Here is a 44,624-nt window from a genome sequence, read left to right as displayed (position 1 = left end):
GGACACGACCGGACGGGTGTGAGAAAGTTGCATCGACGAGATGCCCTTCTTGAACTGGCGATACGGACCTTCGACAAGTCGTATCTTCCCAAGTCAGGAGGGCATTCTCGCGTTCCCACGCCCACCCCGCGGCAATCAGCCCATCGGTGAATCGAGGTTCAGGCCGCCACCCTGGCTTTGGCGGCTGACGCGGTGACGGTCCGGTACCGGGGGCGTCGATGCTGCGGGCGAACCGCCTGACGGCGCACCGGAACGGGTTTCGCGACGCAGGTGCGCCGGCCCCGGGGTCGTCGGGCGAGTTCACGCTGCCGTGCGGTGACCATCGATGTCCGACCCAGGTCAGGCGTGCAGCGCCTCGAGCAGCGCCGGACCGTACTTCTCGCGCTTCGTGACGCCGACGCCGGTCACCGTGCCGAGCTCGTCGAGCGAGGCGGGAGCCCGCGTCGCGATCTCCCGGAGCGTCGCGTCGTGGAAGACGACGTAGGCAGGCACGCCCTGCTCCTTGGCGGTCGATGCGCGCCACGCCCGCAGGCGCTCGAAGACCGCGCTCGCCGCGGCGTCGAGCTCGGGCGCCGCTCCACCCGTGCGGGCGGAGCCCTGCGCCGACCCACGCGGCCCGCGCGTCCGTGAGCGGACGACCTCGCGCCGGAGCTCGACCTGCCGGGCGCCGGTGAGCACGTCGGCGCTCGTGACGCTGAGCCGCAGCGTGCCGTACCCGTCGGCGTCGACGGCGAGCAGCCCCTGCGCGAGCAGCTGGCGCACCACGCCGCGCCACTCGGGCTCCGTGAGCTCCGTCCCGACCCGGAACACCGTGAGCGAGTCGTGGCCGAGCTGGGTGACCCGGGCCGTGCGCTTGCCCAGCAGGATGTCCACGAGGTGTCCGGCGCCGTACCGCTGGCCCCGCTCGCGCTCGAGGCGGACGATCGTCGACAGCAGCTTCTGCGCGGCCACCGTCCCGTCCCACGACTCGGGCGGCGCGAGGCACGTGTCGCAGTTGCCGCACGGCGTGCTCGGCTGCCCGAAGTACGCGAGCAGCCGGACCCGGCGGCACTCGACCGTCTCGCACAGCGCGAGCATCGCGTCGAGGTGCGCCCCGAGCCGACGGCGGTGCGCGGCGTCGCCGTCGGACGTGTCGATCATGCGCCGCTGCTGCACGACGTCCTGGAGCCCGTACGCGAGCCACGCCGTCGCGGGCAGGCCGTCCCGACCTGCCCGGCCGGTCTCCTGGTAGTAGCCCTCCACCGACTTCGGCAGGTCGAGGTGCGCCACGAACCGGACGTCGGGCTTGTCGATGCCCATGCCGAACGCGATGGTCGCGACCATCACGAGGCCGTCCTCGCGCAGGAACCGGGACTGGTTCGTCGCCCGGACCTCGCGGTCGAGGCCCGCGTGGTACGGGAGCGCGGGGATGCCCTGGTCGACGAGGTGCTGCGCGGTCTGCTCGACCGACGCGCGCGACAGGCAGTAGACGATCCCGCTGTCCCCCGGGTGCTCCGTGCGCAGCAGCTCGAGGAGCTGGGCGCGCGGGTTGTCCTTGGGCACGATCCGGTACTGGATGTTCGGCCGGTCGAAGCTCGCGACGAAGTGCCGTGCGTCCTCGAGCTGGAGGCGTCGGGCGATCTCGGCGTGCGTCGTCTCGGTGGCCGTCGCGGTCAGCGCGATGCGCGGGACGGTCGGCCAGCGCTTGTGCAGCAGCGACAGCTGGAGGTAGTCGGGGCGGAAGTCGTGACCCCACTGCGCGACGCAGTGCGCCTCGTCGATCGCGAACAGCGAGACGGTCCCCCGGTCGAGCAGCTCGAGGGTGCTCGGCACCCGCAGCCGCTCGGGCGCCAGGTACAGCAGGTCGAGCTCGCCCGCCGCGAACGCCTCCTCGACCTGGCGACGCGCGTGGCCGTCCTGCGTGGAGTTGAGGAACCCGGCCCGGACGCCGAGCGCGGACAGTGCGTCCACCTGGTCCTGCATGAGAGCGATGAGCGGCGATACGACGACGCCGGTGCCCGGCCGGACGAGCGCCGGCACCTGGTAGCAGAGGGACTTTCCCGCACCGGTCGGCATGAGCACGATCGCGTCGCCGCCCTGGACGACGGTGTCGATGATCTCGGCCTGCTGGCCCCGGAACGCGTCGTAGCCGAACACGCGCGCGAGCACGTCGAGGGCGGTGGCGGTCACGGCACCCACCCTACGAGCCGCCGGTGCCCGGCCAGCGCCGCGTCCCCACGCGACCGGACCCCGGCCCTGGGTCACGTACCGTGGACGACCGATGTCTCCCCCCACCGCCGACCAGCCGTCGCGCCCCCGGTCCCCGGCGGCCCGACCCGTTGGAGCGGGCCGCCCGACCCCCTGGAGCCGGCTGACGACCCTCGCGGTGGTACTCGGCGCGTGCGTCCTGGTCGCGGTCGCGCTCGGTGTCGGCTCCTGGCTGGGCAGCCGCTCCGACGACCGGTCGGGCGGGCGCGCGACCGGGGGCGACACGACCGCACCGACGGGCGCGCCGGGCGAGCCACCGGTCGAGGCGCCGGCGTCGAGCTACCTGCGCGAGGCCCCGCCGTACGTGAACCCGGACTCCCCGGCGGCGCGCGCCGCGCGGATCGCACGCGCCGAGGGTCGCGACGACGACGCCGCGCTGCTCGAGAAGGCGGCGGCGCAGGGCTCGGCGCGCTGGCTGACGACGGCGGACCACCCCGACGACGTCGAGCAGGCCGTGCGCGACTACGCCGGGGCGGCGCGAGCGGCCGGCCGGACGCCCGTCCTCGTGACCTACGCGATCCCCGACCGCGACTGCGGCAGCGAGTCCGCGGGCGGGTTCGGCGCGAGCGACTACCGCACGTGGGCCGAGGGGGTGGCGCGCGGCCTGGCGGGCGCGCGCGCCGTCGTCGTCGTCGAGCCCGACTCCCTGCTGCAGGTCTACCGCTGCGGCGACGCCGACGAGCGGTTCGCGCTGCTGCGCGAGACGTCGGCCCGGTACGCCGCCGCGGGGGCCGAGGTGTACCTCGACGCCGGCAGCAGCAACAGCTTCGGCCACGCCCCGGACGCCACGGCGGACATGGCGCAGCGGCTCGAGCGCGCGGGCGTCCGGGACGTCGCCGGCTTCGTGACCAACGTCTCGAACTTCCAGACGTCCGACGACGAGCGCGCCTACGGCCACGCCCTGGCCGCGCTGCTCGACGGCGCGCGCTTCGTGGTCGACACGTCACGCAACGGCAACGGCCCGCTGCGGGACGACGACGGCGTCGTCTGGTGCAACCCGCCGGGCCGCGCGCTGGGTGACCCGCCCCGGGTCCTCGACGACGGCGCGCACGTCGCCGACCTGTGGATCAAGACCGTCGGCCTCAGCGACGGCCGGTGCAACGGCGGCCCGCCGGCCGGCCGGTACTGGGAGGACCACCTGCTCGAGCTGGCAAGGAACGCCGCATGGTGACCGGACGTCGCCGGAACCCTCAGGAGACCGACCCGGCCGCCGATCGCGTGGAGGTGACCAACCCCGTGCCGGTGGACGCGAGCGCCCCTGCCTCGGCGCGAGCGGCGACGGTGGTGCACGACCCGCTCACCCGGCTGCCCAGCCGGCGGCACCTCACCGAGCAGGTGCAGCACGCGCTGGGCACGCACCGTCAGCCGGTCCTCCTGCACGTCGACCTCGACCGGTTCAAGGACGTCAACGACCAGCACGGCCACACCGCCGGGGACCAGGTGCTCGCCGAGTTCGCCGAGCGTCTGCGGGCGCTGTCCGCCCCCGGCGACGTCGTCGTCCGGCTCGGTGGCGACGAGTTCGCGGTGCTGCTGACCGACGACGCGAGCGAGGAGCGGAGCCGCATGCTCGGCGACCAGGTGGTCCGCGCCGCCGCGGCCCCGTTCGTCGTCGAGGTGCCGGACGGCCGCCACGAGACCGCGGAGCACGCGGTGACGATCGGCGCGAGCGTGGGCATCGCACGGGTCGGCACGGACGCCGCGCAGGACGGCGGCTGGGACCTCGAAGGCCTCCTCAAGCAGGCCGACGCCGCGATGCACCGTGCGAAGGAGCACGGGCGCGGCCGGGTCGCGCACTACGACCCCGCGCTGCACGCCGCGCTCCGGTCCGCCGAGGCGACGCTCGGGCGGCGCGACATGGAGCGCAGGCTCCGGGCGGCGATCGGTGCGTGCGGCCTCGGGCTGCACTACCAGCCGGTCGTCGAGCTGCCGTCGGGCCGGGTCGTGGGCGTCGAGGCGCTCGCGCGCTGGCACGACCCCGAGCTCGGCGCGGTGCCGCCGGACGTGTTCATCCCGCTCGCGGAGACCACCGGGCTGATCCACGACCTGGGGGCGTGGGTGCTGCGGACCGCGTGCCGTGAGGCGGCGTCCTGGCCGCCGGAGGTCGACCCGACGACGAGCGTCTCGGTCAACGTCTCCCCGGTCCAGCTCGTGCTGCCCGAGTTCGTCGAGGTCGTCAGCCAGGCGCTCGCCGACTCCGGTCTCGCGCCGCACCGGTTGTGCCTCGAGATCACGGAGACCGCCGCGATCGCGGATCTCCACGAGACCGCGACCCGGCTGGCGGAGCTCCGTCGCCGGGGCGTCCGGATCGCGCTCGACGACTTCGGCACAGGGCACTCGTCACTCACCCTGCTCCGGGCCCTGCCGGTGGACGTCGTCAAGATCGACCGCTCCTTCGTCGAGAAGGTCGCGCGGTCGGCCCAGGACGCCGTGCTGGTCAGGCTCGTGATCGAGGCGGTGCACACGCTCGGGCTCCGGGTGTGCGCCGAGGGCATCGAGACGGCCGAGCAGGCGCGCCAGCTGGTCGCCATGGGCTGCGACTCGGCGCAGGGCTGGTTCTTCGGACGTCCTGAGGCTCCGTCCGCGCGCCTCACCCGGTCGCTGCGCGCGGTTCCGGTCGAGCGGCCGGAGCTGTCGCTCGACGTCGGCGTCCCGGTGGGGTTCGGCGCCCCCGACGAGCTCGTGCTGGTCACGACCCCCGACTGGACCATCACGTACGCCTCGTCGACGAGCTCCTCGATCCTCGGCATGCGCCCGCAGGAGCTCGTCGGGACGCGGCTCCCCGATCACGTCGTCCTCGGACCGGGCGTGGCAGCAGGCGTCACGCCGGTGCTGCCGGACGACCGCCGGCGCCATGGCCTGCGGCACGCGGACGGGAGCCGTCGGTGGCTCGACCTCGCGACGACGGGCCTGCGCGGCGACGACGGGACGACGCTCGAGATCCTGTGCCTGGGCCACGACGTGACCCAGGCGGTCGAGGCGCAGGACGCGCTCGAGGACAGCGAGGCGAAGTTCCGGCACGCGTTCGACGGGGCGCCCATCGGCATGGCGCTCACCGGCCTCGACGGACGCGTCCTGCGTGTCAACGCCGCGTTCGCCGACCTGCTCGGGCGCGAGCCGGGCGACCTGGTCCACAGCACGGTCGCCCAGCTCACCCATCCCGACGACCGCCGGCAGGACGACGACAACCTCGCCGAGATCCTGTCCGGCGGCGTCCACGCCCACGAGGTCGCGAAGCGGTACCTGCACCAGGACGGGAGCGCGGTCCCGGCCCGGGTCCGCGCCGCGGTCGTCACGGACCGCCACGGCGAGCCCGCGTACGTGATCGCGCACGTGACGGGCGACCAGGCGCCCTGAGGGGCACGTACCGAGGGGAACCGAGAGAGCGGCACGTGCGCTCCCTCGGTTCCCCCCGGTCGTCGAACCCGGCCCGGCGTCCGGCGACCGACCGCCGGGCTGGGTGTTCAGAAGGCCGAGTGCTCAGAGGCGGCTCTGGTCGTCCGGCAGGACGTCCTCCGTCTGCGTGATCGGCACGTCGACGGCCTCGACCTCGTCCACGACGACCACAGGCTCGGTCGGCTCCGAGACGTACGCCACGTCGACCTCGGTCACCTCGTCGCTCGAGGACGCCTTGGTCGCACCCGCGACCGCGGCGGCCGCCGCAGCCGCGACGCCGAGACCCGCTGCGGCCGCCGTGCCCGAGATCCCCGCCTTGCCCTTGTCACCGCGCGACGCCGCGGCGTCGTCGACGCCGGGGGTGCCGACACCGCCGCCCGCACCGACCGTGCCCCGCCACGCACCGGTGGCGTAGCCCTCGGCCTCGATGAACGCCTTGAACCGCTCGAGGTCGCCCTCCGCCTGCTTCTCGACCACGTGGAGCTTGTCGCCGACCTTCTCGACGAGACCCTCGGGCTCGTACTCGAGCGAGAGGTGGACCTGCGTCTGCCCACCACCGACGTCCTCGAACGTGACCGCGCCGGCGTTCGTCGCACCCTCCGTGGCTGCCCAGGCGACCTTGCGATCGGCGGCCTGCTCGAGGATGCGCGCCTCCCACTCACGCTTGACGCCGGCGATCTCGGCCACCCACTTCAGCCGGTCGTCGCTCAGCTGGGTCACCCTCTTGACCCCACCCATGAAGTGGGGGAACTCCTCGAACTGCGTCCACTGGTTGTAGGCGACGCTCACAGGGACGTTCACCATGACGGACTTCTCGACCTTGGTCGTCATGACATCTCCTCACACGGATCTCGGTGGCACGGAGGGTGCAGCGCCGTTCCGGACTGCTGCCCACGACCCAGCATGCGGGAGGGTCCGCGCCCTCGCAGGTCGAGATCCCGCGTCGCCGGCGGCTCGGGCGCGTTCGCCGCGCCCGCGGTCCTCCCGTCGACCGTCGAGCTCCTCGCCACGCTGCTCAGGAGCAGCCTGCCGAATCCATTCACAACCTGGTTGACGATGGCTCCCACCGGGCCTTACCGTCGAGTTCAACCGAATGGTTGTCCAAGGAGGTGGAGGGTTGACCGCGGATGCGCTCTCGCGGGTGTTCTCGGCCCTCGCCGACCCCACCCGGCGGGACATCGTGGCCCGGCTCGCCCTCGCGGGCGACGCCACGGTCAACGACCTCGCCGAGCCCTACGACGTGACTGTGCAGGCGGTGTCCAAGCATCTCAAGGTGCTCGAGGACGCCGGCCTCGTCAGCCGCACCCGGGACGCGCAGCGTCGCCCCGTCCACCTGGAGGCGGAGGTGCTCGACCTCATGACGAAGTGGATCGAGCGCTACCGCCGCGAGGCCGAGGCTCGCTACCGCCGTCTCGACGACGTCCTGGCAACCCTGCCCGACGACGTCGCCCCCCTCCCCCCGACCGCGACGCCGGCACCGGCGTCCGGACCCGAAGCAGGAGACCGGCCATGACCAGCCCCAGCACGCACCACACCACCATCACCTCCGATCCGACCGTCCCGCTCGTCCGGATCGTGCGCGAGTTCGACGCGCCTGCCGAGAAGGTCTTCCGCGCCCACACCGATCCCGAGCTCGTCACGAGGTGGCTCGGCCCGCGGGGCCTGGAGATGCGCGTCGAGCACTACGACTGCCGCACCGGCGGGTCCTACCGCTACGTGCAGGCCGAGAACGGCGAGGAGTACTGGTTCCACGGCTCGTTCCACGAGGTCCGGCCGTCCGAGCGCATCGTCCAGACGTTCACGTTCGAGGGCTACCCCGACGCCGTCGCGCTCGAGACGCTCCTGCTCGAGGACCTCGGCGACGGGCGCACGCGGCTCACCACGACCTCGCTCGTCGACTCGTTCGAGGGCCGTGACGCGTTCGTCGTGAGCGGCATGGAGGTCGGGGTCAACGAGGGCTACGAGCGCCTCGACGAGCTCCTCGCCGGCTGACCCTCCGGCGCCAGCGGCGGCCGGCGTCAGCGGTAGCGGCGGCGGACCGTCTCGACGGCGGACGGGCCGCGCGCCGTGTCCGCGATCCACGGGCCGGTGCCCTCGGACGCGTCGATCACCCCCCGCTCGAGCCACGCCGCGTCACCCTTCAGGACCACCGTCGCCAGGGCGCGGTCCCGCCGGTCGGTGTTGTCCGACAGCCGACGGAACAGCTCCTCGACCCGGGCGCTCGCCTGCTCGCAGAAGGCGTCGGCGAGGCGCTGGGCGGACGCGCCCTGGACCGGGTCCTGTCTCCGCATCAGCTCCGCCCGCGTGCATGCGGCGGACATTGCGAACAGCTCGGCGCCGATGTCGACGACCCGGCCGAGCAGCGCCTGGCGCTGTTCGAGGCCCGCCTGGTGCCGCGCCATGGCCCAGAAGGTCCGCCGCGCGAGCCGCCGCGACGCCCGCTCGACGTACCGCACGTGCCGGGCGAGCGGCCCGAGCTCGGCGTAGGCGTCGGGACGCAGCCCGGCACCGGTCACGAGCGTCGGCAACCAGCGCGCGTAGAACCCGCTGGCGCCGACGGCGGCCCGCGCCTTGGCGGACATCGTCGCGTCGCGCGAGGCGAGGTCCCCTGCCGCGGCGAGGTGCGCGTCCACGGCCTCGCGCGCGATCGCGAGCCTCATGATCTCGGACGACCCCTCGAAGATCCGGTTGATCCGCATGTCGCGCAGCACCTGCTCGGCGGGAACCGCGCGCTCGCCGCGCGCCGCGAGCGAGTCCGCCGTCTCGAAGCCCCGACCGCCGCGCAGCTGGACCAGCTCGTCCGCCACCCGGTAGGCCAGCTCGCTCGACCACAGCTTGGCGAGCGCGGCCTCGATCCGGACGTCCTTCTGCCCGGAGTCCGCGATCGCCGCCGAGAGCTCGAAGACCGACTCCAGCCCGTACGCGGTCGCCGCGATGAAGGCGAGCTTCGTGGCGACGGCCTCGTGCTCGCCGATCGGCTTGCCCCACTGCACGCGCGTGGCCGACCACTCGCGGGCGATCTTGAGCGCCCACTTGCCGCCGCCCGCGCAGATCGCCGGGATCGAGAGCCGGCCGGTGTTGAGCGTTGTCAGGGCGATCTTGAGCCCTTCCCCCTCGCGTCCGAGGCGGCTGCCGACCGGGACGCGCACCTGGTGGAACCGGGTCACGCCGTTCTCGATCCCGCGCAGCCCCATGAAGGCGTTGCGGCGCTCGACCGTGATCCCCGGCGCGTCGGCCTCGACGACGAACGCGCTGATGCCACCGCGCCCGCCCGCGTGGGCCGGCACCTTCGCCATCACCACGAGCAGCTCCGCGATCGGCCCGTTCGTCGTCCACAGCTTGACCCCGTCGAGGAGGTACGCCGAGCCGTCCTCGGTGGGCGTCGCCGTCGACCCCATGCGCGCCGGGTCGGAGCCGACGTCCGGCTCGGTGAGGAGGAACGCCGAGATCGCGCCCTGCGCGCAGCGCGGCAGCAGCTCCTCCTTCTGCGCCTCGGTGCCGAACATCCGCACCGGTTCGGGGACGCCGATCGACTGGTGCGCCGACAGGAGGGCGCCGAGGCTCGGGTGCACCGAGCTGACCAGCATGAGCGCGCGGCCGTAGTGGACCAGCGAGAGCCCGAGCCCGCCGTACCGCGTCGGGATCTTCATGCCGAACGCGCCCAGGCGGGTCAGTCCCGCGAGGTACTCGTCGGGCACGCGGTCCTCACGCTCGATCCGGCCGCCGTCGAGCGTCCGGCAGTACGCCTCGAGCTCGACCAGGAAGGCGTCGCCGAGCGCCGCCTTCTCGGGGTCGGGCAGCGGGTACGGGTGGACGAGGGAGAAGTCGAACGCCCCCAGGTACAGCCCCTTGGCGAAGCTGGGCCGGGTCCACTCGGTCTCACGGGCCGCCTCGGCGACCGCCCGTGCGGTGCGTTCGTCGACCTCGTCGACCTGTGCGGGGCGGGGTGGGTGCACTGACCGGATGCTCATCGCGCCTCCCAGGCGAGGGCCAGGCGACGGAGACGACCGGGACCCGCCGCTCACGACGGATGCTACGCGCAACCACCTTCTCCACGCGATCCGCGTGAACGGGGGCAACAGCCCCCTATCCCCCATCACACCCCCCGGTTACGTTCGCAGAGCCCGGCAACGGCGCCGGGCCAGCACGACACGACCTACCGCCAGGAGGCGACCGTGGGACGACAGGTTCACAGACGAGTGGCGTACGGAGCACTCGCGACAGCCATGGTGGCGACGATCTCGCTCACCGCACCGGCGACGGCGACCCCCGGGAAGCCCGACCTCGCGAGCAGGATGGAGAGCCAGGTCAGGCTCCCCCGCGTTCTCGACCACATCGAGGAGCTCCAGGAGATCGCCGACGAGAACGGCGGCACGCGCGCCTCGGGCACCCCTGGCTACCAGGCGTCGGTCGATTACGTCGTGCTCGAGCTGCGCCGCGCGGGCTATCGGGCCGAGGTGCAGGAGTTCATGTTCCAGTACGAGGAGGACAACTCGTCGTTCGAGCAGGTCTCGCCCACGCCCACCACGTACGTCAACGGCGAGGACTTCGTGCGGAACGCGTTCACCGACGGGCCGCAGGCCGAGGCGACCGGCACGGTGGTCCCCGTCAACCTGACCATCCCGCCGCCCGCCGAGGCCGGGACCAGCCCCAGCGGGTGCGAGGCCGCAGACTTCGCCGGCTTCCCCGCCGGCGCCATCGCGCTCATCCAGCGAGGCACCTGCAACTTCGATCTCAAGGCGCTGAACGCGCAGACGGCCGGGGCGGCAGGCGTCATCATCATGAACGAGGGGCAGCCGAACCGGACCGACGTGCCCGGCATGGGCGGTGAGGGCTCGCAGCTCACCATCCCCGTGATCGGCGTGACGTTCGACCTCGGCGTGCAGCTCGCGCAGACGCCGGGCGTCATGGTCCGCATCGACGTGTCGTTCCTCGCCGAGCAGCGGCCCACGTACAACGTCATCGCGCAGACGCGCTTCGGCGACCCGGACAACGTCGTCATGGCCGGCGCGCACCTCGACAGCGACATGACGGGTCCCGGCATCAGCGACAACGGCAGCGGCAGCGCCGCGCTGCTCGAGGTCGCGAAGCAGATCGGGCGCAGCCAGGTGCCCAATGCGGTTCGGTTCGCGTGGTGGGGCGCGGAGGAGTCCGGGCTGCTCGGCTCGGAGTATTACGTCCAGAACCTGACCGGTGCCGAGAAGGACCAGCTCGCGCTGTACCTGAACTTCGACATGGTCGCCTCGCCGAACTACTTCTTCGGCATCTTCGACGGTGACGACTCGGGCGGCACCGCCGTCGAGGACGGCGTCGTGATCCCCGAGGGGTCGGCCGCTATCGAGGAGGTCTTCCAGGAGTTCTACGCCGACCGCGGCCACCCGTTCGACGACTCGGAGTTCAGCGGGCAGTCGGACTACCAGGAGTTCATCCTCAACGACATCCCGGCCGGCGGCCTCTTCACCGGTGCGGGGCTTCCCAAGACCGAGGAGCAGGTGGCCAAGTACGGCGGTCTCGCAGGGGTCCCGTACGACCCGTGCTACCACGCGTGCGACTCGCTGGACGACGACGCCCTCCCGGACGACCCGTACACCGAGCTGCGAGCCCTCTACGAGCTCCAGGGCAACGTCAACCTGCGTGCCCTCGACGTCAACTCGGACGCCATCGCCTACGCCGTGGCGACGCTCGCGACGGACACGTCCGCGGTGAACGGCGTCGTCACGCCGGACGACCGCCCGATCCGGACGCCTCGCAACGCGACGCTGAGGGGTGGTGACGAGGCGGCGATGCTGAGCTGACCGACCGACCTGGGGGGGCCGCCGTCGTCGTGAGGCGGCGGCCACCCCCGGGGCTCAGCGACGGACGGCCCGGACGACCGCGCGAACCCCGGCGAGCACCAGACCCCCCGCGAGCAGCCACGGCCCCACCACCAGCACGGGGTCGAGCGGCAGGTGCGCGAGGTCGGCCCGCTTCTGGCCTACCCGCGAGGCGACCGGGTGGTGCGACGGCTCGGCGACCACACCCGTCTCGGTGATCGGGTTGTCCGGCCGCAGCGTCACGAACGACGCGAGGTGGCTCTCCACGGCGTCGACCCGGTCGGCGCCGAGCAGCAGGAGCCAGTGCGCGGCCCGCCCCTCGCTGAACCTCCGGTACGCGTACCTCCGGATCACCCCCGACAGGCCCTTGGGTGGCGCCGACGTCCCGAACACCGGGGTGAGGAACGCGTGCTCGATCGACCGCTCGCGCGGCCGGGTCTCGGGCTGGCGGTCGGGGAACTCCCAGTGGGCCCCGTTGAGGCCGGGGTCGAACCGCTCCTTCGGCACCGAGGGCCGCATCCGCGGGTCGAGGTCGGCACCCCAGCCCGGGATGCGGGCGCGCAGCTGCTCGCTGGACTCGGCCCGGGACGGCTTGTCCGCCGTGTACGGCATGGTCACTCCCTCGGTCTGGTACGTCGCCGGCAGCCGCGGGCGTCAGGCCGCGGCGGTGAGGATGAGCGGCTTGATGCAGCCGTCGAGCTTCGCGGAGAAGATGTGGTACCCCTCGGCGATGTGCTCGAGCGGGATGCGATGGGTCACGACGTCGTTCGGCTTGAGGTAGCCGTTCTGGATGTGCTCGAACAGCCGGGGCCACTGCCGCTTCACCGGCGCCTGGTTCATCCGCAGCGTGAGTCCCTTGTTCATCGCGTCGCCGAACTTGACCGCGCTGAACATCGGGCCGTAGGCGCCCAGCACCGAGATCGTGCCGCCCTTGCGCACCGAGTCGATCGCCCAGTTCAGCGCGACCGGCGATCCGCCCTGCAGCTTGAGCTTCGCCGAGGTGACGTGCTGGAGGAGGTTGCCGTCGGCCTCGGCGCCCACCGCGTCGATCGCGACGTCCGCACCCAGGTGGTCGGTGATCTTCTTCAGCTGCACGACGATGTCGTCGTACTCGGCGAAGTTGTACGTCTCGGCGTGCGCGAAGCTGCGCGCCTTCTCGAGCCGGTACTCGAGGTGGTCGATCACGATGACGCGGCCCGCGCCCATGAGCCAGGACGACTTCGCCGCGAACAGCCCGACCGGTCCCGCACCGAGCACGACGACGGTGTCGCCCTCCACGATGTCGCCGAGCTGCGCGCCGAAGTACCCGGTCGCGACCGCGTCCGTGAGGAGCACCGCGTCCTCGTCGTCCATCCAGTCGGGGATGATCGTCGGCCCGATGTCGGCGAACGGCACTCGCACGTACTCCGACTGCCCGCCGTCGTACCCGCCGGAGGTGTGCGAGTAGCCGTAGATCGCGCCGACCGCCGTCGCGTTGGCGTTGACGTTGTGGCAGTTCGAGAAGAGTCCGCGCGCGCAGAAGTAGCAGGACCCGCAGTAGATGTTGAACGGCACCATGACCCGGTCGCCGGGCACGAGGTTGCGCACCGACGGACCCACCTGGTCGACCACGCCGATGAACTCGTGCCCGAAGGTCGTGCCGACCCGGGTGTCCGGCATCATCCCGTGGTAAAGGTGCAGGTCGGAGCCGCAGATCGCCCCGAGCGTCACACGCACGATGGCGTCGTTCGGGTGCTCGATCCTCGGGATGTCCTTCTCCTCGACCCGGATCTTGTACGGGCCGCGATAGACCATGGCGCGCATCGGTACCGCCTTCGGCTCAGGTGATTCGTCCGTTTCAGCGTGACACGGGCCGGGCGCGCCTGCCGCTCGTGGCCCGGTGCACCGGTGCGCACCGGCGTGGGACCGCGCGCCTCGGTGTGCTGGACGCGGGGTCGGACACCGTGCACCTGGTCCTCGTCACCGCCGAGACGGGGGTGCGGCTCCAGGTGCCCACCGGCGAGGAGGAGGCCGAGGTCGTGCGCTCGCTCGCGCGGCTGGCCGGGTCGCCCACGGACGGCCGGGTCGCTCGCGGACGGCGTCGGGCCGCAGCATCCGACGGTCGCGACGCGGCGACGCATGAGGGAAAGGGCCATGGTGCCCGCGAGCCGGTCGTCGGGAAGGATGCGGGTGTGACCACCACCGCGACCCCTGAGACTCGCCGCCTGCGCTGCGCCCTGTTCGTCGACTTCGACAACGTCTACATCGGGCTCCAGCGCCTCGACCCGGACGCCGCCGAGGCGTTCGCGAGCTCGCCCGGGCACTGGCTCGCGGCGCTCGAGGACGGCGTCGACGCCGACGGCCCGTTCACCCGGCGCTTCCTCGTGCGGTCGTGCTACCTGAACCCGTCGGCGTTCTCGCACTTCCGGCCCAACTTCACGCGTGCCGGGTTCAGCGTCGTCGACTGCCCCTCGCTCACGCAGCAGGGCAAGAGCAGCGCCGACATCAACCTCGTGCTGGACGCCGTCGACGCGCTGAGCGCGCACACGCGGTACGACGAGTTCGTCATCCTCTCGGCGGACGCCGACTTCACGCCGCTCGCGCTGCGGTGCCGCGCGGAGGACCGCCGCGTCACGATCGTCACCGCGGGCCCGGCCGCGAGCGCGTACCGGGCGGTCGCGGACTCGGTCGTGACCGCCGACGAGCTCGCCGAGCTCGTGAAGGCACCGCAGGACGAGCCGTCGGGCGCCGTCTCGACCGCGGCCGCCCCCGCGGCGGGGCCGGTCGCCGGGGAGACCACCGCGACGTCGTCGGGCACGGCGCGGTCGGGGACCACGACGTCCCGCAAGCCGGCGCCTGAGCTCCCGCCGCTGCCCCCTCTGCAGCGGCAGGTCGTCGAGGTCACGGACATCCCCAACCTGCCGCCCGAGCGGTACCGCGTGCTCCTGGAGGCGCTGGCCGACGACGTCGACGCGCACCCGTTCGACCGGCCGGAGACGTCGCGCCGGGTCCGCGACGCGTGCCAGGCGGCCGGCGAGCCGATCGGTCGGTCCTCGGTGAACACGGTGATCGCGGGGGTGCTGTACTCCGGGCTCGACCTCGCCAGGAAGACGACGGCGCGCAAGATCGCCGAGACCTGGGCCGACAACGTCGTCGGGCTGTGCCGGGGTGCCCGGATGGAGCTGAGCCCGCAGGACGTCGCCGCGATCCGCGGGTGGGTGAGCGGCGGGCTGGTCAAGGGGGAGGGCCACAGCGCCCCGCGACGGAGCCGTCGGGCGGTGCGGTCAGGCGGTGGGGTCGCCAGCGCGTGAGCGCGGCACCTCCACGCCGAGACCGGGGCCGCCGACGTCGAGGCCGAGCAAGGGGTTGCCCAGGACGCCCACCCCGACGCTCGCTCCGAGGTCGCGGGGGCGCAGCCCGACGTCCACCTCCGCGACGGCGACTCCCGCGACGTCGGCATCCACGCCGACACCGCCCGGCCCGGCCACCAGACCGACGTCGGCGAGGCCGTCCGAGAAGGACATCTCGCTCGCCACTGCGGGGGCCGGCGCGGACGACGTGAGCGCGGGCTCGGCCGGACCGGGCTTCGACGCGACCTCGGGAAAAGACGGCGCGCCGTGCCCTGCGACGCCCGGTGCCGCCGGAGCGGGTGCCGTGACCGGGGACGGCAGCGCCTCCGGCACCGCCTCGGCCACCACAGGCGCTCCGTCGGTCATCGGTTCGCCGCGCACGACGGGGAAGCTCTCCGCGGCCACCGCATCGCTCGCCACGGCCGCCACGACGTCGGCGGTCCCGATCGCCGGCGCCGCACCGGTCAGCGACAGCCCGGTCGCCACCACCCCGCTCACCGCCGCGGCGACGACCCCCGCGGAGCTGCCGTGCGCCGCGGCGCCCACGAACGGCGTCGGGCTCGGCATGGGCACCGAGCCGAGCGCCGGCAGCCCCGAGAGCAGCGACGACGGTCCCGCGACCCGCTGCAGCCGCCCGAGGCCCACCGCGAGGAACGCCCGCACCACCTCGGGGTCGAACTGCTCCCCCGAGCACCGCGCCAGCTCCGCGCGCGCGGCCGACGCCGAGAGCGGCCGCTTGTAGGGCCGTGCCGAGGTGATCACGTCGAACGCGTCGGCCACGGCCACGATCCGCGCGCCGAGGCTGATCCCGGTGCCCGCGAGACCCTGCGGGTAGCCCCCGCCGTCCCAGCGCTCGTGGTGCTGGTCGATCACGTTGACCCACTCGCCCAGCCAGCCGGCCAGCGGCGCGGCGATCTCGAGCCCCTGCGCCGGGTGCTCGGACAGCAGGCGCCAGTCGGCCGCGCTCGGGTGACCGGTCGTGTTGAGCACGTGGGTCGGCGTGCGGAGCTTGCCGACGTCGTGCAGCAGCGCGGCCCAGCTCAGCTCGGCGCACTCGACCTCGGACAGGCCCATCTCCGCGCCGATGAGCGCGGCGTACGCCTGCACCCGTTCGGAGTGCCTGCGGGTTCCCGGGTCGTGCCGACCGATCGACGCGACGAGGTCGAGCAGCGCCGCCGCGTGCCGGTAGGTCTCGTCCGACGGCGCCCGGCCCGCGCGCACGCGCTCGATCCGCCGCCGCAGGGCGTCGGGCGAGTAGCGCCGGACCGCGAGCGCGAACCGCGACGGCGCGCGGTCGGGGAAGAAGACCGTCAGGCGCAGCAGCGTGCCGAGCGGGAGGGCGCGGCGCGCGAGGCGCACCAGGAGGAGGAGCAGCACCGTCGCGACCGCGACCTCGACGACGAGCCAGGCCCAGGGGTTCACCCCGAGCCGCTGGGGCGGCGCCCAGCGCACCGCGGCGAGACCGAACGCGACTGCGACCAGGGGCGGGACGGCGACCACGCCGACGCGGATCGCGAGGGCCAGGACGGGGTACGGCTTCCACTGACCCAGCGTGGGGTCGTCGTAGTTCTGCGTCGGCCCTGACGTCATGGGCCATTCCTACCGTGGCGAGGCGCGTCGCGGCGACCGGTCCGGTGCGTCCGTCCCCCGTCCGGTGCACCGGACACCCGTCCGCAGGGGGTTCCGCGCGCCCGGGCGCTAAGCTAAGGTTAGGCGATGCTTACCTCGCACGAGACGACGGTCGTCGTACCGGTCTACCCCGCGTACCGCCCGTACGACGCGACCGTCGGGCGGGTCCTGCGGCTCAGCCCCCACTTCGTGCGCGTGACGTTCCTGTGCGACGACTTCGCCGTCTTCGGCACCGCCGGTCTGGACCAGCGCATCAAGCTCCTCCTGCCCGACGCCGAGGGCCGGGTCTGCGACGTCGGCGCGAGCGACGAGGACTGCCTCCGCGACGGCTCCTGGTACGCGCGGTGGAAGGCGCTCCCCGAGGGCGAGCGGAACCCGTTCCGCACCTACACGGTCCGCGCGATCCGCCCCGAGCGGGGCGAGCTCGACGTCGACATGGTGCTGCACGACCCGACGGCCGGGCAGCCCGACGGGCCCGCGGCGGCGTGGCTGCGCCGCGCGTCGGTCGGTGACCGCGTCGTCGTCGTCGGCCCCGATGCACGGACGGCCGACCCGACCGTCGGGCTCGACTGGCGGCCGGGCGCGGCGCGCCACCTGCTGCTCGTCGGCGACGAGACGGCGGCGCCCGCGATCTGCAGCATCGTCGAGCAGCTTCCCGAGCACGTGAGCGCCCAGGCGTTCATCGAGGTGCCCACGGGCGCCGACATCCTCACCGTGTACCCGCGCGGCCGGTCGCGCGTCGCGTGGGTCGCACGTGACGCGGGGTGCGAGACCGCCGAGGGGTTCGAGGCGGTCGCGCCGCACGGTGTGCTCGTGACGCAGGCGGTCCACACCTGGCTCCCACGGCACATGAGGGAGCTCGCGAGCGTCGTCAGCGCCACGCCCCAGGCCCTCGAGGACGTCGACGTGGACACCGAGCTCCTGTGGGACTCGCCCGTCGACCCGACCGCGGGCGACTTCTACGCCTGGATCGCGGGCGAGGCGGCGACGGTCAAGGCGCTGCGTCGGCACCTCGTGAGCGAGCTCGGCGTGGCCCGGTCCAACGTGGCGTTCATGGGGTACTGGCGACTCGGTCGCTCCGAAGCACAGTGAGGGAGCCGCTCGACGGGCCGGTGACGCAGGCGCTGCTCGACAGGCCAGCGGCCCGGTGACGGGGACGCTCTCCCCCGAGACCGTCCTGCGCGTGGCGACCGGCAGGCGCCCGGCACGGGCGAGGACCGTGCTCCTGACGGCCGGCCTGCTCGTCGCGGTGGCGATCAGCCTCGCGGTCGGTGCGCGGGTGACCAGCCCGCTGACGGTCGTCTCGGCGCTGCTGGACCCCGGCTCGGTACCCGCCGCCGACGCCGTCGCGGTGCGGGACCTGCGCCTGCCCCGCACGGTGATCGGGCTCCTCGCCGGCGGCGCCCTGGGCCTCGCGGGCGTCCTCATGCAGGGCGTGACGCGCAACCCCGTCGCCGATCCGGGCCTGCTCGGCGTCAACGCGGGCGCCGCTTTCGTCGTCGTGCTCGGGATCAGCCTGCTCGGGGTGACCGGCGCGGTCCCGCTCGCGGGGTTCGCGCTCGTCGGGGCGCTCGGCGCGGCCGCGCTCATCACGGCGGTCGCGGCGTCCGCGCGGGCCGGCACGACTCCCGCGCTGCTCGTCGTGGCCGGCGCGGCGATCACCGCCGGGCTGACCTCGCTCACCAACCTCGTGCTGCTCGGCGACCCCGCCGCGCTCGACCGGTACCGGTTCTGGACCGTCGGCTCGCTCACCGGACGCGGGCTCGACACCGCCGCGACGCTCGCGCCCCTCGTGCTCGTCGGCACCGTGGTCGCGATCGCGCTCTCCCGGGCGCTCGACGCGCTCGCGCTCGGGGACGACGTCGCGCGCGGGCTGGGCTTCCGGCTGCTGCCGACGCGCGCGGCGGCGATCGGGGCGGTGGTGCTGCTCTCCGGGACCGCGACGGCGCTCGCCGGACCACTCGTGTTCGTCGGTCTCGTCGGCGCGCACGGGGCGCGCGCGCTGGCCGGTGGCGGCCACGTGCGTCTCCTGCCCGTGGCGGCCGTGGTGGGCGCGACCCTGCTGCTGCTGGCGGACAGCCTCGGACGCGTCGTCGCACCGCCGGGCGAGCTCGAGGCCGGGATCGTGGTCGCGGCCGCCGGGGCGCCGCTGCTGATCGCGATCGTCCGATCGCGCCGGGCGGTCGGCCTGTGAGCGCGACCCGGCTCGACCCGCACCCCGCGGGCGACACCACCGCGCGGGCCGCGGCCGACGTGGCGCGCCTGCGACGTGTGGATGCGCGCCGGGTCGCGACCGTCCTGACGGCGCTGCTCGCCGGGCTGGCCGCGCTGGCCGCGGTGGCGCTCGCCGTCGGGTCGGTCGTGCTCGGCCCCCGCGAGGTGGTCGACGCGCTGCTCGGCGTCGAGGGCGCCCCGACGTTCATCGTCACCGGCCTGCGCCTGCCCCGGCTCGCCCTGGCGGCCGTGGTCGGGGCCGCGCTCGGCCTCGCGGGTGCGCTGCTGCAGTCGGTCGTCCGCAACCCGCTCGCGAGCCCCGACATCGTCGGGCTCACCGGGGGTGCGAGCGCTGCCGCGGTGCTCGCGCTGTCCGCCGGGCTCGTCGGGCGCGCGGTCGACGCGGCGGCGCTGGCCGGTGCACTCGCCGCGGCGGTGGCCGTGTTCGCGCTGAGCGGTCGAGGCGTGACCGGGACGCGGTTCGTCGTCGTCGGCGTCGCCATCGCCTTCCTCGCGAACGGCGTGCTCGGCTACGCCCTCACCCGGGCAAGCCTGACCGAGGCGCAGTCCGCGTTCTTCTGGCTCGTCGGCAGCGTCGGGACCGCGCCGTGGGGGGACGTCCTGCGGGTCGGCGCCGTGCTGGCCCTCGCCGCGCTCGTCCTCGTGGTGGCCCGCCGGCCGCTCGGGGCCCTCGCGCTCGACGACGACAGCGCGCGGTCGATCGGCGCACGCCCGGTCGCGACGCGGGTCGGCGCGATCCTCGTGTCGAGCGTGCTGGCGGCGGTCGCCGTCGCGGTCGCGGGCCCGATCGCCTTCGTCGCGTTCGTGTCCGGGCCCATCGCCCGCAGGCTGCGCGGCCGAGGTCCCGCGCTGGTGACGGCCGCGCTCGTCGGCGCAGTCGTCGTCGTCGGCGCCGACCTCGTGGCGCAGCACCTGGTCCCCGGGAGCCTCGAGCCGCCCGCCGGTCTCGTCACCGGCGCGCTCGGCGCGCCCTTCCTCATCTGGCTGCTCGTGCGAGGCGAGCGGCGCAAGGAGGCACCCGCATGACCGCGACCGGACCCCTCCTGCGCGCGCACGGGCTGAGCCTCGGCTACGGCCGGACGCCGGTCGTCCACGACATCGACCTGGACGTGACGCCCGGCTCCCTGACGGTGCTGGTGGGCGCGAACGCGAGCGGCAAGTCGACCCTGCTGCGGGGGCTCGCCCGCCTGCTCGCCCCGATGAGCGGGCGGGTGACCCTCGACGGCGTGGATCTCGGCTCGCTCTCGCCGCGGCGGGTCGCGCGGACCGTGGGCGTGCTGCCCCAGTCCCCGGTCGCGCCCGACGGCATCCGGGTCGGCGACCTCGTCGCGCACGGCCGCTACCCGCACCGGTCCTTCTTCCGCGGGCACCGCAGCGACGACGACGCCGTGGTCGCCGCCTCGCTCGCCGCGACCGACGCCGGGTCTCTGGTCGACCGCCGCGTCGACGAGCTGAGCGGCGGCCAGCGCCAGCGCGTCTGGATCGCGATGGTGCTCGCCCAGCAGCCGGAGGTGCTGCTGCTCGACGAGCCGACCAGCGCGCTCGACGTCGCGCACCAGGTCGAGGTGCTCGAGGTGCTGCGCAGCGAGGTCGCGCGCGGCCGGACGGTCGTGCTCGTGCTGCACGACCTGACCCTCGCGGCCCGTTACGCGGATCACGTCGTCGTGCTGGCCGGGGGGCGGATCATCGCCCGCGGCGAGCCGGCGCGCACGCTCACGGAGGACGTGGTGGGGAAGGCGTTCGGCATCCGCGCGCGCGTGCTCGAGGACCCGGACACCGGGCGTCCGGTGATCCTGCCGCGGTCGCGGCAGGTGGCCCGCGGGAACGACCCGGGAGCCGTTGGCAAGGCGACCCTTCCTTAGGCTAGCCTCACCTATCGAACCGCCGGTGTGGGCGGTCTTCGTGCCGCCGGCGTGCGGCCGACCATCCTGGAGCTCTCGTGCGATCTCACCCCGGGCGCCTCGTCGCCGTCGTCGCGACCCTCGGCGCGCTGGCCCTCGCCGGCTGCTCCGGCTCTCCTGCCGGCGACCCGCCGCCGAGCACACCCGCTGCCGCGCAGGAGGGCGCGTTCCCGGTGACGATCGAGCACGCACTGGGCTCGGCGACCATCGAGAAGCAGCCCGAGCGCGTCGTGACCTGGGGCTGGGGTGCCGCGGACGCCGCGATCGCCCTCGGCGTCACCCCCGTGGCCATCCCGTTCCAGGCGTACGGCGGCGACGAGGCGGGCGTGCTGCCCTGGATCCGCGAGGCGCTCGAGGAGAGCGGCGACGAGATCCCGACCGTCCTGCCCGACACCGGCGACGACGTGCCGTTCGAGGAGATCGCGGCCGCGGAGCCGGACCTCATCCTCGCGCCGTACTCGGGCCTCACGGCCGAGCAGTACGCGACGCTCGAGCAGATCGCCCCGGTCGTCGCGTACCCGGACGAGCCGTGGTCGACGCCGTGGCGCGACGTCGTGACGATCAGCGGCAAGGCGCTCGGCAAGAACGCCGAGGCCGAGGAGGTCCTGGCGGGCATCGACGGCCGGCTCGCCGAGCAGCGTGAGGCGCACCCCGAGTTCGCGGGCCTGACGCTGGCCGCCGTCTGGGACCTCGCGGGGACGTTCTACGTCTACGCGGACGAGGACCCGCGCGTGGAGTTCATGCTCGACCTGGGCTTCGAGAACCCTGAGGCGGTCGACGCGCTCGACACCGACGAGTCCACGTTCTACTTCACGATGAGCTACGAGCGCCTGGACGAGCTCCAGAGCGACGTGCTGGTGGCCTACGGCACGACCGAGGAGGAGCTCCAGGCGTTCTTGAGCGCCCCCTACGCGCAGGTCATGCCGCAGGTGCGGTCGGGCGCCGTCGCGGGGCTGGTCGGCGAGGAGTTCATCGCCTCGGTGTCGCCGCCCACCGCGCTGTCGCTCCCGTGGAGCCTGGACGACGTCGTCGCGCAGCTCGCGGAGGCCGTGGCCGCCCGGCAGGGCTGAGGACCCCGGCGGGCAGCAGCGCGACGCACCGCCTTCTTGATCGGCAGCACGCGTACGTCATCCCGGCATCGCGGCACCCGCGGGTGCCCCGCCGCCGACCTCCTGGAGTGCGAGTCAGGATGCTGAGCCGAAGACCGTGTCCGGCGAGACGTACGCGCCGTCGAACATCTTGGGGGTCGTCGTTGCACCGACGAAGCGCGACCCGGTGATCGTGGCCTTGTCGAACTTGGCCCCCTGGAGCCGCGCCCCGTCGAAGGTCGTCCCGGCGATCGTGGCGCCACCGAAGTCGGCACCGTTGAGCGTGGCGTTCGTGAAGTTCGCGCCGGACAGGTTGGCCTTGCTGAAGTCGACCCCGGCGAGCTGGGCTCCCGAGAGGTCTCCGGTGATCGTCCTGCCGTTGAAGTTGCACTTCGACACGTCCTTCCCGTCCGCCGATCCGCCTGCTGCGACCGCGTCGCAGACGGAGGCAGGCGGTGGCGGCGGCGGGGGCGTGATCGACGGTGTGGCGGGAGACGTCGAGCTGGGCGGCGTGCCGGGACCGGGCTGCGCCGGCGTGCCGGACGGGGCCGACGGCGGCTGGTCCGTTCGGGGCGTGGAGGGCGCGGCGCCACCGGCGGCGGGCGGTCCCGGAGCCGGTGCGCCGGGGACGGTCGCTCCGGGCGCCTGCCCACCCGGGGCGTCTTGACCGGCCGGCAACCCGCCGTCCTGTGCCAGCGGGGCACCGGCCACAGGACCGGAGGCTCGGCCCTCGTCGGACGGCAGGTCCGCGGGACCGTGCCCCTGCCGCTCGGCGCTCGCCGGGGCGTCGTCGGATCGGGTGCCGTCGGTGCCCTCCACCGCCCCACCCGCCTGGGGTGCCGGCGCGGCGACGGCAGGGGCGTCCGGCGTCGGCTCCGGGAAGGCGAAGGTCGGGCCGGCGAGCACGATCGCCGCGCTCGCCAGGCCGCCTGCGACCACGGCCGAGCCGGCGAGCGCGCCGGCCGATCCCGAGGCGAGCGCGGGCAAGGCCGGCGTCGGCAGCGAGCTGAGGACCGGGACGCCGGACAGCAGGGACGCCGGACCGGCGATGAGCTGGAGCCGGCCCAGGCCCAGGGCGAGGAAGGCCCGCACGACGTCGGGGTCGAACTGCTCGCCCGCGCACCGCGCGAGCTCCTCGCGCGCGGCCGACGCCGAGAGGGGCTTCTTGTACGACCGGGCGGACGTGATGACGTCGAAGGCGTCGGCGGCCGCGACGATCCGCGCGCCGAGGCTGATCTCCGTCCCGGCGAGGCCGCGCGGGTAGCCGCCGCCGTCCCAGCGCTCGTGGTGCTGGTCGACCACGTCGATCCACGGTCCGAGCCACTCGGCCAGCGGCTCGACGAGCGCCCGTCCCTTGACCGGATGCGCCGAGATGATCTGCCAGTCGGTCCCGGTCGGGCGCTCGGTCATGGTGAGGAGCTCCACGGGGGTGTGGATCTTGCCGACGTCGTGCAGCAGCGCCGCCCAGCTGAGCTCGGCGGACTCACGCTTCGACAGCCCCATCTCGGTCGCGATCAGCGCGGCGTACGCCTGGACGCGCTCGGAGTGCCCGCGCGTGTTGTGGTCGTGCTCGTCGATCGAGGCGACGAGGTCGAGCAGCATCGCGGCCTGCCGGTACGAGAGGTCGTCGCGCTCGTCGGCGGGCGGGCCCTCGGCGACGTCCTGGACGCGCCGGCGCAGGACGTCGGGCGAGTACCGGCTCACCGCGAGCGCGAACCGCGACGGGGCGCGGTCGGGGAAGTACACCGTCAGGCGCAGCAGCGTGCTCAGCGGGAGCAGCTTGCGCGCCATCCGGGCCATCACGAGGAGCAGTGCGGTCGCCACGACGATCTCGACCGCGAGCCACGCCCAGTGGTTGACGCCGAGCCGCACGGGCGACGCCCAGCGCATCGCGGCCAGCCCGAACCCGATCGCCACGATCGGCGGGAGCAGGGCCACCAGCAGCCGGACGCAGAACGCGAGGGCCGGGTAGGGCTTCCACTGGCCGAGGGTGGGGTCGTCGTAGTTCTGCGTCGGCCCCGTGGTCATGTCTCCGCATCGGCACGCGGCGGCGTTCCGATGAGCCGTGCGGGCGAGATTCCCCCGATCGGGTGCGCGCTCGGCCACTGGCGCTCGGCTACTGGTAGGTGACGAGGTCCGGCACCGGGGTCACGGTCTGGACCGTCTGCTCGGGTGTGAGCATCGGCTTGTCCTCGTCGTAGAAGTTCTTCCAGCCCCACGCGACACCGGCCGGCGCGTCCTGGTGCAGCACGCGCCAGGTGTCCTGCTTCGCGACCTGCCCGCCCTGGCCGTCGGCGTGGATGACGACGGCGAGCTCGGGGCGCGTGACGTCGATGGCCGCGCGGTCGGGCAGCATCCGCAGCTGGAACTGGTGCAGCACGAGCATCTTGGGCGGCAGGTCGTTGGCGTTCGTGAGGTCGGCGAGGTACGTCACGACCTGGTTGACCTCCGCTGCACCGACCGAGCCGATGCGCTGGAGCGGGACCTCGTCCGGGCCGAGGCGCCACTCCGGGTCAAGCGCGAGCCCGACGTTCGGCCGCAGCAGCAACTCCTCGTAGAGCCTGGCCTGGCTGAGGAAGTCGGCGCGTCCGGGCTGCAGGTCGAGCACGACGTACATGCCGGCGGCGGCCGCCTCGTCGACCCAGGGGCGCAGGAGGTCCACGGACTGCTCGTTCGAGTAGTTTCCGTCGTCCCCCGGACCCGCCGAGGCCACCGTGGCGATGATCTCGAACGTCGGGACCACGGTCTTGGCCGTCATCGCCTGGTAGGGCGCCGCGTGCTCGCGGGCGCGCTGCACGGCCGCGGTGACCGGCTGCTCGCCGAGCACGCCGAGGGCGCCGGTGGCCGGCGTGCCGTAGAGCGCGACGTACTGGCGTTGCGGGAACAGCAGCTGGCCGCCGCCGAGCAGCTGCGCGCCGCTGCGTGCCGAGCGCACCTTCCAGTCGAGGGCGGGCTCCGCGCCGAATGCTGCGCCCACGGCGAGGGTCTTCGGCGCCGCGGCCGCCTGGAGCGCCTCGATGACGCCGGCATGGGCCTGCGGGTTCGGGGCCGACGCCGGGACCAGGTGCACCGAGACCTCGGCGGCTCGGGCGGTGGCGATCGCGGCGACGTGCAGCGGGTCGTCGATCGCGAGCGCGACGACGTCGGTCACCGGGGCGCCTCGCGTGACGGTCGTGAGGTCCGGGAGCTGGTCGTCGTTCGCGACGGGTGTGGTGGACGGGGACGTGGCGCTCGTCCGGGCGTCACTCGGCGCGGTGCCGCTCGGCGCGGTGCCGCTCGGCGCGGCCGTGGCTGGGGCGGTCCCGGGCACGAGCGCGGCCACCTCGGCCGCGAACGTCGCGGGGTCGGCCGGAGCGGGGGCCTCGACCGCGAGCCCGGTCGCCTGGGCGAGCGCGGCGGCGGTGGCCTCGCTCCGGACGACGACGACGTCCTCGTCACCGCCGGTCGCGTCGGGGCCGGTCCCGTCGCCGCCGTCGGTGGCCCCGGACGCGGACGACGCCGTCGGCCCAGGTGAGGCGGTCGCGTCGCCGTCCGCGACGTCGTCGGCGGCGAACCCCGCGACGTCGCCCACCACGACGACCGCCGAGACAGCGAGCCGCTCGAGCTCGTCGGCGAGCGCCGGGTCGGGGGTGTCCTGCGCGCCGGGCGCGGCGCCGCCGACGAGCAGCGGCACGCCGACGCCGACGGACACCCGGGCCGCGAGTCGCTGCGCCTCGGGCTGGCCCGTCGGCGCCACCACCGCGACCGACGACTTCGCGAACAGCGCGCGGCTCGTGCGCAGCGACGCCGCGACGTCGGTCCCCTCGGCGACGACGGTGAGTGGCGCGGCCGGGCTCGACGTCGTGACGGTGAACGGCTCGGGCGAGGGGGAGGGCGACGGCGAGGTCGAGGGCTCAGCGCTGCGCGACGGCGTCGGCGTCTGGCCGTCCGAGCTGCAGGCACCGACGGCCAGGATCCCGGCGACCGCCACCGCCAGGGCGCGGGTGAGCTGTCGGGAATCTGTCACCGGGACACGCTAGGTCATGTGTCCGCCGTGGTGCCGCGGTCGCGGGTCGCCGGCGAACGCCGTCCGGACGGGAAAGCGGTGACGCCGGCCGCAGGGTGGCCCCAGGATGGCGGGATGCGGATCTCCCCAGCTCTGACTGTGCTGCTGAGGGTGACGCTGTAGCGTCGCCGGTACGCGGGTGGCTTCGAGGGCGGAGGGTCTGGCGATGACCGAGCACCAGGCGAACGACGAGCAGAACGACTTCCAGCACCTCCCGGAGCCGATCCGCCTCGATCAGATGATCGCGACCCAGGAGGTCGATCCCGCGCCCGACCCGCGGATGGGTCGGGACACGGACACCGAGTTCATGCTGAGGAACGCGGGCGCCTGACCGCTGCTTCGTGGCGCCGCCTGCGGACGGCTCAGCGGTAGGCGTCGCGGCGGTGATCCACGGCCACGATGGTGACATCGACTTCTTGGTCGTCGACGACGTAGATGACCCGGTACTGACCCCGCCGGGCCGACCAGTAACCGGCGAGGTCGCGCACCCGCCGCTTACCCACGCGGTGCGGGTTCTCGGCCAGCGGGCCGTTGACGAACTCCCACACGGCGGCGGCGACTGCCTCGGGCAGTGCGTTCTCGATCGCTCGTCGGGCGGGTGAGGCCCAGCGGATGCGGTAGGTCACCGGCGCGGGAACTCGGTCAGCTCGACGGTCGTGCCGGCCTCGATCTCGGCGCCCGCTTCACGCAAATTCGACATCGCTGCCGAGTCGGAGAGGATGTCGACGGTCTCCTCGAGGGCTGCGAGGTCGTCGGGCGAGATGAGAACGGCGGCCGGCTCGCCGTTGCGCGTGATCACGACGCGCTCGTGGGTGTCGTGCACCGAGCTGACGATGGCCGAGAGATGCGCCTTGACGTGAGCAAGCGAGGTCGTCGTAGACATGACCTAAATCGTAGTCACCTGCCCCTCGGCGGGCCAGGATCCGAGCGGATCGTCATGCGGGAACGGCGGCGTTCGGGTCGCCGCTGCGTGCCGGCGGGTGTCGGCGTACTACCTGTCCCGCTGGGGGCTACGACGAGGCGCGGGACAACAATGGCGCGGTGATCCGAGACTGCTGACGGGCTCCCTGCCGCTCCGACCGCGGATGCCTCACGAACGCGGTTCCGGTGCGGTGTCGTCAGCCTACGGAGTCAGGGCGAGGACGCCCGGCAGGTCTCCGAACCGCGCCTTCGCGTCCAAGGACAGGACCGCCCGGGAGTCCTCCACGGCGTGCGCAGCGACGATCAGGTCGTGCGCACCGCGAGGGATGCCTTCACGTCGCACGTGCGCCAGGAGCCGCCCGTGTTCAGCGGCGGTCGCCTCGGTGTAGTCGAGTACGGCGACCGTGGCGGTGATGGCAGCCAGGACGCGTGCACGGTCAGCGGCGCGCCGCGGGTTGTCGGCGAGCTCGATGCCGGTCCGGAACTCGGCAACCGAGACAGCCGCGATCGCAAGGTCGTCCTCGTCCAGCGTGGTGATGTCGAAGCGCTGTCGCTCGTACGCGATCAGGGTGTTGGTGTCGAGGATCAGCCGGCGCGCCATGGGTCGCTCTCGTCGGTGGTGAGCAGCGAGGTCGCTGCGGCGATGTCCGCCTCGAAGTCGTCGTCCAGGCCCGGCGTCCGCGCGAGGGCTTCGCGCAGGGCTCGCCCGGTCGTGGGCGCGACGGGCCGCAGCTCGGCGACGACATGCCCTGCCCGTGTGATGCGGATCGTCTCCCCGCGCTCGACCCGGTCGAGCAGCTCGGAGAACCCGCGTGAGGCGTGAGTGGCAGTGAGGGTTCGCACGCGGGGAGCGTATCAGAATCTCTGATTCCCTCGTCGGCGACCACCGCTTCGCGTGCGGCGTCTCGTGTCGCGGCCGAGGACGGCGAACGGTAGCGCCCCGTCGCTGCGCCCGCGCTCTCCCCGCGAGCCCAGACACACGAGAAGCCGCCACCCCCGGCGAGAGGGATGACGGCCTTCGAGTGCGCGCCAGACCTTGCGGTCCGGCGCGACGTGGAGGTGGCGGGAATCGAAGCCGCTGGAAGGCGTGGCGACACGGCGCTCCGGGGCCCTGACGTACGGCCTCATCTGGTTGTGTTGTCGGGTCACGCTGCGATACGGGGTCGATCGGTTGACGGCGTCAACGGGCTGGGTGCGCTCGGATCGTTGAGATCGCTGCTTCTTCTGACACCGGCCGACAACCAGTGCATCCGGCGAATCTGCGGCGCCGCTGCGTGCAGCAGCTCATTCCTCTCTGTCGAGATCAGAGGCGGGACCAGCTGGCTCCGCGGCCGGTGGAGTCAGCGGACACCTTCCCTGCTGCCTTGAGCTGTCCGAGGGCGATCCGAATGGTCTGGTCGCTGACCCCGGGCAGGGCCGCGCGCACGTCTGCGATGGTGAACCTCGCCGGCGCATGGTGAAGGACGTAGTCGCGGACCCGGTCCTGCTTGCTGCCGCCGGACCGCTCGGCGTCCGTGAGCAAGGCGAACTGCTCGTAGGACCGTGCGACCAGGCCGACGAAGTAGCGCAGCCACGGCCACGGGTTGTGCTTGCCCTCGTGCCACCCCTCGGTGGAGGTGAGCAGCGCCCCGTAGTAGGCGTCGTCGGACGCGGCGATGGACGTCTCCAGCGACACGTATCGGGTGACGTCGTACCCGGCGTCCTGCAGCAGCGCGTTGGTCAGAGCCCGCGTGATGCGGCCGTTGCCGTCCAGGAACGGGTGGATGGTCAGCAGATCCAGGGCGAACAGCCCCACGAGGATCACCGGGTGGTGCTGCCCCGCTGTCTCGGCGGCTCTGAACCGGGCGACGAGCTCCTCGAGGTACCCGGGTGTCTGCCCGACGGACACGGGCGTGAATCGCTTAACCTTCGTCCCGTCGGGCATCTGGTCCACCACAACGTTCTCCGTCTGCTTCAGAGCGCCGCCAGGCAGCTGCGTGTACTGGAACAGCAGCCGGTGCAGGTGCAGCAAGAGGCCCACGTTGAGCGGCCGCCACTGCTCCTGATACAGGTAGTCGAGGGCGGCCCGGTACCCGGCGAGCTCCTGCTCGCTGCGGTTGCGCAGGTGGTCCGCCCGACCGGCGACGATCGCTGCGGCCCGCGCTCGGTCCTCGACGACGACACCCTCGATCGCGGAGGATGCCTCGATGCTGGCTACCCGGGCGCGCGCAGCGAGGGTGGTCAACAGAGCGGGAAGCTTGTCGCGGTACAGCGCCTCGGAGCCGGCGCCGGTGTCGACGATCCTGAGGTCGCGAACGATGGCGAACGGCACGCTCCCGACCAGCGTGTCCAAGTCCACGAAGGACTGCACGATCCCCCCATCAAACCCGAGAAAGATGCTAACGGAGCCCTATCTTGACACGTTTGTCGCGTTGAGTTGGTGTGTCGACGCACCGAGTGCGATGGGGCCGACATCGGGCGCTTGCGAACCTCGGAACGATTCGACGAGGCGGCTCACGCGGTAGTCGGCGTATCCCGGAGGCCATGCAACGATGCGACGGTGTACGTGACCCCGTCGGACGAGGTCGGCCAGCTGCGCGACGAGTTGCGCAGGCTCCGCGCGGAGAACGAACGCCTGACCCGGTTGCTCGATCTGCGCGGACAGGACACCACGCCGGCTCCGGAGCAACCGACAGCGGGGCTCGCACCCAGCGGCGTGGTGACGATGGCCTCCCCCGTGGCCGACAAGCTCGCGCTCTACGCAGACCTGTTCCACGCGCGCACCGACGTGCACGCCGTCCGCTGGGAGAACGCCCGGACCGGAGCCAGCGGGTGGATGCCTGCGGTGGCCGGAGGCTGGCGAAAGGGGATGGACAGCAAGAGCGCCCGGCACCTGCCGCTGACGCCACAGGTGATCGCCTCGCACCTGCTCGGGGACGTCTTCGTGGGGTTGTACCCCCTGCTGCGGGACAACAGCTGCCGCTTCCTCGTCGCAGACTTCGACGGCCCGGCCGCGATGCTCGACGCGCTCGCCTACACGAAGGCGGCGCGAGCCAACGACGTCCCCACCACCCTGGAGATCTCGCAGTCGGGACGCGGCGCTCACGTGTGGGCGTTCTTCGCCGACCGGGTGCCGGCGAGCACCGCGCGAGCGATCGGGACGGCGCTGGTGCACGAGGCGATGGTGCTGCGCGGGTCGATGGACCTGCGCTCCTACGACCGGCTGTTCCCGAACCAGGATGTGCTGCCCGACGGGGGCTTCGGCAACCTCATCGCGGCGCCGATGCAAGGCCGTCGGCGTCAGGACGGCCTGACCTTGTTCCTGGACCTGGGAACGCTCGAGCCGTACGAGGACCAGTGGGCGTTCCTGTCCACGCTCGATCGGCTGAGCTCGCGTGACGCGGCCCTCATCGCACGCAGGGCGAGCCGCGCGGCAGTAGGAGCGGACGTCCGGACGCTGAGCCCCCCGACCGCAAGCAGGGTGCGGCCGCGCCTGCCTGCCGTGGTCCGTGCTGAGCTGGGTGCAGGTCTCGTGCTCGACACGGCGCGCCTCACCCCGGCCGCGATAGCGACGTTCAAGCACGCAGCGTCGATGGCTAACCCGAAGTTCTACGAGCTCCAGCGGTTGCGGAAATCCACCTGGGACACGCCGCGGTTCGTCCGTGGCTACGACGTCACCGTCGACGACCAGCTTGTGCTCCCCAGGGGACTTCGCCACGTGGTCGCCGACATCGTGGAGCGCGCCGGCTCCCGGCTCGACCTGACCGACGTCCGGAACGCGGGCGAGGAGATCGGTGTCGCGTTCCAGGCTGAGCTCAGCGCACCGCAGACCACGGCTGTCAGTGCTCTGCTCGCCCACGACGACGGCGTGCTTGTCGCCCCGCCCGGTTCGGGCAAGACCGTCATCGCCTGCGCCGTGATAGCCGAGCGCTCGACGTCGACACTCGTCCTGGTCGACCGCAAGGCCCTCGCCGAGCAGTGGCGCACCCGGATCACCGAGCTGCTCGGAGTCCGGCCCGGTCAGGTCGGCGGGGGACGACGCAAGCTCACCGGCGTCGTCGACATCGCGATGATGCCTTCTCTGGCCCGGCACGCGGACGTCGTGGAGCTGACGAGAAGCTACGGGCAGATGGTCGTCGACGAGTGCCACCACCTGGCCGCTGCCGCCTACGACCATTCCGTCAAGCGGATAGGCGCGCAGTTCTGGCTCGGCCTGACGGCGACCCCCGACCGGCGCGACGGACTCGGTGACCTGGTGACGTGGCAGCTCGGTCCCATCCGGCACACGGTGACGGACGCGGAGCCGGGCACCCTGACCGAGGCTTGGTCAGCTGAACCGGGTCCACGCCGGGTGCTCCACGTCCATCAGACGCGGTTCTCGGCCGTCGTCGATCTGTCCGAGCCAGGTGCCATCGCCGCGGTCCACGGGGCTCTCGCGGCGGACGAGGAGCGCAACGGGCAGATCGTGAACGATGTGGCCGCCGCGCTTGCCCGCGGACGCAACTGCCTGGTTCTGACCCGCCGGGTCGCACACCTCGACGCCCTCGCGTCGAAGCTCGCCTCGCGTGGGCATGACGCACTCGTGATGCGGGGCGGCATGTCGGTCACCGACCGGAGGGCGGCGGTAGAGCGACTCGCGGCGGCGAACGCGGGCGACGGCGTGCTGGTGCTCGGCACGACGCCGTTCATCGGCGAAGGCTTCGACGCTCCCGCGCTCGACACGCTCTTCCTCGCCGCACCCATCTCGTTCCCCGGGCTGCTGGTGCAATGCGCCGGACGGGTCGTGCGCTCAGCGCCGGGCAAGGCCATCGCCGAGGTGCACGACTACCACGATGCTGCGGTGCCCATCCTTGCGGTCTCCCTGCAGCGCCGGAGGCCCGGGTACCGCGCCCTCGGCTTTGAGCAGCTTGAGAACGCTCGTTCCTGAGTTGGCACGGCTTGCGTTCCATGGTTCTGCGTTCAGACTCGCTCATGTTCACTCCCGAGGAACACCCAGACAAGGTGAACATGCTGATCGACGGCCCCAAGACCGTGCTGGCAGGCCTCCTCGGCATCACCGCCACGCCCGAGCCAAGCTCCGTGAGCGACGCTGCGGTCGACCTCGGCCTTGTGCTCGACACAGGTGCGCGGGGCAAACGCGGTACGCCGTCGTGCCAAGCACGGCCGACGGACCGTCAGCGCGCCACTGCGCGGGCGCCGGACGCCTCGCCATGACACCAACAGATCCCGACGGAATCGACGGCGTCCCGAAGCGATCCGCTGGAACGCGACGGCATCACACGGGACCGAACGGGTGGAGGTGGCGGGAATCGAACCCGCGTCCGATGACTGTGAACCAGGACTTCTCCGGGCGCAGTCTGCTGCGCTTTTCTCAGCCCCAACGATCTAGCAGACATGTCGCTGACAGGCTCAGTCGCCTCAGAGTCCCCCCAACGCCGACGACGAACGTTGGGAGCAGTGGCTCTCTAGATGACGCCAGTTACCGAGGCGAGAGCGAACTCGGACTGACGGACTTCAGGACTCGCTCAGGCGGCGAGTGCGAAGTCGGTGCGCTTGGAATCGGCACCTATTGGTTTGCAGGGAGCGTTGACGAGATAACCCTGCATCCTCGGCCCGCTTCTCCTGGATCGACGATCACCGTCGAAACCGATCACCCCCATGTGCAGTTGTCAATCGCTCCTCCCGCCGGCCGCACGGGGCGGCCGACGCTCGGAGCGTGTCTAGCGTAGTCCTCAACCACCCCCGTCGCAGCAACATTCCAGGCCCCGAGATCGTTGGGCCTCACCCGGTCGGCGGCTCCGTGACACCGTCCGGCGCCGGCTCCATGACGACGACCGGCGGCGGCTCGACAACCGGCACCGCCTCCACCACCTCCACCGCCGTCGTGACCGTCCGCGTGGACCCGCCGCTCTCCGCCCGCACGGTGAGCTCCACCAACCCGGGCACCCCCACGGCCTCGACTCCGGCCACCAAGGTCAACGGCAACGTCAGCTCCGACGAGACGCCGTCGGAGGCGCCGGAGATCTCCGCAACAGAGCACCGCACGCCCGCGTCCCCCGACTCACACACCCACCCCGCCGCCTCGCCGGCCGAGCCCGCCCAGCGCACCCCCGGCGGGAGCGACACGACGGCCTCGACGTCGACCGCCGGCGCCTCGGCCGCGTTGCCGACAGTGAACCCGACCCGAAGCGGCTCTCCGACGACCAGCACCACACCCTCGGGCGCGCCGACCGTGAGCTCCGGCTCCGCCACCGCGACGCTCACCGGCACGACGAGCTCCACCGGATCGACGCCGGCAGCGGTGAGCGTCACGACGACCGCGGCGCCCGGCGCCACGGCGGCGGTGTCCTCCACGCGGACGGGCACGCCGAGGGACGACGACGCACCCGCGGGCAGCTCGGCCAGGCACAGCTGGACCGGCGCGTCGCCGCACTGGACCCAGCCGTCGCCGGCGGGCACGCCGTCCATGACCACGCCGTCGGGCATGGTGAGCTCGGCCCGCAACTCGGTTGCGACCGCGTCGCCCGTGTTGACCATGCCGACGTCGAGCGTCTGCACAGCCCCCGGGGTGAGCGCCACGGTGTCGCCCGGGAACGACACGCTGAGGTTCGCGGGGTCGGGCGCAGGAGCGAGAGGCGGGTCCTCCACCGGAGCGACCACCGCGTCGTTGGTGACGACGGGGGTGACGGCGGGACCCTGCGCTTCCGCGGGCGGCTGCCGATCGCGGGAGCGCGACGTCGGCGGGGCCTGCTCGGCGTCCGGCTCGGGTGTCGGCTCCGGGGTCGGAGGCGGCTCGGCGCCAGGCGGTGGCGGCTCGAGCGCGGGCGCCTCGACCGGCGGCGGCTCGGGTGCCGTCAGGACATCGTCGGCGCCGGCACCGCCGTCGTCCTCCTCCACGGTCTCCTGCGACTCCTCCGGGGCACCGGCGAGACCGGCGTCGTCCTCGGACTGCTGGTCCAGCACCCCGGCGACCGCCAACGACACGGCCACGACGCCGGCGGTGGCCGCGGCCACCACGCCGACCGGGACGGACGACGCCGCCACAGCAGCGCCCGCCGTCTCCGCAGCGGCAACGCCACCGGCAGCCTCGACCACCGGCTCCACCGCCGACCCCGACACTGCGGCCTCCGCCGCCGCTGACTCGCCGACCGACGCCGCCCCGCCCGAGGCGTCCCCAGCCGCCGCCTCCACCGCAGCCACGCCGGCCCCCTCGACGCCGTCCGCACCCGCACCCGCACCCGCACCCGCACCCACCGCCCCTGCACCCGCCATCACGCCGGCGCCCGTGTCCGCACCAGCAGCGGCCGCCATCCCGAGCGCGCCCCCTCCTGAGGCGCCGAGCCCACCAGCGCCCACGGTCACCCCGCCGACCGGCAGCGGTCCCGCCAGCGCGCCGAGCACGCCCGCGCCGATGACGAGCGGCGCGACGACGCCGCGCACGTCGTGGTCGACGTCCTGCAGGTCGCGCGTGGTCGCCCGGCACTGCTCGCAGACGTCGAGGTGCTCGCGCACGCGGGTCGTGTCGCGCCGACCGAGCTGCCCGCGCACGTACCCCGACAGCAGCCCGCGCACCGCCTCGCACTCGGGCGTCGCCGCGGCGTCGAGCCGCGCCAGCAGCCCGTTCCGCAGCCCTTCCCGAGCGAGGTGGGTCTGGGCGACCACCTCCGCCACCGTCAGCCCGAGCAGGCGGCCGACCTGCGCCGGGGGCAGCTGGTCGACCTCCACGTACCAGAGAAGCGCCTGCCACCGTTCGGGCAGGGACGCGAAGGCGGCAGCCGTGGGCCCGTCGTCCGCGTCGACGAGCGCGCCTCCAGCGACCCCGGCGCCGAGCGCGCCCGCAGCGTCGAACCGCGACGGCAGCTCCGACCCGGCCCGCGGGAGGGACGAACCCGCCGCCGGAAGCGCCGAACCCGCATCGCCCGCCCTCCACCGCGCCACGGCGAGCCGGCGGACCGCCGCAAGGAGATGCAGACGGTAGGTCACCTCCGGCCCGGCCCCGCCACGGACCGCCGCGTCGACTCCCGCGAGCGCCCGGCTCACGAGGGCGTCCGCGTCGGCGTCGGACGCCGTGTACTGGCGGGCGACGACGCGGGCCGCGTCACTGTGACGCTGGTGCAACGCCTCCAATGCGCCGGGAACATGGCGCTGCGCCGCGTCCACCAGGTCGACGTCGGAGGGTTCGGCCTTACCTGCCATCTCGCCGTTCTCGGGCACAGGCCTGGCCGAGCCGGCGGGCCGCCCGGGCGCCGCCGCTTCCGCGTGCCTCCCGCGCCCCGCGCTCGTCCCGGGCTCCACGCTCATGTCGCCGCCTCTCCGGGCACCCCCACTGCCCGCTCTGGCCCCCTTTCTCCACCTTTGTCAGCGTGCCACTCGCGTCTCCGGTCGGCGATCCGGACGGATGCGCCACCGCCCGCCCGCCTCTCCCCCGCCCTCGCCGTGCGACCACCGCGCACCCGTACCACCCTGGAGCCATGGACGAGCTCCTCTACCTCCATCGCGTCAACGCCGATCACGTCACCCACCTGGTCGCCGCCGTCGGAGACCACTGGGACTCCCCCACCCCGTGCGCCGACTGGTCCGTGCGCCAGCTCGTCACCCACCTGACCTCCGAGCAGCTCTGGGCGCCCGAGCTGCTCGCCGGCCGGACCCCCGCCGAGGTGGGCGACCGCTTCGACGGCGACGTGCTGGGCGACGACCCCGTCACCTCGTGGCGTCTCGCGGTCGACGCCGCCCTGGCCGCCTTCGCCGCGGACGGCGCCCTCGACCGCACCGTCGAGCTCTCGTCCGGCCCGCGCCCGGCGCGCGAGTACCTCGAGGAGATGGTCACCGACCTGGCCATCCACGGCTGGGACCTCGCCACCGCCCTGCACGTCGACGAGACCATCGACCCGCCGACCGTCGAGCGCCTCCTCATCGAGTGGAGCGGCCGCGTCGACCAGCTGCGTCACAGCCCGATGTTCGGGGACCCGCTCCCCAGCACGCCGTCGGACGACCAGCAGACCCAGCTGCTCGCGCTGTTCGGCCGCCGCGGCTGACGCAGCGGCACGGCCGTGTGATGGACACACCCTCGCAGGTTAGGTAAGGCTTGCTATACCCTCGCGTCCGTGCCGACGCCCGCAACGCTCCTCGCACCCCCGACGGCGGCGGTGCCCTTCGCCGCCGACCTCGCCCGACACGGCGATGCCCTCGCCCTCGTGCACGACGACGAGTCCCTCACCTACGCGGAGCTCGCGGACCGCGTCGGCGAGCTCGCCGCCCGCCTCGGGACGACCCGCCGCCTCGTCGCCGTCACCGTCCGCAACGACGTCGCGTCGATCGTCGCGTACCTCGCCGCGCTGGCCGGCGGGCACCCGGTCGTCCTCGCTCCCGCCGACCGCCCCGAGGCGCTCGACCCGATCCTCGCGACGTACCGCCCCGACGTCGTCGTCCATGCCGGCCGTTCCGCCGGCCTCGCCGAGACCCGGCTCGACGAGCGGCACCCGGGCACCGCGCACGACCTGCACCCCGACCTCGCGCTCCTGCTGAGCACGTCCGGCTCGACCGGCTCGCCCAAGCTGGTCCGCCTGTCGCAGGCCAACCTGCAGGCCAACGCCGAGGCGATCGCCGACTCCCTGGGCATCACCCCGGCCGACCGCGCCGTCACGACCCTGCCGATGCACTACTGCTACGGCCTCTCGGTCATCCACAGCCACCTCGCGCGCGGCGCGACGCTCGTCCTCACCACCCTCTCGGTCGTCGACCCGTGCTTCTGGGACCTCGTCCGGCGCGCCCGCGGCACGTCGTTCGCCGCCGTCCCGTACACGTTCGACCTGCTCGACCGCGTGGGCTTCCCCGACCTCGACCTGCCGAGCCTGCGCTACGTCACCCAGGCGGGCGGCCGGCTCGCGCCCGAGACCGTGCGCCGCTACGCCGAGCTCGGCGCCGCGTGCGGCTGGGACCTCGTGGTCATGTACGGCCAGACCGAGGCGACCGCGCGCATGGGCGTCCTCCCTCCCGGCCTCGCCGCCGAGCACCCCGGAACCATCGGCGTCCCGGTCCCAGGTGGCGCCTTCCGCATCGAGCCGGTCGACGGGCACGACGCCGGGGAGCTCGTCTACGCGGGCCCCAACGTCATGCTGGGCTACGCCGAGAGCCCCGCCGACCTTGCGCTCGGCCGCACCGTCGACGAGCTCCGCACCGGCGACCTCGCGCGGCAACGGCCGGACGGCCTCTACGAGATCGTCGGACGCCGCAGCCGGTTCCTCAAGCTCGTCGGCCTGCGCGTCGACCTCGCGCGGGTCGAGGAGGTCCTCGCCGAGCTGGGCCTTGTCGAGCGGGGCCTCGCCGCGGCGGCGACCGGCACGGACGAGCGCCTCGTGGTCGCCGTCGAGCGCGCCTCCCAGGCCGACCCAGACGACGACGCCCTGGTGAGCAAGGTCCTCGCCGAGCGCCTGGGCCTGCCCCGCGCGGCCGTCGTCGTGCACGGGGTCAGCGCCCTGCCGCGGCTGGCGAGCGGGAAGACCGACTACGCGGCCGTCCTCGCGCTCGACGCCGCGCGGCGGGGCCCGGCCGGCGACACCCGCCCGGCCGACGCCCTCGCCCAGCTTCCCGGCAGCCCCACGCCCGCACCCGTCCCGGCGACGCAGCCCACCGACGCGACCGCCGTCGTCCGCCGCATCTACGCCGAGGAGCTCGAGCACCCCCACGTCACCGACGACGACACCTTCGTCGGCCTCGAGGGCGACTCCCTCTCCTACGTCGCCACCTCGGTCCGGCTCGAGCAGGCGCTCGGCCACCTGCCCGCCGACTGGCACGTCACCCCGATCCGCGACCTCGTCCCACGTCCCGCCACGCCCGCGAGCCCGCTCCGCCGCCGGCTCGCGCGACTCGCCGCGCCGATCGAGACGGGCATCGTGCTGCGGGCGCTCGCGATCGTGCTCATCGTCGGCACGCACGCCAAGCTGTTCGCGTGGCCGGGCACCGCGCACGTGCTGATCGCGCTCGCGGGGTACAACTTCGCGCGGTTCCAGCTCGGCGGCGAGCGACTCCACCGTCTCCGGCGCCAGCTGCGCAGCCTCGCGCGCATCGTGGTGCCGAGCGTCGCGTTCATCGGCGCCGCGTACCTCCTGACGGACCGGTACAGCCTCGCGAACGTCGTACTGCTCAACGCGGTCGTGGGGCCCGAGACGTGGTCGACCACCTGGCAGTTCTGGTTCGTCGAGGTGCTCGTCTACCTGCTCGTCGGTCTCGGCGCGCTGCTCGCGACCCCGTGGGGCGACCGCGTCGAGCGTCGCTTCCCGTTCGGCCTGCCGGTCGCCATCCTCGGCGCGGGGCTGCTCACGCGCTTCGAGGTCGTCGACCCCGGCGTCCCGCACACCGCGCCGGTGCTGTGGCTCTTCGCGCTCGGCTGGGCGCTCTCGCGCACGACGACGACGCCGCGGCGCCTCGCGCTCTCGGTCGTCGCCCTGGTGAGCGTGCCCGGCTTCTTCGACGACCCGCGGCGCGAGGCGGTCGTCCTGGCCGGGCTGCTGCTCCTCGCCTGGGTCCCGACCGTGCGGCTGCCCGCGGTGCTGCACCGCCCGCTCGGCGTGCTCGCGAGCGCGTCGCTGTACGCGTACCTGGTGCAGTGGCTCGTGTATCCCGAGCTCGTGGGGATCCACCCGGCGGTCGCGGTGGTCGCGTCGCTGGTGGCGGGCGTCGCGTACTGGGGCCTCGTGACGCGCGTGCCGGCGCTGGTCCGCCGCAGGGTCCTCACCCGCAGGACCGTCACCCGCAGGACCCTCACCCGCAGGACCCTCACCCGCAGCGCCGGCAGCCGCACCGTCAGGTCACCAGCCGCCGACGCTGCCCCCACCGACGCCGCCGCCTGAGAAGCTGCCGCTGCCCGACGAGCCGGTCGTGCCAGGCGTCGGTGCGGAGATCGACTGCGTCGCGGCCTCGGAGAACTGGTCGACCGACTGCCCGAAGCCGCCGGCCGCCCAGAAGAGCGCAGGGTTGTAGCCCGACGCCCCCGCGTACCACGTCGGCGCCGGGACGCTCGCGCCGCGGGCCGCGGCCTCCTGGAACACGCCCGCCCACTGCTCGGTGATCCCGAACGCGATCGCGTACGGGAGGTACTGGCTGAACAGGTCCTCGCCGGCGGCGATCCGGAGCCGGTCCGGGTCGGCGGTCGCGAGGTACTGCTTGAAGCCGAGGGTCTGCGACAGCACGGCGGTGCCCTCGGCGGTCCGCGCCGGCGCCGCGTGCGCGACCGCGAGCACCACCACGCCGACCACCAGCACCGCGAGGCCCACGAGCCCCCACCGCGTCAGGACGGCGAGGAAGAACGTCAGCAGCAGGCCGACCAGCGTGAGCACCGTGCCGGTGACGTACCAGTTGCGCCGCACGGCAGACGGGTTGCCGCGGAACCAGCCGCGCGCGGTGACGTCCTCGTACAGCAGCCTCTGCACGGCGGACATCGAGCTGGCGAACGTCGCCCTGAGCTGAGTGAGGCTCACGCGGGAGCGGTCCGTGAAGACCGCCTCGAGCAGGGCTCGCTCGTACGGGACGAGCGCGTCGTCGGGAGCGCGCTCACGGATGAGCCGCCAGCTCGACGCGAGCCCGGTCGCGTCGGCGGTCGTGTCCTCGTCGACCTCGCCGTCCTCGCTCTCTCGCTCGCTGCCGTCCTCCCCCTCGGCCGCCCCGGACCGGCCGGGCTCGATCTCCTCGATCCGGAGGTAGCCGCGCACGGCGAGGTCGACGAGCGTCGCCGTCACGTCGTGCGGGTCCGCGCGCTCGTCGACGAGCGTGCCGAGCTGCCCGGGCCGGAAGCCCGCGGGCGGCGCGAGGTGCACCGCGATCGGCATCTCGCGCGAGCTCGACCCCAGGCCGACGGAGGCGACGCCGCCCGACCCGGGCTCCGGCGTCGTGCCCGGGACCTGGTGCAGGTAGCGCGCGTCGCGGCCGCGCTGGCGCACGCGGCCGAGCGCCACCCCGAGACCGACGAGCAGCACGGCCGCGGTCGCCACGCCCGTCCAGGGCGTGAGCGAGAAGGCCTTGCCGAGCTGCCACCGCTCGCGCAGCACCGGCTCCACGTCGCGGAACGTCCCGGCCGGGAACTGGGCGAGCACCGTGAGCGCCTGCCCCTCGGGCAACGCGCCCAGCGCGTACGTCGCGGTCGAGCCGTCGGCGCGGGCGTCGTCGCACGGGTTCCTCGCGCCGCGCGGTCCTGTGACGCACTCGATGCCGGTGAGGTCAGCCGGGCCGCGGACGGTGACGCTCAGGTCACCCACCGGGATCGCGGTGTCGCTGAGCACGTTCCAGAAGAGCTCGTCGTCGCCGCCCGTGGTGCTCGTCCCGTTGACCAGGCCGCGGACCGTGTAGGTGATGCGGTAGCGGTGGACTCCCTCGACGTCGTCCACGTCCTCGTCGCCGATACGGACCTGGAGCCAGCCGCTCTCCTCCTCGAGGTTCACGTCGTCGGGCGCGGCCGCGGGGTCGTCGGACCGGGCGGTCACGTTCGAGTAGGCGAACACGCGGTCGGAGTCGTCGTCGAAGCGCATCGAGGTCGGGAACGTGAGGTACGGCCCGCGCCCCGGGTCGTCGCCGAAGTCGAAGTCGAGGTCGAGGACCACGTCCATGGTGCCGTCGCGCGCGAGGTCCACCTCGACGTCGTACCGCGTGATCTCGTTGCCCGACGTCGCGGCCCCGGCTGGGAGCGCGAGCGCGAGCAGCAGCGCGGCGACCAGCGCGACGACGGCGACGGTCGCCAGGACGAGGCGACGACCGCCGAGCGCGAGTGGGTGCAGCGCCGGTGCGGCCGGCGACGCGGCAGGGCTCGTCACGGGCGTCAGCGGTTGTTGCGGCTGAAGATGGCCCGCCGCGCCTCGCGCTCGTCCTGCTTCTCGCGCAGGGTGTGCCGCTTGTCGTACTCCTTCTTGCCTCGCGCGACCGCGATCTCGACCTTGGCGCGACCGTCGAGGAAGTACAGCGACAGGGGCACGATCGTCTGCCCCCTCTCGCGCGTCTTCGACTCGAGCCGCTCGATCTCCTGGCGGTGCAGCAGCAGCTTGCGCTTGCGCCGCGGCGCGTGGTTGGTCCAGGTGCCCTGCGAGTACTCGGGGATGTGCACGCCCTCGAGCCACGCCTCGCCCCGGTCGATCGAGACGAAGCCGTCGACCAGCGAGGCCCGGCCCGCACGCAGCGCCTTCACCTCGGTGCCGGCCAGCACGACGCCGGCCTCGAGCACGTCCTCGATGAAGTAGTCGTGCCGGGCCTTCTTGTTGCTCGCGACGAGCTTCCGTCCCTGATCCTTGGCCACCGGGCAAGCCTAGGTGACACGCGTGAGCGGGGGACGGCGAGTCCCGGCGGTGGCTGGGCTGGCGGATGGCCGGCGTCGGCGATGGTCCGCGTCGGGCTGGCCGGCGTCGGGCCGGAGGTCGGCCCGCAGCGACCGGGTCGACCGGGCCCCACCGACCCGGACAGCCGCGCGCGTGACTCCTGAGACCGCCGGTGCGCGAGGGGCGTCACCCCAGCCCCACGCGCCGCACCCGCCACTCGCGCGGCTGCCAGGTTCGAACGACCGGCCCGTGCCGCGCAAGGGGACGCGGCACGGGCCGGGAGACTACGAGTTGTCCGAGTGATGTGAGCCTGGAGCGTCACCCAGCTCTGACCACCCGCCGGGGCGTGCCCGGGGGTCGGCGGGCAATCAGGCGCCGACGACCTTGACGCCCGTGCTCCAGGTGTTGCCGAGCTGGCCCTGGAGCGCCATGTGGAGGAAGCCCACGCCCTCGAGCTGGTGCGCGCGCTTGAGCGGGCCGGCGTCGAGCGCCCGCATGCCACCGGCCTCGACGAGCGAGACGACCGCGGCCTTCGCTTCGGCGTCGTCGGCGGCGACCAGCACGTCGAGCTTCTGCCCGTCGACCGCTCCCGCGACCAGGGTGCCCGCGAACGTCGTGTTGAACGCCTTGACGACCTTGGCGGCCGGGATCGCCTTCTGGATCTCCTGCGCGGCCGACGAGTCGTCCGGCGTCACGAGGCGGTCGAACGTCGCGAAGTCGACCGGGTTCGTGATGTCGACGACGACCTTGCCGTTGAGCGCGTCGCGCAGCTCGCCCGCCACGCTGAGCGCGGCGTCGTACGGGAGCGCCAGGACGACGACGTCCCCGGCGATCGGCGTCGAGAACGCGCCCGTCGACACTGAGCCGGTGAGCTCGTTCGCCAGCGTGCCGGCCTCCGACTCGTCGCGGGCCAGGATCTGGACGTCGTAGCCGCCGGCGAGGGCGCGGGTCGCGATGCCGCGGGTCATGTTGCCGGCGCCGAGGATGGTGATGGTGCTCAGGGAGGAACTCCTTCTCACGTCAGTGCCGACGCCGCGGGGGGTCCGCGGGCGGCTTGGTCACTTGAACCAACAAGTGCGACGCTACGCGTGATTACTTGAACTGTCAACCTCTTTACTTGAGAGATCAACTGTTACTCGGGTAACATGAACCCCATGGACCAGGACACCCGATGGCTCAGCCAGGAGCAGGAGGATGCCTGGCGCCCTCTCATGGCAGCCATGCTGCTGCTGCCCGGGGCGCTCGACGCCCAGCTCCAGCGCGACGCCGGCCTCACCCACGCGGGCTACGGCGTCCTGTCCGCGCTGTCCGAGGCACCCGAGCGGACGATCCGGCTCAGCCGCCTCGCGCACATGGCGAGCCTGAGCATGTCGCGCCTCTCCCACCTGGTCGACCGCCTGGAGGCCGCGGGCTGGGTCGAGCGCAAACCCGTCCCTGGCGACGGGCGGAGCACGATGGCGGTGCTCACCGAGGCCGGCTGGGACAAGATCGTGGCGACGGCACCCGGTCACGTCGAGACGGTCCAGACCCTCGTGTTCGACGACCTCACCCCGGCGCAGACGCGGCAGCTCAGGAAGATCTTCGAGAAGATCGCGCCCAAGATCGACCCCGAGAACCGCCTGCAGGCCTGCGGGGCGATCCCGGCCGGCCGTTCCCAGGCAGGTCGATGACCTCGAGGCTGCGTCGTCGGCTCAGACCTTCGTGTACCGGCTCAGGGTGACGACCGAGGAGATCGCGGCCAGCACGATGGCGACACCGACGAGGATCGGCGCGATGGACAGCACGTTGCTGGTGTCGATGTAGTCCACGAACGTCACCGACCCCGCCAACCAGTCCGTGACGAGGTACTTCACCCCCAGGTACAGCCCGCCGACCGCGAGGCCCGCGCCGAGGGTCGCGGCGATCGCTCCCTCGAGCATGAAGGGCAGCTGGATGAAGAGGTTGGACGCCCCGACCAGCCGCATGATCCCTGTCTCCTTGCGTCGACTCATCGCGGAGAGGCGGATCGTCGTGGTGATCAGCAGCACCGCGGCGAGCAGCATCACCGCTGCCAGCCCGACCGACAGCAACGTCGCGCGGTTGAGCACGAGGAACAGCGAGTCGAAGATCCGGCGCTGGTCGAGGACCTCCTCGACGCCCTGCCGACCCGAGAGCACGTCCGCGACGACCTGGTACTTCTCCGGGTCGGCGAGCTTGACGCGGTACGAGGCGTTCATGTCGTCCGCCGTCACCGCGGCCGCCCACGGCTGGTCCGCGAGCTTCTCCTGGAACGACTCGAACGCCTGCTCCTTGGTCTCGAAGTAGACGGTCTGGATGTACGGCTCGAGCTCGGGTGACTCGAGCTCGGCCCTGACCGTCTCGATCTGCTCGGGCGTCGCCTCACCGCCCGCGCAGCTCGGCAGCTCCGACCCGCGCGGGCACAGGAAGACCGAGACCTCGACCTTGCCGTACCAGTCGTCCTTCATCTGCGAGATCTGCTGCTGGAGCAGCGCGGCGGCGCCGACGAAGGTCAGCGACACGAACGTCACGAGGATGACCGAGACGGTCATCGACAGGTTGCGCCGTAGACCGATGCCGATCTCGGACAGGATGAACTGCAGTCTCACCGTGAGCTCCTCAGCGTGCCGAGCCGTACACGCCGCGCGACTGGTCACGGACCATCGCACCGGTGTCGAGCTCGATCACGCGCTTGCGCATCTGGTCGACGATCTCGTCGTCGTGGGTCGCCATCACCACGGTGGTGCCGGTCCGGTTGATCCGGTCCAGCAGCCGCATGATGCCGAGGGACGTGGTGGGGTCGAGGTTCCCGGTCGGCTCGTCCGCGAGCAGGATCGAGGGCCGGTTCACGAAGGCACGGGCGATCGCGACGCGCTGCTGCTCACCGCCGGAGAGCTCGTGCGGCCGCCGCTTCTCCTTGCCCGCGAGGCCGACCATCTCGAGCACGTCCGGGACCGTGGTCATGATGTGGTGCCGCGGCTTGCCGATCACCTGGAGCGCGAACGCGACGTTCTCGAACACGGACTTGTTGGGCAGCAGGCGGAAGTCCTGGAACACGACGCCGATCTGGCGGCGCAGGTGCGGCACCTTCCACGTCGACAGGGCCGAGAGGTCACGCCCCGCCACGAACACCTGGCCGCCCGTCGGCCGCTCCTCGCGCATCACGAGGCGCAGGAACGTCGACTTGCCGGAGCCCGAGGTGCCGACCAGGAACACGAACTCCCCGCGCTCGACCTCCAGGGTGACCTGGTCGAGGGCGGGCCGTGCGCCGCGCGCATAGACCTTGGTGACGTTCTCGAATCGGATCACGGGTGCCGGTGGCCAGAGTCGGGGACAGGGATCGTGCAGCGGAGCGTGGCCGTCTCGAGAGTAAGCAGGGCGCGAGCACGATCCTCACCGGACACGCCGCGCCCCACCCGCGAGGACCACGCCGCCGACGACGCCGCGCGGCTTCCGGGCGGATATGCCCGGTTCGAGGTCCTCCCCTCCCCCGACGTGTCAGACCTAGCGCGTGGCCGGGCGCGCGGCAGGTCTGACACGCGGGGAACCGTTTGACGTGTCAGACCTAGCGCGTCCCCGGGCGCGCGCCACGTCTGACACGTCGGGATGCGCTTGACGTGTCAGACCCAGATCCGCGAGTAGTGCGGTTTGGTGGGTGTGTCGCGGAATGAACAGATGCCCCTGATCTGGGAAAATGAGGCTTGTTGAGGTTCTCAGGTCCCAGATCGAAGGGCATCTGTTCGATGGCAA

36 protein-coding genes and 1 other RNA gene are annotated in these 44,624 nt (G+C 73.2%); 17 read left to right on the top strand and 20 right to left on the bottom strand.

The genetic code is table 11. The features are described from left to right. Positions 1–339: 339 nt before the first annotated feature. Entirely contained in the window at positions 340–2,178 is a 1,839-nt protein-coding gene (gene recQ, locus HIR71_RS12455; protein ID WP_311836264.1) for a DNA helicase RecQ, read from the bottom strand. Positions 2,179–2,260: 82 nt separating this feature from the next. Here recQ and HIR71_RS12450 point away from each other — a divergent pair, with 82 nt between their 5' ends. Together HIR71_RS12450 and HIR71_RS12445 are read left to right on the top strand one after the other, a co-directional pair. Beyond that, positions 2,261–3,418 carry a glycoside hydrolase family 6 protein gene (locus tag HIR71_RS12450; RefSeq protein ID WP_169325394.1) on the top strand — a complete coding sequence of 386 codons (1,158 nt, stop codon included), beginning with the start codon at positions 2,261–2,263 and terminating at the stop codon, positions 3,416–3,418. Further along, the gene (locus HIR71_RS12445) at positions 3,412–5,601 is read left to right on the top strand and encodes an EAL domain-containing protein (RefSeq protein WP_169325393.1); all 2,190 of its coding nucleotides are present in this window, start codon (positions 3,412–3,414) and stop codon (positions 5,599–5,601) included. The genes HIR71_RS12450 and HIR71_RS12445 overlap by 7 nt, the downstream gene beginning before the upstream one ends. Positions 5,602–5,724: 123 nt before the next feature. On the opposite strand, the gene HIR71_RS12440 is transcribed toward HIR71_RS12445, so the two are convergent. Continuing rightward, on the bottom strand, positions 5,725–6,471 hold the full coding sequence (locus HIR71_RS12440) for an SRPBCC family protein (RefSeq protein WP_169325392.1): 747 nt from the start codon (positions 6,469–6,471) through the stop codon (positions 5,725–5,727). Between the two features lie 286 nt (positions 6,472–6,757). On the opposite strand from HIR71_RS12440, the gene HIR71_RS12435 reads away from it, so the two are divergent. Both HIR71_RS12435 and HIR71_RS12430 read left to right on the top strand, forming a co-directional pair. Further along, complete coding sequence (locus HIR71_RS12435) at positions 6,758–7,153, top strand: ArsR/SmtB family transcription factor (RefSeq protein ID WP_249051836.1); 396 nt, start codon at positions 6,758–6,760, stop codon at positions 7,151–7,153. Next, positions 7,150–7,632: an SRPBCC family protein gene (locus HIR71_RS12430; protein ID WP_169325390.1), complete on the top strand. Its 483-nt coding sequence runs from the start codon at positions 7,150–7,152 to the stop codon at positions 7,630–7,632. Before HIR71_RS12435 ends, HIR71_RS12430 begins: the two co-directional genes overlap by 4 nt. 26 nt (positions 7,633–7,658) lie before the next feature. Here the strand turns inward: HIR71_RS12430 and HIR71_RS12425 are convergent, their stop codons facing one another. Then, positions 7,659–9,611, bottom strand: a complete 1,953-nt coding sequence (locus HIR71_RS12425) for an acyl-CoA dehydrogenase family protein (protein ID WP_169325389.1) — start codon at positions 9,609–9,611, stop codon at positions 7,659–7,661. Positions 9,612–9,839: 228 nt separating this feature from the next. Here HIR71_RS12425 and HIR71_RS12420 point away from each other — a divergent pair, with 228 nt between their 5' ends. Continuing rightward, positions 9,840–11,435, top strand: a complete 1,596-nt coding sequence (locus HIR71_RS12420; RefSeq protein WP_169325388.1) for a M20/M25/M40 family metallo-hydrolase — start codon at positions 9,840–9,842, stop codon at positions 11,433–11,435. Positions 11,436–11,489: 54 nt separating this feature from the next. Here the strand turns inward: HIR71_RS12420 and HIR71_RS12415 are convergent, their stop codons facing one another. Beyond that, on the bottom strand, positions 11,490–12,065 hold the full coding sequence (locus HIR71_RS12415; RefSeq protein ID WP_169325387.1) for a hypothetical protein: 576 nt from the start codon (positions 12,063–12,065) through the stop codon (positions 11,490–11,492). A 42-nt stretch (positions 12,066–12,107) separates the two neighbouring features. Further along, positions 12,108–13,256 (bottom strand): zinc-dependent alcohol dehydrogenase, encoded by a 1,149-nt coding sequence (locus HIR71_RS12410; RefSeq protein WP_169325386.1) that lies wholly within the window; start codon positions 13,254–13,256, stop codon positions 12,108–12,110. 20 nt (positions 13,257–13,276) lie between these two features. Between HIR71_RS12410 and HIR71_RS12405 the strand changes: the two genes are divergently transcribed. Further along, the gene (locus HIR71_RS12405; RefSeq protein WP_211374142.1) at positions 13,277–14,743 is read left to right on the top strand and encodes an NYN domain-containing protein; all 1,467 of its coding nucleotides are present in this window, start codon (positions 13,277–13,279) and stop codon (positions 14,741–14,743) included. Here HIR71_RS12405 and HIR71_RS12400 read toward each other — a convergent pair. Further along, the gene (locus tag HIR71_RS12400) at positions 14,717–16,372 is read right to left on the bottom strand and encodes an HD-GYP domain-containing protein (RefSeq protein ID WP_169325384.1); all 1,656 of its coding nucleotides are present in this window, start codon (positions 16,370–16,372) and stop codon (positions 14,717–14,719) included. The two genes, HIR71_RS12405 and HIR71_RS12400, sit on opposite strands and share 27 nt — an antisense overlap. Before the next feature lie 126 nt (positions 16,373–16,498). On the opposite strand from HIR71_RS12400, the gene HIR71_RS12395 reads away from it, so the two are divergent. The 5 genes from HIR71_RS12395 to HIR71_RS12375 all read left to right on the top strand — a co-directional run bounded on the left by HIR71_RS12395 (position 16,499) and on the right by HIR71_RS12375 (position 21,617). Further along, the gene (locus HIR71_RS12395) at positions 16,499–17,503 is read left to right on the top strand and encodes a siderophore-interacting protein (RefSeq protein WP_169325383.1); all 1,005 of its coding nucleotides are present in this window, start codon (positions 16,499–16,501) and stop codon (positions 17,501–17,503) included. 91 nt (positions 17,504–17,594) lie between these two features. Continuing rightward, entirely contained in the window at positions 17,595–18,605 is a 1,011-nt protein-coding gene (locus tag HIR71_RS12390) for a FecCD family ABC transporter permease (RefSeq protein WP_311836263.1), read from the top strand. Next, a complete protein-coding gene (locus tag HIR71_RS12385) occupies positions 18,602–19,672 on the top strand; it encodes an iron chelate uptake ABC transporter family permease subunit (RefSeq protein ID WP_211374141.1) in 1,071 nt (356 codons plus the stop codon). Before HIR71_RS12390 ends, HIR71_RS12385 begins: the two co-directional genes overlap by 4 nt. Further along, complete coding sequence (locus HIR71_RS12380) at positions 19,669–20,508, top strand: ABC transporter ATP-binding protein (protein ID WP_169325381.1); 840 nt, start codon at positions 19,669–19,671, stop codon at positions 20,506–20,508. The genes HIR71_RS12385 and HIR71_RS12380 overlap by 4 nt, the downstream gene beginning before the upstream one ends. A gap of 77 nt (positions 20,509–20,585) precedes the next feature. After that, positions 20,586–21,617: an iron-siderophore ABC transporter substrate-binding protein gene (locus HIR71_RS12375; RefSeq protein ID WP_169325380.1), complete on the top strand. Its 1,032-nt coding sequence runs from the start codon at positions 20,586–20,588 to the stop codon at positions 21,615–21,617. Between the two features lie 114 nt (positions 21,618–21,731). Here the strand turns inward: HIR71_RS12375 and HIR71_RS12370 are convergent, their stop codons facing one another. Next, positions 21,732–23,663 (bottom strand): HD domain-containing phosphohydrolase, encoded by a 1,932-nt coding sequence (locus HIR71_RS12370; RefSeq protein WP_169325379.1) that lies wholly within the window; start codon positions 23,661–23,663, stop codon positions 21,732–21,734. A gap of 88 nt (positions 23,664–23,751) precedes the next feature. Next, positions 23,752–25,641: a hypothetical protein gene (locus HIR71_RS12365; protein WP_169325378.1), complete on the bottom strand. Its 1,890-nt coding sequence runs from the start codon at positions 25,639–25,641 to the stop codon at positions 23,752–23,754. 205 nt (positions 25,642–25,846) lie between these two features. On the opposite strand from HIR71_RS12365, the gene HIR71_RS12360 reads away from it, so the two are divergent. Beyond that, on the top strand, positions 25,847–26,011 hold the full coding sequence (locus HIR71_RS12360) for a heme biosynthesis protein HemY (protein ID WP_169325377.1): 165 nt from the start codon (positions 25,847–25,849) through the stop codon (positions 26,009–26,011). A gap of 31 nt (positions 26,012–26,042) precedes the next feature. On the opposite strand, the gene HIR71_RS12355 is transcribed toward HIR71_RS12360, so the two are convergent. The 5 genes from HIR71_RS12355 to HIR71_RS12335 form a co-directional block, all read right to left on the bottom strand. Beyond that, positions 26,043–26,306 (bottom strand): type II toxin-antitoxin system RelE family toxin, encoded by a 264-nt coding sequence (locus HIR71_RS12355; protein ID WP_169325376.1) that lies wholly within the window; start codon positions 26,304–26,306, stop codon positions 26,043–26,045. Then, a complete protein-coding gene (locus HIR71_RS12350) occupies positions 26,303–26,563 on the bottom strand; it encodes a type II toxin-antitoxin system Phd/YefM family antitoxin (protein WP_169325375.1) in 261 nt (86 codons plus the stop codon). Before HIR71_RS12350 ends, HIR71_RS12355 begins: the two co-directional genes overlap by 4 nt. A gap of 240 nt (positions 26,564–26,803) precedes the next feature. Further along, positions 26,804–27,202: a PIN domain-containing protein gene (locus HIR71_RS12345; RefSeq protein ID WP_169325374.1), complete on the bottom strand. Its 399-nt coding sequence runs from the start codon at positions 27,200–27,202 to the stop codon at positions 26,804–26,806. Next, on the bottom strand, positions 27,187–27,444 hold the full coding sequence (locus tag HIR71_RS12340; RefSeq protein ID WP_169325373.1) for a type II toxin-antitoxin system Phd/YefM family antitoxin: 258 nt from the start codon (positions 27,442–27,444) through the stop codon (positions 27,187–27,189). The genes HIR71_RS12345 and HIR71_RS12340 overlap by 16 nt, the downstream gene beginning before the upstream one ends. Before the next feature lie 460 nt (positions 27,445–27,904). Then, on the bottom strand, positions 27,905–28,939 hold the full coding sequence (locus HIR71_RS12335) for a Fic family protein (RefSeq protein ID WP_311836262.1): 1,035 nt from the start codon (positions 28,937–28,939) through the stop codon (positions 27,905–27,907). A 201-nt stretch (positions 28,940–29,140) separates the two neighbouring features. Here HIR71_RS12335 and HIR71_RS12330 point away from each other — a divergent pair, with 201 nt between their 5' ends. Next, positions 29,141–31,507, top strand: a complete 2,367-nt coding sequence (locus tag HIR71_RS12330) for a TOTE conflict system archaeo-eukaryotic primase domain-containing protein (protein WP_311836261.1) — start codon at positions 29,141–29,143, stop codon at positions 31,505–31,507. Between the two features lie 44 nt (positions 31,508–31,551). Then, entirely contained in the window at positions 31,552–31,794 is a 243-nt protein-coding gene (locus tag HIR71_RS12325; protein ID WP_169325371.1) for a hypothetical protein, read from the top strand. Between the two features lie 77 nt (positions 31,795–31,871). Here HIR71_RS12325 and ssrA read toward each other — a convergent pair. After that, positions 31,872–32,238, bottom strand: a transfer-messenger RNA (tmRNA) gene (ssrA, locus tag HIR71_RS12320). 123 nt (positions 32,239–32,361) lie between these two features. Further along, positions 32,362–34,881: a zf-HC2 domain-containing protein gene (locus HIR71_RS12315; RefSeq protein ID WP_169325370.1), complete on the bottom strand. Its 2,520-nt coding sequence runs from the start codon at positions 34,879–34,881 to the stop codon at positions 32,362–32,364. A 170-nt stretch (positions 34,882–35,051) separates the two neighbouring features. On the opposite strand from HIR71_RS12315, the gene HIR71_RS12310 reads away from it, so the two are divergent. Further along, the gene (locus tag HIR71_RS12310) at positions 35,052–35,615 is read left to right on the top strand and encodes a TIGR03086 family metal-binding protein (RefSeq protein ID WP_169325369.1); all 564 of its coding nucleotides are present in this window, start codon (positions 35,052–35,054) and stop codon (positions 35,613–35,615) included. A gap of 69 nt (positions 35,616–35,684) precedes the next feature. Next, the gene (locus HIR71_RS12305; protein ID WP_169325368.1) at positions 35,685–38,429 is read left to right on the top strand and encodes an AMP-binding protein; all 2,745 of its coding nucleotides are present in this window, start codon (positions 35,685–35,687) and stop codon (positions 38,427–38,429) included. On the opposite strand, the gene HIR71_RS12300 is transcribed toward HIR71_RS12305, so the two are convergent. The 3 genes from HIR71_RS12300 to HIR71_RS12290 all read right to left on the bottom strand — a co-directional run bounded on the left by HIR71_RS12300 (position 38,388) and on the right by HIR71_RS12290 (position 41,896). Beyond that, complete coding sequence (locus HIR71_RS12300; RefSeq protein WP_169325367.1) at positions 38,388–40,382, bottom strand: DUF2207 domain-containing protein; 1,995 nt, start codon at positions 40,380–40,382, stop codon at positions 38,388–38,390. The two genes, HIR71_RS12305 and HIR71_RS12300, sit on opposite strands and share 42 nt — an antisense overlap. Before the next feature lie 5 nt (positions 40,383–40,387). Further along, positions 40,388–40,858, bottom strand: a complete 471-nt coding sequence (smpB, locus tag HIR71_RS12295; RefSeq protein WP_169325366.1) for an SsrA-binding protein SmpB — start codon at positions 40,856–40,858, stop codon at positions 40,388–40,390. 387 nt (positions 40,859–41,245) lie between these two features. Beyond that, entirely contained in the window at positions 41,246–41,896 is a 651-nt protein-coding gene (locus tag HIR71_RS12290; RefSeq protein WP_311836260.1) for an NADPH-dependent F420 reductase, read from the bottom strand. Between the two features lie 135 nt (positions 41,897–42,031). On the opposite strand from HIR71_RS12290, the gene HIR71_RS12285 reads away from it, so the two are divergent. Then, entirely contained in the window at positions 42,032–42,547 is a 516-nt protein-coding gene (locus HIR71_RS12285) for a MarR family winged helix-turn-helix transcriptional regulator (RefSeq protein ID WP_169325365.1), read from the top strand. A 21-nt stretch (positions 42,548–42,568) separates the two neighbouring features. Here the strand turns inward: HIR71_RS12285 and ftsX are convergent, their stop codons facing one another. Further along, entirely contained in the window at positions 42,569–43,483 is a 915-nt protein-coding gene (gene ftsX / locus HIR71_RS12280) for a permease-like cell division protein FtsX (protein WP_169325364.1), read from the bottom strand. A 10-nt stretch (positions 43,484–43,493) separates the two neighbouring features. After that, positions 43,494–44,183 (bottom strand): cell division ATP-binding protein FtsE, encoded by a 690-nt coding sequence (ftsE, locus tag HIR71_RS12275; protein ID WP_169325363.1) that lies wholly within the window; start codon positions 44,181–44,183, stop codon positions 43,494–43,496. Positions 44,184–44,624: the final 441 nt, after the last annotated feature.

It is taken from the genome of Cellulomonas fimi, assembly GCF_012952065.1.
Taxonomy (GTDB): Bacteria; Actinomycetota; Actinomycetes; order Actinomycetales; family Cellulomonadaceae; genus Pengzhenrongella; species Pengzhenrongella fimi_A.
The sequence above is the reverse complement of the archived record's forward strand: the minus strand, read 5'-3'. Positions and strand labels throughout refer to the sequence as shown.

Coding starts and splice junctions, on each gene's coding strand:
- HIR71_RS12445 (WP_169325393.1), top strand. CDS start 3,412: ATGGTGACCGGACGTCGCCGGAACCCTCAGGAGACCGACCCGGCCGCC.
- HIR71_RS12315 (WP_169325370.1), bottom strand. CDS start 34,881: ATGAGCGTGGAGCCCGGGACGAGCGCGGGGCGCGGGAGGCACGCGGAA.
- HIR71_RS12310 (WP_169325369.1), top strand. CDS start 35,052: ATGGACGAGCTCCTCTACCTCCATCGCGTCAACGCCGATCACGTCACC.
- HIR71_RS12395 (WP_169325383.1), top strand. CDS start 16,499: ATGCTTACCTCGCACGAGACGACGGTCGTCGTACCGGTCTACCCCGCG.
- HIR71_RS12415 (WP_169325387.1), bottom strand. CDS start 12,065: ATGCCGTACACGGCGGACAAGCCGTCCCGGGCCGAGTCCAGCGAGCAG.
- HIR71_RS12425 (WP_169325389.1), bottom strand. CDS start 9,611: ATGAGCATCCGGTCAGTGCACCCACCCCGCCCCGCACAGGTCGACGAG.
- HIR71_RS12360 (WP_169325377.1), top strand. CDS start 25,847: ATGACCGAGCACCAGGCGAACGACGAGCAGAACGACTTCCAGCACCTC.
- HIR71_RS12440 (WP_169325392.1), bottom strand. CDS start 6,471: ATGACGACCAAGGTCGAGAAGTCCGTCATGGTGAACGTCCCTGTGAGC.
- HIR71_RS12430 (WP_169325390.1), top strand. CDS start 7,150: ATGACCAGCCCCAGCACGCACCACACCACCATCACCTCCGATCCGACC.
- HIR71_RS12400 (WP_169325384.1), bottom strand. CDS start 16,372: ATGACGTCAGGGCCGACGCAGAACTACGACGACCCCACGCTGGGTCAG.
- HIR71_RS12370 (WP_169325379.1), bottom strand. CDS start 23,663: ATGACCACGGGGCCGACGCAGAACTACGACGACCCCACCCTCGGCCAG.
- HIR71_RS12350 (WP_169325375.1), bottom strand. CDS start 26,563: ATGTCTACGACGACCTCGCTTGCTCACGTCAAGGCGCATCTCTCGGCC.
- HIR71_RS12450 (WP_169325394.1), top strand. CDS start 2,261: ATGTCTCCCCCCACCGCCGACCAGCCGTCGCGCCCCCGGTCCCCGGCG.
- HIR71_RS12325 (WP_169325371.1), top strand. CDS start 31,552: ATGTTCACTCCCGAGGAACACCCAGACAAGGTGAACATGCTGATCGAC.
- HIR71_RS12380 (WP_169325381.1), top strand. CDS start 19,669: ATGACCGCGACCGGACCCCTCCTGCGCGCGCACGGGCTGAGCCTCGGC.
- HIR71_RS12410 (WP_169325386.1), bottom strand. CDS start 13,256: ATGCGCGCCATGGTCTATCGCGGCCCGTACAAGATCCGGGTCGAGGAG.
- HIR71_RS12285 (WP_169325365.1), top strand. CDS start 42,032: ATGGACCAGGACACCCGATGGCTCAGCCAGGAGCAGGAGGATGCCTGG.
- HIR71_RS12345 (WP_169325374.1), bottom strand. CDS start 27,202: ATGGCGCGCCGGCTGATCCTCGACACCAACACCCTGATCGCGTACGAG.